At 74.3% G+C, this 55257-nt stretch carries 57 protein-coding genes and 1 riboswitch; of the genes, 29 read left to right on the forward strand and 28 right to left on the reverse strand.

The features are described 5' to 3' along the window. Positions 1-128: 128 nt before the first annotated feature. The 10 genes from AB0H57_RS23720 to AB0H57_RS23765 all read right to left on the reverse strand — a co-directional run bounded on the left by AB0H57_RS23720 (position 129) and on the right by AB0H57_RS23765 (position 8545). On the reverse strand, positions 129-755 hold the full coding sequence (locus tag AB0H57_RS23720) for a response regulator transcription factor (protein ID WP_357509887.1): 627 nt from the start codon (positions 753-755) through the stop codon (positions 129-131). Then, entirely contained in the window at positions 752-2032 is a 1281-nt protein-coding gene (locus tag AB0H57_RS23725) for a histidine kinase (RefSeq protein WP_357509889.1), read from the reverse strand. Before AB0H57_RS23725 ends, AB0H57_RS23720 begins: the two co-directional genes overlap by 4 nt. 5 nt (positions 2033-2037) lie before the next feature. After that, positions 2038-2493, reverse strand: coding sequence for an ABA4-like family protein (locus AB0H57_RS23730; protein WP_357509891.1), 456 nt, complete (start codon positions 2491-2493; stop codon positions 2038-2040). Next, positions 2490-3422 (reverse strand): hypothetical protein, encoded by a 933-nt coding sequence (locus AB0H57_RS23735; protein WP_357509893.1) that lies wholly within the window; start codon positions 3420-3422, stop codon positions 2490-2492. The genes AB0H57_RS23730 and AB0H57_RS23735 overlap by 4 nt, the downstream gene beginning before the upstream one ends. Before the next feature lie 123 nt (positions 3423-3545). Then, positions 3546-4256, reverse strand: a complete 711-nt coding sequence (locus AB0H57_RS23740) for a DNA alkylation repair protein (RefSeq protein ID WP_357509895.1) — start codon at positions 4254-4256, stop codon at positions 3546-3548. 48 nt (positions 4257-4304) lie between these two features. Next, positions 4305-5594, reverse strand: coding sequence for an MFS transporter (locus AB0H57_RS23745; RefSeq protein WP_357509897.1), 1290 nt, complete (start codon positions 5592-5594; stop codon positions 4305-4307). A 577-nt stretch (positions 5595-6171) separates the two neighbouring features. Further along, positions 6172-6663: a hypothetical protein gene (locus AB0H57_RS23750; protein WP_357509899.1), complete on the reverse strand. Its 492-nt coding sequence runs from the start codon at positions 6661-6663 to the stop codon at positions 6172-6174. After that, positions 6663-7460 carry a hypothetical protein gene (locus tag AB0H57_RS23755; protein ID WP_357509900.1) on the reverse strand — a complete coding sequence of 266 codons (798 nt, stop codon included), beginning with the start codon at positions 7458-7460 and terminating at the stop codon, positions 6663-6665. The genes AB0H57_RS23750 and AB0H57_RS23755 overlap by 1 nt, the downstream gene beginning before the upstream one ends. Positions 7461-7470: 10 nt before the next feature. Then, a complete protein-coding gene (locus AB0H57_RS23760; protein WP_357509902.1) occupies positions 7471-7794 on the reverse strand; it encodes a hypothetical protein in 324 nt (107 codons plus the stop codon). Between the two features lies 1 nt (position 7795). Next, entirely contained in the window at positions 7796-8545 is a 750-nt protein-coding gene (locus AB0H57_RS23765) for a YbaB/EbfC family nucleoid-associated protein (protein WP_357509904.1), read from the reverse strand. 181 nt (positions 8546-8726) lie between these two features. On the opposite strand from AB0H57_RS23765, the gene AB0H57_RS23770 reads away from it, so the two are divergent. Genes AB0H57_RS23770 through AB0H57_RS23780 form a run of 3 tightly spaced genes read left to right on the forward strand, consistent with a single transcriptional unit; the run spans position 8727 to position 11132 of the window. Next, entirely contained in the window at positions 8727-9560 is an 834-nt protein-coding gene (locus tag AB0H57_RS23770) for an ATP-binding cassette domain-containing protein (RefSeq protein WP_357509906.1), read from the forward strand. Between the two features lie 9 nt (positions 9561-9569). Continuing rightward, positions 9570-10331 carry an ABC transporter permease gene (locus tag AB0H57_RS23775; RefSeq protein ID WP_357509908.1) on the forward strand — a complete coding sequence of 254 codons (762 nt, stop codon included), beginning with the start codon at positions 9570-9572 and terminating at the stop codon, positions 10329-10331. Positions 10332-10361: 30 nt separating this feature from the next. Next, the gene (locus AB0H57_RS23780) at positions 10362-11132 is read left to right on the forward strand and encodes a MerR family transcriptional regulator (protein ID WP_357509910.1); all 771 of its coding nucleotides are present in this window, start codon (positions 10362-10364) and stop codon (positions 11130-11132) included. Positions 11133-11198: 66 nt separating this feature from the next. Here AB0H57_RS23780 and AB0H57_RS23785 read toward each other — a convergent pair whose 3' ends face one another. Continuing rightward, on the reverse strand, positions 11199-11591 hold the full coding sequence (locus AB0H57_RS23785) for a hypothetical protein (RefSeq protein WP_357509912.1): 393 nt from the start codon (positions 11589-11591) through the stop codon (positions 11199-11201). 133 nt (positions 11592-11724) lie between these two features. Continuing rightward, on the reverse strand, positions 11725-12297 hold the full coding sequence (locus AB0H57_RS23790) for a CGNR zinc finger domain-containing protein (RefSeq protein ID WP_357509914.1): 573 nt from the start codon (positions 12295-12297) through the stop codon (positions 11725-11727). Positions 12298-12407: 110 nt separating this feature from the next. Here AB0H57_RS23790 and AB0H57_RS23795 point away from each other — a divergent pair, with 110 nt between their 5' ends. Next, the gene (locus AB0H57_RS23795) at positions 12408-13421 is read left to right on the forward strand and encodes a LacI family DNA-binding transcriptional regulator (RefSeq protein ID WP_357509916.1); all 1014 of its coding nucleotides are present in this window, start codon (positions 12408-12410) and stop codon (positions 13419-13421) included. A gap of 25 nt (positions 13422-13446) precedes the next feature. Here AB0H57_RS23795 and AB0H57_RS23800 read toward each other — a convergent pair whose 3' ends face one another. After that, positions 13447-14670, reverse strand: coding sequence for an erythromycin esterase family protein (locus tag AB0H57_RS23800; RefSeq protein ID WP_357509918.1), 1224 nt, complete (start codon positions 14668-14670; stop codon positions 13447-13449). 47 nt (positions 14671-14717) lie between these two features. Here AB0H57_RS23800 and AB0H57_RS23805 point away from each other — a divergent pair, with 47 nt between their 5' ends. Beyond that, entirely contained in the window at positions 14718-15446 is a 729-nt protein-coding gene (locus AB0H57_RS23805; RefSeq protein WP_357509920.1) for a TioE family transcriptional regulator, read from the forward strand. A gap of 82 nt (positions 15447-15528) precedes the next feature. After that, positions 15529-15780: a hypothetical protein gene (locus tag AB0H57_RS23810; protein ID WP_357509922.1), complete on the forward strand. Its 252-nt coding sequence runs from the start codon at positions 15529-15531 to the stop codon at positions 15778-15780. 63 nt (positions 15781-15843) lie between these two features. Here the strand turns inward: AB0H57_RS23810 and AB0H57_RS23815 are convergent, their stop codons facing one another. Continuing rightward, on the reverse strand, positions 15844-17262 hold the full coding sequence (locus tag AB0H57_RS23815) for a glycine hydroxymethyltransferase (protein WP_357509924.1): 1419 nt from the start codon (positions 17260-17262) through the stop codon (positions 15844-15846). Positions 17263-17280: 18 nt separating this feature from the next. Then, positions 17281-17370: riboswitch (ZMP/ZTP riboswitch) on the reverse strand. 133 nt (positions 17371-17503) lie between these two features. Between AB0H57_RS23815 and AB0H57_RS23820 the strand changes: the two genes are divergently transcribed. Further along, positions 17504-18388 carry a metallophosphoesterase gene (locus AB0H57_RS23820; RefSeq protein WP_357509926.1) on the forward strand — a complete coding sequence of 295 codons (885 nt, stop codon included), beginning with the start codon at positions 17504-17506 and terminating at the stop codon, positions 18386-18388. Between the two features lie 17 nt (positions 18389-18405). Here the strand turns inward: AB0H57_RS23820 and AB0H57_RS23825 are convergent, their stop codons facing one another. From AB0H57_RS23825 to AB0H57_RS23840, 4 genes are all read right to left on the reverse strand, one after another. Continuing rightward, complete coding sequence (locus tag AB0H57_RS23825; protein WP_357509928.1) at positions 18406-18906, reverse strand: hemerythrin domain-containing protein; 501 nt, start codon at positions 18904-18906, stop codon at positions 18406-18408. A gap of 114 nt (positions 18907-19020) precedes the next feature. Then, complete coding sequence (locus tag AB0H57_RS23830; RefSeq protein ID WP_357509929.1) at positions 19021-20529, reverse strand: S8 family serine peptidase; 1509 nt, start codon at positions 20527-20529, stop codon at positions 19021-19023. Positions 20530-20675: 146 nt separating this feature from the next. Next, positions 20676-21545, reverse strand: a complete 870-nt coding sequence (locus AB0H57_RS23835) for an NAD(P)H-hydrate dehydratase (protein ID WP_357509931.1) — start codon at positions 21543-21545, stop codon at positions 20676-20678. Further along, entirely contained in the window at positions 21529-22260 is a 732-nt protein-coding gene (locus AB0H57_RS23840) for a histidine phosphatase family protein (protein WP_357509933.1), read from the reverse strand. The genes AB0H57_RS23835 and AB0H57_RS23840 overlap by 17 nt, the downstream gene beginning before the upstream one ends. Positions 22261-22390: 130 nt before the next feature. On the opposite strand from AB0H57_RS23840, the gene AB0H57_RS23845 reads away from it, so the two are divergent. From AB0H57_RS23845 to AB0H57_RS23855, 3 genes are all read left to right on the forward strand, one after another. Further along, on the forward strand, positions 22391-22621 hold the full coding sequence (locus AB0H57_RS23845) for a hypothetical protein (protein WP_357510004.1): 231 nt from the start codon (positions 22391-22393) through the stop codon (positions 22619-22621). Between the two features lie 140 nt (positions 22622-22761). Next, a complete protein-coding gene (locus AB0H57_RS23850) occupies positions 22762-23088 on the forward strand; it encodes a hypothetical protein (RefSeq protein WP_357509935.1) in 327 nt (108 codons plus the stop codon). 52 nt (positions 23089-23140) lie between these two features. Continuing rightward, a complete protein-coding gene (locus AB0H57_RS23855) occupies positions 23141-24112 on the forward strand; it encodes a DNA primase small subunit domain-containing protein (protein ID WP_357509937.1) in 972 nt (323 codons plus the stop codon). Between the two features lie 4 nt (positions 24113-24116). Here AB0H57_RS23855 and AB0H57_RS23860 read toward each other — a convergent pair whose 3' ends face one another. Continuing rightward, positions 24117-24623, reverse strand: a complete 507-nt coding sequence (locus tag AB0H57_RS23860) for an Lrp/AsnC family transcriptional regulator (RefSeq protein WP_357509939.1) — start codon at positions 24621-24623, stop codon at positions 24117-24119. Positions 24624-24729: 106 nt separating this feature from the next. On the opposite strand from AB0H57_RS23860, the gene pdhA reads away from it, so the two are divergent. The 5 genes from pdhA to AB0H57_RS23885 all read left to right on the forward strand — a co-directional run bounded on the left by pdhA (position 24730) and on the right by AB0H57_RS23885 (position 31777). Further along, positions 24730-25923, forward strand: coding sequence for a pyruvate dehydrogenase (acetyl-transferring) E1 component subunit alpha (gene pdhA, locus AB0H57_RS23865; RefSeq protein ID WP_357509941.1), 1194 nt, complete (start codon positions 24730-24732; stop codon positions 25921-25923). Further along, on the forward strand, positions 25923-26927 hold the full coding sequence (locus AB0H57_RS23870) for an alpha-ketoacid dehydrogenase subunit beta (RefSeq protein ID WP_357509943.1): 1005 nt from the start codon (positions 25923-25925) through the stop codon (positions 26925-26927). The genes pdhA and AB0H57_RS23870 overlap by 1 nt, the downstream gene beginning before the upstream one ends. Before the next feature lie 53 nt (positions 26928-26980). After that, positions 26981-28378 carry a dihydrolipoamide acetyltransferase family protein gene (locus tag AB0H57_RS23875; protein WP_357510006.1) on the forward strand — a complete coding sequence of 466 codons (1398 nt, stop codon included), beginning with the start codon at positions 26981-26983 and terminating at the stop codon, positions 28376-28378. A 118-nt stretch (positions 28379-28496) separates the two neighbouring features. After that, a complete protein-coding gene (locus tag AB0H57_RS23880; RefSeq protein WP_357509945.1) occupies positions 28497-30176 on the forward strand; it encodes a right-handed parallel beta-helix repeat-containing protein in 1680 nt (559 codons plus the stop codon). 341 nt (positions 30177-30517) lie between these two features. Continuing rightward, complete coding sequence (locus tag AB0H57_RS23885; protein ID WP_357509947.1) at positions 30518-31777, forward strand: Ig-like domain-containing protein; 1260 nt, start codon at positions 30518-30520, stop codon at positions 31775-31777. Positions 31778-31845: 68 nt separating this feature from the next. Here the strand turns inward: AB0H57_RS23885 and AB0H57_RS23890 are convergent, their stop codons facing one another. Next, complete coding sequence (locus AB0H57_RS23890) at positions 31846-32880, reverse strand: SMP-30/gluconolactonase/LRE family protein (RefSeq protein ID WP_357509949.1); 1035 nt, start codon at positions 32878-32880, stop codon at positions 31846-31848. 210 nt (positions 32881-33090) lie between these two features. Between AB0H57_RS23890 and AB0H57_RS23895 the strand changes: the two genes are divergently transcribed. Then, positions 33091-33441 carry an STAS domain-containing protein gene (locus AB0H57_RS23895; RefSeq protein ID WP_357509951.1) on the forward strand — a complete coding sequence of 117 codons (351 nt, stop codon included), beginning with the start codon at positions 33091-33093 and terminating at the stop codon, positions 33439-33441. Between the two features lie 43 nt (positions 33442-33484). Here AB0H57_RS23895 and AB0H57_RS23900 read toward each other — a convergent pair whose 3' ends face one another. Continuing rightward, positions 33485-33862 carry an FKBP-type peptidyl-prolyl cis-trans isomerase gene (locus AB0H57_RS23900; RefSeq protein ID WP_357510008.1) on the reverse strand — a complete coding sequence of 126 codons (378 nt, stop codon included), beginning with the start codon at positions 33860-33862 and terminating at the stop codon, positions 33485-33487. Positions 33863-34007: 145 nt separating this feature from the next. Further along, positions 34008-34556: a DoxX family membrane protein gene (locus AB0H57_RS23905; RefSeq protein ID WP_357510010.1), complete on the reverse strand. Its 549-nt coding sequence runs from the start codon at positions 34554-34556 to the stop codon at positions 34008-34010. Positions 34557-34781: 225 nt separating this feature from the next. Between AB0H57_RS23905 and AB0H57_RS23910 the strand changes: the two genes are divergently transcribed. Next, on the forward strand, positions 34782-35480 hold the full coding sequence (locus AB0H57_RS23910; protein ID WP_357509953.1) for a CBS domain-containing protein: 699 nt from the start codon (positions 34782-34784) through the stop codon (positions 35478-35480). 27 nt (positions 35481-35507) lie between these two features. On the opposite strand, the gene AB0H57_RS23915 is transcribed toward AB0H57_RS23910, so the two are convergent. Further along, positions 35508-36224: a helical backbone metal receptor gene (locus AB0H57_RS23915; RefSeq protein ID WP_357509955.1), complete on the reverse strand. Its 717-nt coding sequence runs from the start codon at positions 36222-36224 to the stop codon at positions 35508-35510. 26 nt (positions 36225-36250) lie between these two features. Then, entirely contained in the window at positions 36251-37363 is a 1113-nt protein-coding gene (locus tag AB0H57_RS23920; RefSeq protein ID WP_357509957.1) for a DICT sensory domain-containing protein, read from the reverse strand. A gap of 123 nt (positions 37364-37486) precedes the next feature. Between AB0H57_RS23920 and AB0H57_RS23925 the strand changes: the two genes are divergently transcribed. Next, positions 37487-38362, forward strand: coding sequence for a hypothetical protein (locus AB0H57_RS23925; RefSeq protein WP_357509959.1), 876 nt, complete (start codon positions 37487-37489; stop codon positions 38360-38362). A gap of 244 nt (positions 38363-38606) precedes the next feature. On the opposite strand, the gene AB0H57_RS23930 is transcribed toward AB0H57_RS23925, so the two are convergent. After that, on the reverse strand, positions 38607-38852 hold the full coding sequence (locus tag AB0H57_RS23930; protein ID WP_357509961.1) for a hypothetical protein: 246 nt from the start codon (positions 38850-38852) through the stop codon (positions 38607-38609). Between the two features lie 25 nt (positions 38853-38877). Between AB0H57_RS23930 and AB0H57_RS23935 the strand changes: the two genes are divergently transcribed. After that, on the forward strand, positions 38878-39942 hold the full coding sequence (locus AB0H57_RS23935; protein ID WP_357509963.1) for a hypothetical protein: 1065 nt from the start codon (positions 38878-38880) through the stop codon (positions 39940-39942). A gap of 152 nt (positions 39943-40094) precedes the next feature. Here the strand turns inward: AB0H57_RS23935 and AB0H57_RS23940 are convergent, their stop codons facing one another. Next, the gene (locus tag AB0H57_RS23940) at positions 40095-40442 is read right to left on the reverse strand and encodes an Lsr2 family protein (RefSeq protein ID WP_357509965.1); all 348 of its coding nucleotides are present in this window, start codon (positions 40440-40442) and stop codon (positions 40095-40097) included. Positions 40443-40726: 284 nt separating this feature from the next. Here AB0H57_RS23940 and lon point away from each other — a divergent pair, with 284 nt between their 5' ends. Beyond that, the gene (gene lon / locus AB0H57_RS23945; protein ID WP_357509967.1) at positions 40727-43063 is read left to right on the forward strand and encodes an endopeptidase La; all 2337 of its coding nucleotides are present in this window, start codon (positions 40727-40729) and stop codon (positions 43061-43063) included. A 386-nt stretch (positions 43064-43449) separates the two neighbouring features. Here lon and AB0H57_RS23950 read toward each other — a convergent pair whose 3' ends face one another. Then, a complete protein-coding gene (locus AB0H57_RS23950; protein WP_357509969.1) occupies positions 43450-45207 on the reverse strand; it encodes a DEAD/DEAH box helicase in 1758 nt (585 codons plus the stop codon). Positions 45208-45314: 107 nt separating this feature from the next. On the opposite strand from AB0H57_RS23950, the gene AB0H57_RS23955 reads away from it, so the two are divergent. The 4 genes from AB0H57_RS23955 to AB0H57_RS23970 all read left to right on the forward strand — a co-directional run bounded on the left by AB0H57_RS23955 (position 45315) and on the right by AB0H57_RS23970 (position 47870). Next, positions 45315-46469 (forward strand): histidine kinase, encoded by a 1155-nt coding sequence (locus tag AB0H57_RS23955; protein WP_357509971.1) that lies wholly within the window; start codon positions 45315-45317, stop codon positions 46467-46469. Beyond that, positions 46466-47071, forward strand: a complete 606-nt coding sequence (locus tag AB0H57_RS23960) for a response regulator transcription factor (RefSeq protein ID WP_357509973.1) — start codon at positions 46466-46468, stop codon at positions 47069-47071. Before AB0H57_RS23955 ends, AB0H57_RS23960 begins: the two co-directional genes overlap by 4 nt. Positions 47072-47090: 19 nt before the next feature. Then, positions 47091-47612 carry a 2'-5' RNA ligase family protein gene (locus AB0H57_RS23965; protein WP_357509975.1) on the forward strand — a complete coding sequence of 174 codons (522 nt, stop codon included), beginning with the start codon at positions 47091-47093 and terminating at the stop codon, positions 47610-47612. 72 nt (positions 47613-47684) lie between these two features. Continuing rightward, positions 47685-47870: a hypothetical protein gene (locus AB0H57_RS23970; protein ID WP_357509977.1), complete on the forward strand. Its 186-nt coding sequence runs from the start codon at positions 47685-47687 to the stop codon at positions 47868-47870. On the opposite strand, the gene AB0H57_RS23975 is transcribed toward AB0H57_RS23970, so the two are convergent. Beyond that, a complete protein-coding gene (locus tag AB0H57_RS23975) occupies positions 47861-50071 on the reverse strand; it encodes a family 43 glycosylhydrolase (RefSeq protein WP_357509979.1) in 2211 nt (736 codons plus the stop codon). The genes AB0H57_RS23970 and AB0H57_RS23975 overlap by 10 nt on opposite strands. A gap of 232 nt (positions 50072-50303) precedes the next feature. On the opposite strand from AB0H57_RS23975, the gene AB0H57_RS23980 reads away from it, so the two are divergent. The 5 genes from AB0H57_RS23980 to AB0H57_RS24000 all read left to right on the forward strand — a co-directional run bounded on the left by AB0H57_RS23980 (position 50304) and on the right by AB0H57_RS24000 (position 55176). After that, complete coding sequence (locus tag AB0H57_RS23980) at positions 50304-51050, forward strand: winged helix-turn-helix domain-containing protein (RefSeq protein WP_357509981.1); 747 nt, start codon at positions 50304-50306, stop codon at positions 51048-51050. A 113-nt stretch (positions 51051-51163) separates the two neighbouring features. Continuing rightward, complete coding sequence (locus AB0H57_RS23985; protein ID WP_357509983.1) at positions 51164-52150, forward strand: cytochrome P450; 987 nt, start codon at positions 51164-51166, stop codon at positions 52148-52150. Next, the gene (locus AB0H57_RS23990) at positions 52147-52950 is read left to right on the forward strand and encodes an isocitrate lyase/phosphoenolpyruvate mutase family protein (RefSeq protein WP_357509985.1); all 804 of its coding nucleotides are present in this window, start codon (positions 52147-52149) and stop codon (positions 52948-52950) included. The genes AB0H57_RS23985 and AB0H57_RS23990 overlap by 4 nt, the downstream gene beginning before the upstream one ends. Positions 52951-53040: 90 nt before the next feature. Next, positions 53041-54009 carry a DUF5715 family protein gene (locus AB0H57_RS23995; RefSeq protein WP_357509987.1) on the forward strand — a complete coding sequence of 323 codons (969 nt, stop codon included), beginning with the start codon at positions 53041-53043 and terminating at the stop codon, positions 54007-54009. A 162-nt stretch (positions 54010-54171) separates the two neighbouring features. Continuing rightward, a complete protein-coding gene (locus AB0H57_RS24000) occupies positions 54172-55176 on the forward strand; it encodes a C45 family peptidase (protein WP_357509989.1) in 1005 nt (334 codons plus the stop codon). Positions 55177-55257 lie beyond the last annotated feature (81 nt).

Raw genomic sequence — 55257 nt, forward strand, 5'->3', positions numbered from 1 at the left:
CACCCCCCGGATCATCCATACGACAGGGGCAGTAAGTCATACCGAGCCGGGCGACCGAGGAGTCCCCGGCTGGGGACGATCAAAAAGGTAACGGGCCCCGCCTAACACGCGGGGCGGGGCGGGCGTGGTCAGGCGCTGCGGGCGAACAGCGCCAGGCGTACCCGGTTGGGGCTGCCGGTCTTGGCCATCAGGCTGGTGATGTGGGTCTTGACCGTGGTGACACCGATGTGGAGCCGGTCCGCGATCTCCGTGTTGGACAGTCCCTCGGCCACCAGGTCCAGCACGTCCTGCTCCCGCGCGGTCAGCCCCTCGACCGGGCGGGGCGCCTCCGGGCGGGCCTGCACGGCGCGCTGCACCAGCCGCCGCAGCACGTCCTGGCTGAACGGGCTGTCGCCGACCGCGGCCCGGCGGATGCCGTCGAGCAGGTCGGTGGGGGGCGCGTCCTTGAGCAGGAAACCGCAGGCGCCGGCGGTCAGCGCGGGATAGAGGTGGTCGTCGTCGCCGAAGGTGGTCAGCACCAGCACCCGGGTGGCGGGCCGGTCGGCGAGGATGCGACTGGTCGCGGTGATCCCGTCGACGCCGGGCATCCGCAGGTCCATCACGACGACGTCCGGGACCAGCCGCGTCGCGAGGGCGATCGCCTCGCGGCCGTTGTCGGCCTCCCCGACGACCTCGATGTCGGGTTGGGCGTCGCAGAGCATGCGCAGGCCGGCGCGGATGAGGTGCTGGTCGTCGACCAGCAGGACCCGGATCACGCCGGCTCCGGCGCGTACGGCCCGGCCGGTGGCCCGCCTCCGCGCGGCGGCCCGGACGGGGTGCCGCGCGGCCGGGGCGACGGCGGCGCGGCGGCGACCGCCGGTGCGGTCTCCGTGGCCGGCAGGACGGTGCGCACCCGCCAACCCGGGCCGGCCGGCCCCGCCTCCAGCGTGCCGCCGAGCACCTCGACGCGCTCCCGCATGCCGGTGATGCCGTGCCCGCCGCCGTCCGGCACCGCCGCCGTCCGCCGCCCCCGCCCGTCGTCGCTGACCTCCCAGTGCACGGCCCCGTCGACCACGGACACCAGCAGCCGCGCCCGGGCGGACGTGCCGGCGTGCTTGGCCACGTTGGTCAGCGCCTCCTGGGTCAGCCGCAGCACCGCCATGCCCCGTACCGCGTCGAGCGCGCCGACCGCCGGGTCGATCTCCGCCTCCACGGTGATCCCGGCCTGGCGGGCCCGGTCGACCGCCGCGCCGATCGCGGCCGGCAGCGCGGACGGCTCGATCGCGGTCAGCGCCGCGTCCCCGCGTACGCCGTCGGGGTCGCGCAGCACCGCGACCAGCCGGCGCAGGTCCGCCAGGGCGTCGGTCCCCGTCCGGTGCACGTCGTCGAAGACCTCGCTCACCCGCGGGTCGAGGCCGGGCAGGACGTGCCGGGCCACGCCGACGCGCAGCACCATCGACGCCACGTGGTGCGCGAGCACGTCGTGCAGTTCGCGGGCGATCGCGCTGCGTTCGTCGGCGCGGGCGGCGCGGCTCTCCGACTCGCGCCGGCGCTGCTCCGCCGCCGCCCGCTCCTGCGCCTGCCGGGACAGCTCGCCGGTGGTGCGGATGACCAGGCCGAGCAGCAGCGGCACGCCCACCTCGACGAGCAGCCCGAACACCCCGGACAGCGCCCGGCCCAGCGGGTCGCCGATCGAGTCGGTCAGGTCGACCGCGGCCAGCAGCCCGGCGGCCAGCCACACGGTGCGCAGCCGACCCGCCCGCATGGTCAGCTCCAGCAACGCCCAACTGGCACCCACCTGGTTGATGGTGACGTCGTCGACGACGTGCAGCGCCACCGCCAGCAGCGCGGTCTGCACGATCAGATTGGCCCGTGGCAGGCGGTGCAGCGCCAGCCCCGCCGCGAACGCGGGCACCGCCAGCAGCCACTGCGTCGTCGTCGGTGGCCGGTCCGCGTGGCCGCCGACGAGCAGGTAGCCGACGCCGCTGAGGTCCAGCAGCAGCATCCGGACGAACGCGTCCCGCGCGTCGAACATTCGCGCCACCCAGCCCATTCGCATCAGGGTAGGCGCTGCGACCCGGCCGCAGTAGGCACCGGCCGGCGGACCCACCGGGTGCGGACCGCCAGGTAGGCGCCCAGCCCGACCGGGCCGAGCAGGATCGTCAGCAGCAGCACCGGCGCCATCACCAGCGCCGGTACCCCCCGTTCCCGGCTGTCGAGCCACGCCCACCGGCCGGCGAACAGGTCGAATCCGACCAGGTGCGCCCAGGCCGCCGCCGCGCCGTCCGGGGTGCCCAGCAGGTCGCGCACCCCGGGCAGCGTCGGTGACGTCACCGCCGGCAGCACCGTGCCCAGCGCCGGGAGCACCAGCGCCGCGTAGATCACCAGGACCGGTGCCACGATCAGCGGCGAGGCGATGATCCGGGCGGTCACCGGCCGGTTCGGCAGCAGGATCATCAGCGCCCAGAAGGGCGCGGCCACCGCGAACGTCAGGGTGAACAGGGCGCCGGTCATGCGGCCAGCGCCAGTCGGGGGGCGGGCCGGCGCAGGACGACGACCGCGGTGGCGACGGCGGCCGCCGCCAGCAGCGCCGTGGCGGCGGCGACGGTGAGCGCGTCGGGGCGCAGCAGCGGCTGCCCGCGCAGCGCCTGCCAGGTGAGCAGGATGGTGAGCAGGCCGTACGCGGCGCCCGCGACGGTCAGCAGCCGCGTCCGGGTGCGCTCGTCGAGCCGGTCCCCGGCGAACCGGTGCAGCAGCATCGCCAGGATCGGCAGCGCCTGCAGGGCGTGCAGCCCGACGAAGTGCCCGACGCGCAGGTCACCGCCGGTGGTGCTCCACCCGAGCAGCGGCAGGCCGGGCCCGCCGTCCGCGACGCCCACGCTGTGCGCCCCGGCGACACCCTCCACCGCCGGCACCGGGTCGCCCGCCACCATCGGGAAGGCGACCAGCATGCCGAGCAGCGACAGCCCGAGCCCCCAGCCGACGGCGCGCGCGGCGGCCCGGTTCGGGATCCGCCGGCGCAGCACCATGACCGCGATCACCATGTGCGCGACGAACAACGCCATGATCAGCATGCCCATGGCCTGCCACAGCGCGGCGTCGAACGGGGTGTTCTCGTTGAAGTGGCTGGCGGTGCCGCGCAGCACCTGCCCCACGATGATCGTCATCTCGCCGACGCCCACCGCCACGATGACGGTGCCCGCCCATTCGGCCGCCCGGCTGCGCCGCGGCAGCAGGGACAGCATCCAGGCGAGGGTGACGCCGTACGCCACGAACGACACGGCGAACTTGAACGGCTTGACCCAGATCGGCGCGCCGGTGAGCACGCGCGGGTCGGCGACGATGCCGACCGCGGCGACGACGGCCAGGACCGCCATCGCCGACACGAATACCATCAGCGGGCGGTGCCAGTGGGCCGCCCGACGCAGTGCGTTGGTTGTCATGCCGTCGATGCTGGTGCGCCCGATGATCGATGTCGTCGGACCGGAAGCCCCGGTCGCGGCCGCTGGTCGGAACGCCGTCTCCACCTCTGGTAGGAGACGACGGCGCCGGGCCGGCCCGCCGGACTACACCACGCCCGACAGGTACGCCCTCCGTCGCTCCGGCTCGAACTTCTCGATCGCGTATCGCAGCATGACCCGCGGCATGGCCCGATGGTGTCGGGCCAGGAACGCCTCCGCCGCCGCCCGGTCCCGGTTGCCCACCTCGCGCAGCATCCAGCCCACCGCCTTGTGGACCAGGTCGTGCGGGTCGTGCAGGAGCCGCTCGCCGAGCCGGAAGGTCCAGTAGAAGTCGCCGGCCCTGATGAAGGCGAAGGTCGCCATGACCGCGATCCGCCGATCCCAGACCAGGCTCGACCCGGCCAACCGGTCCAGCACGCTCCGGTCCTTGTCGAGCAACCAGGGACCGACCACGTACGGCGCGGACGAGTCCACCAGGTCCCAGTTGTTGATGTGGACGGTGCTGGCCAGGACGAGGTCGAAGATCTCGGCCCGGTCCGCCTCGGCCCCCTTGGCGAACCTCCGCACCAGGATGAAGAGCGAGGTCAGCCGCTCCTCGTGCACCCCGCTGCGCAGCAGCGTCGCCGTCTCGCTCAGGGGCAGGTCGCGCCAGTACCGGCCGGCCACCCGACGCTGGTCGGGCACGGGGACGCCGATGGCACGGTCGCCCTCGCCGTACCCGCCCGGAGTCATCTGCAGGAACCGGCTCACGTCCGCCGCCCGCCGCGGGTCGGCGAGGCGGGTGAGTTCCCGGCGGACGTCCGCGACGGTGGCCATGACTGTGCAAACTACCGCGACCGGCGGCCCACCTGGGCCGGGTGCCCATCAACCGCCGGCCGGTTTGCCGGGCACGGCGACGTGATCGTCCGGTTCGCCGACCGCTGACTGGGCCGGCGCCGCCGCGCTGGCGCGCGCGGGGGCGGTCGCCTGAAGCCGGCGGACGTCGCGGCTGGCCAGCATCCCGAGGACGGCGAGCACGACCGCGGTGGCGAGGATCAGCAGCGTGTCACGGGTGCCGATCGCGGCGGCGACCGGTCCGACCGTCACCTGGCCGAGTGGGATGGCGACCCAGGATCCCAGCATGTCGTAGGAGTAGACCCGGGCCAGCCGATCGGCGGGGATGTGCTGCGCGATCGAGGTGTCCCAGGCGACGGCGAACTGCTCGACCGCGACGCCGACCGTCGCCGCGGCAGTGACAAGCACCACGAAGGTGGGCGCCAGGGCCAGCCCCAGCAGCAGGAACGACTCGGCGAACATGCAGGCCACCCCGAGCAGCAGCAGCCGGCGTACCCGGATCCGCAGGGCGATCAGTCCGCCCGCGACCATGCCGACGGTCTTCGCCGCGAGCACCACCCCCCAGGCGCTGCGGCCGATCGTCTCGTCCGCGACGGCCGGGCCGAGCACGTTCACGCCGCCGGCGAGCGCCGCGTTGAGGACCATGAAGCCGAGCACCACGGCCCAGACCCAGGTCCGCGTGGTGAACTCGGTCCAGCCCTCCCGAAGGTCGGTGACGACACCCGTGCGGCGGCTCGTCGCCGTCGGGGCGGTGATCCGCAGTCCGGCGAACGCGACGGCGGCGAGAGCGAACGTGAGTGCGTCGACGGCGAGTCCCCATCCGGGCCCGACGGCGGCCACCAGGAGGCCGCCGAGCGCAGCTCCGCCGATCATGCCCGTGTTGATGCCGAGGCGGATGAGCGCGTTGGCCGGCTGGATCAGCTCCGGCGGCACGGTCTGCGGCGTCGCGGCGGCCGAGGCTGGCTGGGCCACGGCGCTGACGATGCCGTTGGCCGTGCCGAGCGCCAGCAGCAGGGGGATCGTCGCCGTGCCGGTGAGCACCAGGGCGGCCACCGCCGCCTGGGCCAGTGCTCCCAGCGCGTTCGAGCCGACGAGGACCAGCCGGCGCGGAAGCCGGTCGGCCAGCACCCCGCCGAAGAGTACGAACAGCACGGTCGCCAGCGATCGCGCACCGACCACCACGCCCAGGTCGCGCACCGAGCCGGTCAGATCGAGTACGGCGAAGGCCAGCGCGATGGGTGCGACGCCGTTGCCCAGCATGTTGATCAGACGGCCGGCGGCGAGGTACCGGAATGGGCCGTACCGCAGCGGAGCCAACATCGGTTCACCATCCCGAGTAGGTCGACGAGGACCAGGGTGAGTGCTCCACCTTCCGGCCGTGGATGGGAACAATCGTGATGATGATCGGTCCACCCCGGCGTCCGCGCGACACGCTTCTCCGGGCGGCAGAATCGGCCCACGCAGGGCGGCGCCCGTTGCTGGTCGGCGGGCCGCCCCGGATCACCTTCGTCGAGAACTCACAGAACAGCTGCCGGCGGTGCCTGGAGCGTCGCCGTCCAGTCGATTGCAAGTTCCCGTAGGGGCCGTCCGCCCAGACTCCAGGCGTCATGAGCCCGCGCGTGCCACAAGGATGGCCACCGACACGGCCACGCTCACCGTGGCCAACGCCGCGCCGGTGGTGACCATCGCGTCGCCGGCCGGCGGCACGGTGGCGCTGCCCGGTCAGGCGGTCACCGTGCGGGCCACCGTCAGCGACAAGGGCGGCAACGACACCACGAGCACGCGGATCGACGCGGGCGACGGATCGGCGCCACGCGACGGCGACCCGGCGACCCTGACGGCCGGCGGGCGAGCACCCGGCACCGCGCACCGCGCGCTCGGCGGCGGAGGCTGTCGATCAGCGTGCCACGGCGTCGCCGCTCGTCCAGCCGTGCCGGATCCGGCCGGCGCCCCTGTACAGCAGCCAGAGGAACAGGGCGATGACGGCCCCGGTCAGCAGGGTCCACGGGTCGCCCTGGACGAGCCGGACCAGCGCGTGGACCGCCAGGGCGATCAGGGCTACGAGCAGCAGCCCGCGCAGCCCGGCAAGGATGCGAAGCGTCGCGGCGACGCGGGACCGGGAGATGCCGCGGTCGCCGCCGGCCCGCGCCCAGAGCGTGGCCAGCACGATGACGATGACGGCGACCTGGGCGAGCGCGCCGCCGACGGCGAACGGCAGGCCCGGCAGTTCCCCGGCGGCGAGCATCGCCGTGCCGCCAGCGGTGAACCCGGTGAGCAGGATGACCAGGACGATGCCCGCGACGACCGTTCGGCGGGCCCCTCGGCGGGCCGCGGCCGGGTCGGGCAGTGGGATGCGGTCGTCCGGCGGGTCCACGGGCGAGGTGTCCATCAGGGCTTGATGTTCCAGTCGAGGGTCTTGCCGCCGTCATGGACCCGACCGTTCGAGATGTCGGAGACCAGGCTCGGCCAGTTGCCGCCCGGCAGGCCGTCGCTGTTGTGCAGCCGCTGGTCCAGGTCGCGCATCTGGGTCCACAACACCGTCAGGTACGTGATGCCCGCGGTGACGACCGCCGTGGTCAGCGCGATCGCCTTTGCGGTGGACCCGGCGGCCGCGGCCGCCGCCGGTGGGGCGGTGATGATGCCGAGCGCCGCCGCGGCCTCGGCGATCAGCTCGACGATGAACGGCACGATGACCGCAGCGATGCCGAGCCAGAAGGCGATGATCGCGCCCGCGATCTTCCACAGCGCGTCGTCCAGTTCGTCCGTGGCGGCCTTGATGGCGCCCAGCGCCTTGCTCTGCAGGGGAAGCATCCCGGTGTAGGCGGTGGCCGCCGTCCCACTCCAGTAGTCGTCGACGAGCAGTTGCCCGGCGTCGACCCGGGCGGCCAACTCGTGCGCCGGGCCACCGACCTGCTGGGTCCAGGTTTCGCCGTGCGAGTAGAGCGTCCAGGGGACGCCCCACCGGGTGAAGAACTTGCCGACCTCGGAGAAGAACCTGCCCAGCAGCTCACCGAACCGGCGGAGCAGGTCGAGCGCCTGCTGGGCGAGCGGACCCAGCCACTCCAGTGCGCTGTTCACCGCGCCGATGATCTCGTTCGCGAGCCGCTCGACCCGCTGGATCCCGTCCTCGATCGACCGGATCAGCTCGTCGAACTCGCCTTCGGAAAGCGGGAGTGGGCGGGTCACCGGGCGCTCCTCAGTAGATGTTGTTCAGCCGGTGCACGGCGTCGGCCTCGTCGCGCTCGTAGCCGTCCGCCGCCCGACGCAGCGACACGGCGACCGTTTCGCAGGTCTCGCTGCCCTCACCGAGCAGGCGGATCAGCCGGTCCTGAAGTTGCCGGTACAGGTCGACGAGGCCGACCTTGTCCCCGATGTAGGAGAAGTGCAGCGCCGCGAGGTCGAGGCGGGCGGCCACCTCGGCGGCGTTGCGCATGATGTCGCCCGAGTCGTCCCAGACCGTGGCGTCCCTGCGCAGCGCCTCGATCGAAGTCTTCAGTTTCTCCGGGCCGGGTGGTGGCATCTCACGCGCTCCGTGGGGTTCGTCGGGGTGCCAGGCCGAGGTTGGCGAGAAGTTGGGCGGGGTCACCGGCCATCCGGTCGAGCTCGTTGTACGGCCATGAGCCGCGCAGCGGGGTCGCGTCCGCGCGTTCCGCGTACGCCTGGCGCACCGCCTGGGTCACAGCCGCACCCACCTGCTCGGCATCGGCGGACCCCAGCCACTCCTCGTCGACGGTGACTGCCGACAGCCGTTCACCGGCGAGGGTCACCCGTACGCGGCCGTCCGGGTCGCCGGCGGTCGAGGTGGCCATGGCGGCCCGCCTGGCCTCGCTCTCCAACTCGTCGAGGCGGGCGAAGGAGTCCCTGAGCACGTAGAACAGGCCCCGGGCGTAGTTGACGGCCGAGTCGTCGACGGGGTCGGTCAGGTCGGCGGCCGAGGGGCCTGGTCCCGCTCCCGGGCCGTCCGCGTCGTCGGTCGGCTGCTGCGTCACCCCGTGAACCCAGGCCTGGGCCCTGCGCCGTGCGGCTTCGTCGGCCGCCTCCACGATGGCCGGGCCCAGGTCGTCGGCGCCGATCCGCCGCTCCCACTCGGGGAACACCTCGACCGAGTCGATGCGGCCGTCGGCGGCCAGGGCGACCCGCACGACCTCGTGGGTATCCCGGGCCGACACCTCCGCCGCTTCCCGGTCGCCTGCCGCGAGTCGTCGGGTCAGCGCCTGCGCCTGTCGGTGCAGGTGGTCCAACTCGGCGATCTCATCGAGCGGGTCGCTCACGATCGATCCCCATCAGGCAGGTCGGCACTGGCCCCCACAACCTAACGGGCTCGCGTCGTTAACGCTGTCCCGGGTCATCGCCTGACTTCGGGTCACGGTCCCCTCGGTGACGAGGTACGGAAGGGCCGGCTCTGCTCCGGGGCTTGACCTTGACGCAGCGTCAACCCTGCATCCTGACGCCATGTCGATAGATTCCCAGCTGACAACCGAGCGGGGCCCCGGGCCCGCGATCCAGGTCCGGGGCCTGGAGAAGTCGTACCGAGAGTTGCACGTGCTGCGCGGGGTCGACTTCGACGTGGCGCGGGGCAGCATCTTCGCCCTGCTCGGCTCCAACGGGGCCGGCAAGACCACCGTCGTGCGGATCCTGTCCACGCTGTTGAAGCCGGACGCGGGGACGGCCGGCGTGAACGGCTTCGACGTCGCCACCCAGGCGGCGAACGTACGGGAGTCGATCAGCCTGACGGGACAGTTCGCGGCCGTCGACGAGATCCTCACCGGGCGGGAGAACCTGATGCTGGTCGCCCGGCTGCGGCGGCTGAGGGATCCGGGCCGGCTCGCGGACGACCTGCTGGCCCGCTTCTCGCTGGCTGACGCGGCCAGGCGGAGGGTGTCGACGTACTCGGGTGGCATGCGTCGCCGCCTCGACATCGCCATGAGCCTCATTGGGAACCCGCCGGTGATCTTCCTCGACGAGCCGACGACCGGGCTCGACCCGCAGGCGCGTCTCGAGGTGTGGCAGGCCGTCCGGGAGTTGGCCGGGCAGGGCACCAGCGTGCTGCTCACCACCCAGTACCTCGACGAGGCCGAGCAGCTCGCCGACCGGATCGCGGTCCTGCACCAGGGGCGCATCATCGCCAACGGCACCCTCCCCGAACTCAAGCGGCTGCTCCCGCCCGCCACGGTCGAGTACGTCGAGAAGCAGCCGACCCTCGAGGACGTCTTCCTGGCCATCGTCGGTGCCGAGGGCGCCGGCAGCACCGCAGCCACCGCCGGCCCTGCCGGCCCGAACAACTGAGGATCCTCGATGACCAAGCACTTCCTGGGCGACACCGCCGCCCTGCTGGGGCGGTCGCTGCGCCACATCAGCCGGAGCCCGGACACCATCATCTCGACCGTGATCATGCCGATCGCGTTCATGCTGCTGTTCGTCTACGTGTTCGGCGGCGCGATCCGGACCGGGTCGGACAGATACGTGAACTACCTGCTGCCCGGCATCCTGCTCATCACGGTGGCCTCCGGCGTCTCCTACACCGCCTACCGGCTCTTCCTGGACATGAAGGGCGGCATCTTCGAGCGGTTCCAGTCCATGCCGATCGCCCGCTCGTCCGTGCTGTGGGCGCACGTGCTGACCTCGCTGGTGGCCAACCTGATCTCACTCGTGGTGGTGGTGCTGGTCGCCCTCGTCATGGGCTTCCGCTCGGGCGCCGGCGCGCTGGACTGGCTCGCGGTCGCCGGCATCATCGTGCTGTTCACGCTGGCGCTGACCTGGCTGGCCGTCATCCCGGGGCTGACCGCGAAGTCGGTGGACGGGGCGAGCGCGTTCTCCTATCCGCTCATCCTCCTGCCGTTCGTCAGCTCGGCCTTCGTACCCACGGAGAGCATGCCCGGCCCGGTGCGGGCCTTCGCCGAGAACCAGCCGGTGACGTCCATCGTCAACACGATCCGCGCGCTGTTCGATCAGCAGCGGGTCGCTGGCGACATCTGGGTCGCCCTCGCCTGGTGTGCCGGCCTCCTCGTCGTCGCGTACGGCCTCGCCATGGCGATCCACCACCGCAGGATCAGTTGACGAGGCGACTGCGTGGTGCAGGCTGAAGCCATGCTGACGATCGGACGGCTGGCGTCCTACGCGGGAGTGACCATCCGCGCGGTGCGGCACTACCACCAGGTCGGACTTCTCGGGGAGCCGGAGCGCGACGCCTCCGGCTACCGGAGCTACGACGCCGCCGCCGTGGTGCGGCTCATCCGGATCCGGACCCTGGCCGAGGCCGGCGTCCCGCTGGCCCGGGTCCGCGAGCTGCTCGACGCCGATCCCGCGACGTTCGCCGCCGCGACCACCGAGATCGACCGGCAGTTGCGTACGCAGGTCCGCGCGCTGCAGGAGCACCGGCGGCGAATCGCCCGGCTCGGCTCCGGCGACACCCTGGCCGTCCCGGCGGAGGTGGTCGACTACCTGGACCGGCTGCGTGCCCTCGGCGTGCCGGCGGCCGTCATCGAGGGTGAGCGCGACGGGTGGATCCTCATGGCGGCACGATGGCCCGAGGCGATCCCGGCGTTCATGGCCGACAAGGTGGCCCAGCTGGAGAACCCCAAGGTCGTTCGGTTCTATCGCCTCATCGGCCGGATCGCGGAGAACCAGCACGACGAAGAGCTGCTGCGCGAGACGGCCGACCTGATGAGCGAGATGTTCGCGCAGGCGGAGGCCAGCGGGGAGCTGGACCAGCAGAACGAGGTCATGCCCGACGTGGCGTTCATCCGGCTGATGGACTCGTTCGCCGATGCCGCCCACCCCGTCGTCGCCCGGCTGCGGGAGCTGGTCGCCGAGCGTGGCTGGACCGGGTGGACCGTGGTCGAGAAGCGCAATCCCTGACAGTGGCGGGCCCGGCCCGCACCCCCGCGGCCGGGCAGCCCACCGGGCGTGCCCGGCCGGGCCGGATCAGCCGCGTCCGCGTGCGGCGCGCAGGTTGTCGCGCAGGCCGCGGGCGAGCGCGAAGTGGCCGAGGTAGTTGGTGCCGAGCTGAAGGTCCCAACCGTGCGGGCTGAGCCGGCGGTACGGCAGCGCCATGATCCCGGCGTTGGCGACCAGCGCGTGCAGCGGCCCCGCCCAGCCGGCGACGAAGGCGTCGACCGAGGTCAGGTCGGCCAGTCGAGGGCGGCGGCCCCCGGCGGTCACCATCGGCTCCGGTGGACTCGGCGGCGTCGCGCATTCCTCGACGCCCGGCGTGCCGCGCGCCCGCGACACCGCGTCCGGGGCTCCGCCCGCCTCCCGGGCGCAACCACCCAGACCGACGATCATCGCCGCCACCCCCGCCAGCAGGATCTTCCGCATGACGCCACCCAACCGCACCTCTGGCTGGTTAACGCGCCGACGTCGGTCCAGGTTCCCGGACCCACTGGCGGGATGCGGATCGTCGGGCGGCACCGCCGAGGCGACCACCGGCTGAGCGGCGGGCTGCGCCGACTCAGGCGTCGCCCGTGCTGCTGCCCCGCCGGGTTCGGGCGGCGTAGGCACGTCGCATCTTGACGTAGTTGCCGCAGCCGGCCATCGAGCACCAGCGGCGCGCCTGGTTGCGGGAGGCGTCGTAGTAGGCCCAGCGGCAGGTGTCGCGGGCGCACACCTTGAGCCTCGGCCAGCTGCCGTCCTCGCCGCAGCGGCGGATCGCGTCGGCCAGCCCGGCCAGCGCCGCGTCGAGCGGTCCGCCGCCGTTCACCGCCAGCCGGGGGCCGTCGGCGTCGAAGGCGAGGCGCAGCGGCACCTCGGCGAGGGCGGCGTCGAGGCGGGCGAGGTCACCGGGGTCGACGGCGTGACCCGCGTGGCCGAGCAGCACCGCGCGCAGCCCCTCCCGGACGGTCAGCGCCCGGCTCAGGTCGCTCGGCGCCAACCGGGCGCCAGCGGGGAGCAGCCGCCGCGCCGCGAACCAGTCCCGCAGCCGGTCCGGCGAGGTCAGCGACTCCTCGTCGACCTGCGGCTCGTAGCTGTTGACGAAGTCGCGTAGCAGCCGGGCGGGGGGCGGGATCACCGCGTCCTCGTGCACCGCCACCCCCTTGATTCACACCAGCGTAACGCCTTGACAGGTGTGGATCCCGCTGCGATCGTTCGAGGAACACCATCGAAACGACTACGCTGGTGTGGAGGGGGATGCGGGTGGCCACCTTGAAGGACGTCGCGGCGCTGGCCGGCGTGTCGGTGAAGACGGTCTCCAACGTGGTCAACGGCTATCCGTACGTCAGCGACGGCGTCCGCCGTCGGGTTCAGCAGGCCGTCCAGACGCTGGAGTACCGACCCAACCGCTCCGCCCGGGACCTGCGGGCCGGCCGCGACGGTTCGCTCACCCTCGTCCTCCCGGCCACCGACCACCCGTACGCCGACGACCTGGCCCGCGAGCTCCGCCGCGCTGCCGGGGACCAGGGCCGCCGACTGGCGGTGGAACGGATCGACCCCGACCACGAACGCACCCGGTCCCACAAACCGCCGGCCGCGCCGGCGTTGCGCAGCGCAGGAGCGCTGATCCTGCTCGACGGCCCGCCCGACGGGCGTCACCACCGGGTCGCCGTCGACCGCGTCCGGGCCGCCCGCGACGCCACCGAGCACCTGCTGCACACCGGCCGCAGCCGCATCGCCGCCATCGACGTCCAGCGGCTCCGTGCCGAGCCGCCGCACGTCACCGGCTACCGGCAGGCGCTCGACCACGCCGGACTCGCCACCGCCGCCCGCCACCAGCTCGCCACCGCAGACGGGCGCGCCGCCGGCTACCACGCCGCGTGCGCCCTGCTCCGCGACCACCCGCGCCCCGACGCCCTCGTGTGCGCGTCGGATCTGCTGGCCGTCGGCGCGGTCCGGGCCGCCGTCGACGCTGGACGCCGGGTGCCCGAGGACATCGCGGTGGTGGGCTTCGGCGACACCGAGGAGGGCCGCTGGTCGCGGCCGGCGCTCAGCACCGTCGCCGTCGACACGGCGTTCCTCGCCCGGCAGGCGATGGCCCTGATCGCCGACCCGGCGGCCCGACCGGACGCGCCGCCCGTCGAGATCACCGCGCCGCACACGGTACGGCCCCGGGAGAGCAGCGCCGTCGCGCTGGAGGCCCATGCCGCCCTCGACGTCGACACAGGTGGGCTACGGCTCAGCGGACGCGGGGATCCCGATCTTCGACCGGGGTGATGGCGCGCCCGGGCCTGCGCGGTGATCACTCCGCCGGCCACCACCGCTGTCCCTCGGGCACGTCCCGGACGAAGACGATCCCGTCGATGCCGGCCAGCTGGGCCGGGTCCAGCGGCGCGTACCCGAACCAGGGCGACACCCGAGCGGCGGGCGCCGCGTCGCCGAGCACCTCGGCCAGCCGAGCCGGGTCGACGAGGCACCGGTCCTGCGGCAGGGCGTAGAGCATCCCCTCGACGGTGTCCGGGGGTGGGGGCTGCACGCCGTGGTGGCGGATCGTGCCCAGCGCCGTGGCCAGGAAGGCGTACCCGTCGCCGAGGTGGGCGCCGGCGATCGCCCCGGCACTCCACCATCGCACCGGTCCCTGCCACATCTGCATCGTGATCTCGTGCCGTTGCAGATGCGCGTTGTGGGCGTGCACCAGCGTCGGGCCGCGCTCGGCGAGGGCGAGCAGGTTGGCGGCCATCATCGCATCCCGCAGCGCACCCAGTCGCGACATGCGGCTGGGTGCGGTGTCGGCCATCGCCGCGTGGTAACGCAGCAGCCCCACCGCGGTACGCCCGTACAGGTGGGCCCGGTCCCGGTCCTCCCATGGGGACGCCGCGACCAGGTGAGGCGTCTGCGCGTCGAGCAGCGCGACCAGGTCGTCGGCGAGCAGCCGCAGCTCCCTGGCCTCGGAGGTGCGGCCCACCGACCGGCCGGGATCCATCATCGCGGCGGGATCGGTCCACCGGTCGTCGGCGCCGACCAGACGGTCGAGCGTTTCCGCGGTGCAGGGCAGCAGGTCGGCGTCCACCCAGGAGGCCAGGTAGGCGTGCAGCGCGGTGAGGGCCTGCCGGGGGCTCGCCGCCTCGGTGAGCTCCAGCGGGCCGTCGAACCCGGCGAAGCGCACCTGCTCGGACCCGGGCCGGCCCTCGTTGTACGCGCGCATCCAACGCACCAGCTCCCGGTTGGCCGGGGACGCGCCGAAGCCGTGGCTGAAGCCGCGCATCATGACCTCGTCGAGGGTGCCCGTGCCCGAGGTGACGTAGTCGTCCACGACCAGGCCCAGCAGGCAGTCGCTCTCGATGGTGATCGTCCGGTAGCCCTCGTGCTCGACGAGCTGCCGGAACAGCTCGTTGCGTACGTCGAGCAGCACGTCCTCGCCGTGGGTGGGCTCGCCGAGGGCGAGCAGTCGCGGCCGGATGGCGAGCAGGCTCATGACGGTGGCGGCGTCGACGGCGTGGGCGGCGGCGGTGATAGCAGCGGTCATGGCCTAAACGGTATCGTTGAACTGACGGTTGAGACTTCTATCGCCAGGTGAGCAGCGGAGTGCGGAAAAACCTTCAAAGCGGGGGACATCTGAGGCCGGTTGACCTGGCGCGCGGGCACGGCCTGTCCACGCAGGCGGTCCGCAACTACGAGGCGGCCGGGATCCTCCCGGACGCCGAACGCACCCCGCACGGCTACCGCACCTACACCCCGCTGCACGCGCACGCGCTGCGCGCGTTCCTCGCCCTGGTGCCCGGCCACGGCCACCAGACGGCAACGTCGATCATGCAGGCGATCAACCGGGGCGCGACCGAGGAGGCGCTCCGGCTCGTCGACGAGAGCCACGCCCAGCTCCTCGCCGACCGCCACACGCTCCAGGCCGTCGAAGCCGCGCTGCGCGACCTCGATCCCGTGCCGCCGGAACGCGGCGACACCTTCGTCGGCCCGCTGGCCCGCAGGCTCGGCATCCGCCCGGCCACCCTGCGCAAATGGGAACGGGCCGGCCTGGTCCAACCGCGCCGCGATCCGCACACCGGCTACCGCGTCTACCGGTCGGCCGACGTCCGCGACGCCCTGCTGGTCCACCAGCTCAGGCGAGGCGGCTACCGGCTGGAGCAGATCGCCCCGCTGATCACCCAGGTCCGTTCCGCGGGCGGCGTCGCACCGCTGGAATCGATGCTGCGGGACTGGCGCGCCCGCCTGTCGGCCCGCAGCCGCGCCATGCTCACCGGCGCCGCCGCGCTGGACGCCTACCTCGGCCACCGGCCGTCCCCCTGAGCGGGGTGATGAGCAGGGGCAACCCGGCGACCGGTCACCCCTGGTGTTCCGGCCGTACACGGCCGGCCACCATAATGGACGGATGGTCGCTTGGGAGTACGCCCTGCTGGTCCGCCGTTACCAGGGGCAGGGCCGCAATTTTCACGTCTCGTTCGTCTGGTACGGCCCGGACGGGTCACGCACCGACATCACCGCGTACGGAGACACCGCCATCGCGCACCTGAACCGGGCCGGGCGGGACGGCTGGGAGCTGGTCTCCGCCGCCGAGGATGTCAACAACGTCCAGCACAGCACCGAGGTCCACCGCTACCACCTCAAGCGCCCGCTGGCCTGACCCGCGTCGACCGAGGAGTCCGCGCCGCCCGGATGCGAACTCCTCGGTCGACTTCGTGTCGGCTCAGCCGAGGTCGACGGTGGGATAGAGGGGGAAGCTGCCGAGCAGGTCACTGGCCTGCTTGCTGACCTGGTCGGCAAGCGCCGGGTCGAGCACGTACTTCGCCTTGGACTCGCCGGGGGTGGTCTGGCTGAGCACGGTGTGGATCAGCTCGGCGGTGGCGTCCATCTCGGCCGTGCCGAGACCCCGGGTGGTCAGCGCGGGGGTGCCGATCCGGATGCCGGAGGTGTACCAGGCGCCGTTCGGGTCCTGCGGCACGGCGTTGCGGTTGGTCACGATGCCCGAGTCGAGCAGCGCCTGCTCGGCCTGCCGGCCGGTCAGGCCGTACCCGGTGACGTCGATCAGCACCAGGTGGTTGTCGGTGCCGCCGGTGACCAGCTTCGCGCCCCGGCGGGTCAGCCCCTCGGCCAGCGCCTGGGCGTTGGCGACGATCCGCTGGGCGTAGTCGGCGAAGTCGGGGCGGCGGGCCTCGGCCAGCGCGACCGCCTTGGCGGCCATCACGTGTGGCAGCGGGCCGCCGAGCACCATCGGGCAGCCCCGGTCGACCTGGTCGGCCAGCTCCGGCCCGCAGAGCACCAGGCCGCCGCGCGGGCCGCGCAGCGACTTGTGGGTGGTGGTGGTGACGATGTGCGCGTGCGGCACCGGGTCGAAGTCGCCGGTGAAGACCTTGCCCGCCACCAGGCCGGCGAAGTGCGCCATGTCGACCATGAAGGTCGCGCCGACCGAATCGGCGATCTCCCGCATGATCCGGAAGTTGACCTTCCGGGGGTACGCCGAGTAGCCGGCGACCAGGATCAGCGGCTTGAACTCCCGGGCCGCCTCGGCCACCCGGTCGTAGTCGATCAGGCCGGTGGCCGGGTCGGTGCCGTAGCTGCGCTGGTCGAACATCTTGCCGGAGATGTTCGGCCGGAAGCCGTGGGTGAGGTGGCCGCCGGCGTCCAGCGACATGCCCAGCATCCGCTGGTTGCCCAGCTCCCGGCGCAGCGCGAACCAGTCCGCCTCGGTCAGGTCGTTGACCTGGCGCACCTGGGCCTTCTTCAGCGCCGGGGACTCCACCCGGTCGGCCAGGATCGCCCAGAACGCCACCAGGTTGGCGTCGATGCCGGAGTGCGGCTGCACGTACGCGTGCGACGCGCCGAACAGCTCCCGCGCGTGCTCGGCGGCGAGCGCCTCCACGGTGTCGACGTTCTGGCAGCCGGCGTAGAAGCGGCGGCCGACGGTGCCCTCGGCGTACTTGTCGCTGAACCAGTTGCCCATGGCCAGCAGGGTGGCCGGGGAGGCGTAGTTCTCGCTCGCGATGAGCTTGAGTGACTCGCGCTGGTCGGCCAGCTCCTGGCCGATCGCGTCGGCGACCCGCGGCTCGACGGCCCGGATGACCTCCAACGCGCTGCGGAAGGCGGTGGACTCGGCGTTCGGCGACATGCGACCTCCTGGAGAATGTGCGAAGGCCCAGGCGCTCGGCGTGCGTCCGTATGACGAGACCGCTTCCCGATGGTGCTCCATCCCCACGCGCCAGTCACGGCCCGCCGCCGATCCTAGCGGGTTCGTCCGGCCTCGTCCCGGCGCACCTGCCGACGCGGCCGACGACGAGAGGGGACCCCGGCCCGTCGCCGGCCCGGTCGCCGGCGGCGGGTCGGGAAATCCTCACCTAGGATCGACAGCCATGACGGCGGTCCCGGCGGACGGCACCCTCTTCGCGATCAGCGACCTGCACGTCGGTCACGCCGCCAACCGGGCCGTCGTGGAATCGCTGCGCCCGCGTTCGCCGCGGGACTGGCTGCTGGTCGCCGGGGACGTCGGCGAACTGGTGGCCGACGTGGAGTGGGCGCTGGGCGTGCTCGCCGAGCGCTTCGCCCGGGTGGTCTGGACGCCGGGCAACCACGAGCTGTGGACCCCGACGAGCGACCCGGTGACGCTGCGCGGCGTGCGGCGCTACCAGCACCTGGTGGCGATGTGCCGGCGGCTGGGCGTGCTCACCCCGGAGGACCCGTACCCGGTGTGGCGGGGACCCGGCGGGCCGGCGCTGGTCGCGCCGCTGTTCCTGCTGTACGACCACAGTTGGCGCCCCGACGGGCTGGCCACCCGGGAGGAGGCGCTGGCCGAGGCGTACCGCAGCGGCGTGGTCTGCACCGACGAGTTCCTGCTGCACCCCGACCCGTACCCGAGCCGGTGGGAGTGGTGCGCCGCCCGGGTCGCGGAAACCGCCCGCCGCCTCGACGAGTCCGACCCGGCCCTGCCCACCGTGCTGGTCAACCACTTCCCGCTGGTCCGCGAGCCGACCCGGATCCTGCGACACCCGATCTTCGCCCAGTGGTGCGGCACCGCCGCCACCGCCGACTGGCACCTGCGCCACCGCGCCGCCGCCGTGGTCTACGGTCACCTGCACATCCCGCGCACCACCTGGCACGACGGGGTGCGCTTCGAGGAGGTGTCGGTGGGCTACCCGCGGGAGTGGCGCCCCCGGCCCAACCCGCCCGGCCGGCTGCGCCAGATCCTGCCCGCGCCCGCTGGCCCGGCCGGCGGACCGGAGGGGACCTTCCGGGTCTGACCCGGGAGACCCCGTGGTCAGGCGGTGACCGCGTCGACCGCCTTCTTGATCGCCTTCGGGTCGGTGGGGGTCTTCGGCGCGTCCTTGCGCAGCGCGATCATCCGCTCGCCGATCTCCTGGAGCTGGCTACGGCCGAGCGCCTCGCGCACCTTGGGGAACCACTCCTGCTCCTCCTCCTCGACGTGGTGCAGCACGTTCTCGATCAGCACCGTGGTCTTGGCGTTGAAGTGCTCGTCGGTGGCGTCCATCGCGTACAGCTCGGCGCAGAGCAGGTCGGCCACGTGGTGCTCCTCGTACGACTCGAGGATGTCGTCCTCCAGGTCCGGCAGCAGCTTGCGGACCTCCGGATACATCACCTCGTTCTCCAGGTAGGTGTGCACCGTCAGCGCCTCCAGGATCTGCCCGACCAGCTTCCGCCGGCTGGCCGCCGGGGCCTCCTGCGCCTGCTGGAACTCCTTGAACAGCCGGCGCATCTGCTTGTGGTCCTCTTTGAGCAGGACGATGGCATCGGTGGACACCCGTGACCTCCTAGGTTGTCGCTGGTTGTCCCCCCGATACCCCGGGCCGGAGCTGCGAAAACGGGTGGGCCCGGCGCTGTCGCGCCGGGCCCACCCTGATGCTGCAACCGCTACCTACTTCACCACGTTGAATGCGTCCACGATGCCGGCGCCGTAGAACCCGTTGCGCTCACCGCCGGAGCAGTAGGACGGGCCGATGTTCTTCGGCGTGACGGCCGGCGGGACCGCCGGCGGGTAGTCCGGCACCGGGTCGTAGACCCGGCCTGCCGGGCAGGCCTGGGCCACGGCCGTGCGCTCCAGGAAGGAGGCGAGCTGACCCGGCGTCATGCCGGGGTGCGCCGACAGCGCCAGCGCCGCGACGCCGGCCGCGTGCGGACCGGACATCGAGGTGCCCTGCTTGTACCCCCACCCGTCGGTCTTCGTGCGGGTGTTGAAGGTGGTCGACAGGATCTGGTCCGCGGTGGTGGGGACAGCGCCCCGGGTCCGGATCCGGCTGTCGCCACCCGGCGCCGTCACGTCGATGACGCCCTGGCCGTACGAGGAGTAGAAGCTCTTCTCTCCGGTCGGGCCGACCGCACCGACGGTCACCACGCCCGGCACCTCGGCCGGCAGGTCGAGGCAGGCGTTGGTGAGGTCCTGCCGGTTCTCCGGCGTCCCGTTGTTCGGGCTGTCGGTGTCCGTGATCTTGTGCGCGAGGTCGTAGTTGGAGTTGCCCGCGGACGCCACGTTCAGCACGCCCTTGGACTGCGAGTAGCGGATGGCCCGCTGCACCGCCTGCCACACCGGACGCTGACGCGCGTCGTTGCGGCAGTTGAGCTCCCACGGGTCGATGTAGTAGCTGTTGTTGGTCAGCTGCATGCCGTGGTCGGCGGCCCACAGGAAGCCGCAGATCGCGGCCTCCGGGTAGATGTACTGGTCGTCGTTGACCACCTTGACGGCGGCGACCTTGACGCCCGGCGCGATGCCGGTCACCCCGACGCCGTTGACGGCGGCGGCGATGGTGCCGGCCACGTGGGTGCCGTGGTCGCTGGTGGTCGGGTTCCACGCCGCCTCGGAGGTGTCCGAGACACCGCCGACGCACGAGGTGGACTTGTCCTTGGCGATCTGGGTCGCCAGGTCGGGGTGGGTGCTGGAGATGCCGCTGTCCAGCACGCCGACGACGACGTTCGGGCTGCCGGCGTTGACCGCGTGGGCCTGCGGGACGTGGATCATGTCCATGTCCCACTGCTGGCCGTACATGGGCTCCTTGGTCGGGTCGCCGGTCGCGGCGGCGACGTCGGCCGCGGAGACCTCCACGGTCTCGCCCTCGTCGAGGGCGGTGCCCAGGCCGGCGGTGGACGCGACCGACTCCACGCCCGCGCCCGCCACCTGGGTGGCGAAGTTCGGGTTGGTGGAGCGGGCAACGAGCACGCCGATCTGGTCGTAACTGGCCACGACGGTGCCCTTGGCGGCCGCCACCCGGGCGGCGGCCTTGTCGGTCTTGCCGCCCTGCGGGGCGAGGACCAGGAACGTCGTGTCCGGGCCCACGGCCGCCGCCGGTGCCAGCCCGCCCGTGAGGGCGAGACCGGCGCCGAGCGTCGCGGCGGACGCGGCGGCCAGTGTCTTGCGACGGAGGTTCTTCACACAGACTCCAGAGGGGCCGATCCGGCCGGTTCGCCGCCTGGCTGGCGGCGCTTCCGGCGGAGAACGAGCAGGTCGCACGCTCTCGGGAGGTTAGCGTAGGGATTGTCTGTGGTGTTACACACGGCCGAACGGATGATGAACCTCCGTCATACGGTGGCGAGCGTGTGTGGTATCTCGTCCAGCAGTTCACGGGCCAGGAAACCGATCCGGCCGTATCGGGGGACCAGTCGCTGGCCGCTGACCGCGTGGGCGAACGCGGCCCAGCAGGCGGCCTGGGCGGGCGGCACACCCCGCGACAGCAGCCCGGCCAGCAGCCCGGCCCGGACGTCGCCGCTGCCGGAGGTGCCCAGCCCGGCGTCGCCGCTCTCCTCCCGCCAGCCCTGCCCGTCCGGGGTGGCGATGTGGCCGTACAACGACACCACCGCGTCGTAGCGGTGGGCCAGCTCGACGGCCTCCGCGTCCAGGTCGTCGCCGAGCTCCCGGTCGAGCAGGTGCCGGGCCTCGGTGAGGTTCGGGGTGAGCACCGCCGGCCGGCCGGAGCCGACCAGCAGGTCGGGGGTGTGGCTCAGCGCCCCCAGGGCGTACGCGTCGAGCACCAGCGCGGTCTCCGGGCCGGTCGCGTCGAGGATCAGCCGCAGCAGTTGACGGGTCTCGTCGATGTCGTTGAGGCCCGGGCCGACCGCCACCACCGTCGCCTCCCCGGCCAGCTCGCCCAGCCGGTCACCGGCCCGCCCGGCGACCGCGCCGGTCGGGGTCTCCGGCAGGCCGACCACCAGCGCCTCCGGCACCTGGATGCTCAGCGCCGCCGCGGTCGACTCGGCGGCGGCGAGCTGGAGCACACCCGCCCCCGCCCGCAGCGCGGCCACCCCGGCCAGCAGGACCGCTCCCGGGGCGAAGCGGGAACCACCGACCACCAGCACCGTGCCCCGGGCGTCCTTGCCGCCGGACGGTACGGGCAGCGCCCAGCCGCGCAGCAGCGCCGGGGTGATCACCGGCGGTTCAGACCGGTTCGGCATGGACCTCGTCCTCTCTGGTCGGCCGGGCGCCCTGCTGCCGCAGGTGGTCGACGGCGTTGAAGATCTCCGGGACCAGGCGGCCGTCGGGGGCCGCCGACCAGCCGGTCACCGAACAGTTGGCGATCACGTGTTCCCCGGTCAGCGCCATCAGCTCCGCCTCGGTCAGCCCTTCCACCAGATAGCGGAGCAGGAAGACCAGCGCGTCGTGGCCGAACAGCAGCACCCGCCGGCCGGGATGGTCGCGGCGCAGGTCGGCGAGGAGGGTGCGCAACCGCAACGCCACGTCCGTCCAGGACTCGCCGCCCGGCGGCCGGTAGTAGAACTTGCCCAGCCGGGCCCGGCGGGTCGCCTCGTCGGGGAAGCGCCGGCGCACCCCGTGCCCGGTCAGGCCGTCGAGGATGCCCAGCTCCCGGTCGCGCAGCCGCTCGTCCCGGCTGGCCGGCACGCCGGTGCCCGCCAGCGCCAGCTCGGCGGTCCGCACCGCTCGCAGGTACGGCGACACCACCGCCAGGTCCGGCCGGCGCGCCTCGGGCAGCCCGGCCAGCCAGCGGGCGGTGGCCCGGGCCTGCTCCTCGCCGGTGGCCGACAGCGGCACGTCGGCGTCCCGGTGGGTCAGCTCGATCAGCTCGGCGCCGGACTGCTCGGCCGCGGTCGCCGCCACGTTCGCCGTGCTCTCGCCGTGCCGGACGATCCAGAGGGCTGCCAGTTCCGCCATGCGGCCACCCGTACCCGAGCGGGCCGTGCGGTAACCGCTCGGTCCGGGCCCGGCGGGGCGTGAACGGGGTGCCGGCGGGTAAGCGGGGGGCACCACGACAGCGACTTGGGGGAGGTGTGCCGTGGCCACGATGGTCAGGGAACCGGCCAGCCCGGTGAAGGACAAGAACTACGACCTGATTCACGCGGTGCAGATGTCACTGAAGCACATCTGGCAGATGGAGACGTACATCGCCGACGCGGACGCGCGGGGCGACTCGGAGCTCGCCACCTGGTTCCGCAAGATCCAGGAGAACAACCGCAAGGCGGGCGAGCAGGGCAAGAAGCTGCTGAAGGATCGGATGATGCAGGAAAAGGGCTGAGCCGGACGGCGGTGACCGGGTGGGGAGATCCCCGCCCGGTCACCGGCGCGTGCGCGCAGCGGGGCAGCGGCGGCGTGCGTCCCGGGTGCACCATGTCAGGTACGGCCGGCGCCGGCCGTACCGACGGGGAGGTGTGGCCGATGACCGTGCTGCGTGGGCTGCGGGAGGCCCTGGTGTTGATCGTCATCGTGGCGGCGCTCGCCGCGCTCGGCGTCGGGGTCTGGGGGGCCGTCTCCGGTGGCGGATTCGTCCACCGGTTCGGCATCACGCTGGTGGTGCTCGCCCTGCTGCTGGGGATCACCGGCGACCTGACGCTGAGCCGGATCGGCATGCTGGACGCCCGGACCACGTTCGGCCTGCCGCCGGAGCGGGAGGACGGCGGCGGCGGGCGGGTGCTCACCGGGGTCGGCGTCTTCCTGTTCGTGTCCATCCCGTTGCTGGTGGTCGGCGCCATGCTGGCCGGCTGACCACGCCCGCGTCGGCCCACCGGTCGGGTCCGGGGCCGCTACGGTGTGAGGCGTGGCGACAGCGGCCGAGGAGATCCGGGTGGGGGAGCGGGTGGTCCGCGTCTCCAGCCCCGACAAGCCGTACTTTCCGGAGCGCGGTCTGACCAAGCTGGACGTGGTCCGCTACTTCCTGGCGGTGGGGGACGGCATCCTGCGCGCCCTGCGCGACCGGCCCACCATGCTGGAGCGCTGGCCGCGTGGCGTCTTCGAAGGCGCGCAGATCGCCACCCGCCAGACCAACAAGGGCGACGCCTTCTACCAGAAGCGGCTGCCGGCCGGTGCGCCCGACTGGGTGCGCACCGCGCACATCACCTTTCCCAGCGGCCGGACCGCCGACGAGGTGGCCCCGAGCGAACTGGCGGTGGTGATCTGGGCGGCCAACCTGGGCACGCTGCGGTTCCACCCGTGGCCGGTGTCGGCCCCCGACGTGGAACGCCCCGACCAGCTGCGCATCGACCTCGACCCGATGCCGGGGGTGGACTTCGCCCAGGTGGTGCCGGTGGCGCACGAGGTGCGCGCGTTCCTCGACGAGCTGGGGCTGGTCGGCTACCCGAAGACCACCGGCGGCCGGGGCCTCCACGTCTACCTGTCGATCGAGCCGCGGTGGAGCTTCGGCGAGTGCCGGCGGGCGGTGCTGGCGCTGGGCCGGGAGATGCAGCGCCGGCTGCCGGAGCTGGTCACCACCACCTGGTGGCGGGAGCAGCGGGACCGGCCGGTCTTCGTGGACTACAACCAGATGGCCCGGGACCACACCATGACCTCGGCGTACTCGATCCGGCCGACGCCGGCCGCGCTGGTCTCGGCCCCGCTGGACTGGTCGGAGCTGGACGACGCCCGGCCGGCGGACTTCGACGTGCTGAGCATGCCGGCCCGGTTCGCCGAGCGCGGCGACCCGCACGCCGGCCTGGACGAGCGGCGCTTCTCGCTGGAGCCGCTGCTGGAGTTGGCCGACCGGGAGGGGCTGGCCGCCCCGCCCGAGCGCTGAGCGCCTACGCCCAGGGGTTCTGCGCCCCGCCGAACTCCTCGAACACCAGCCAGGTGCGCGTCGACAGCACCCCGGCGATGCTCTGCACCCGCTCCAGCACCACGTTGCGCAGGGTGGCGTTGTCCGGCGCCCGGACCAGCGCCAGTACGTCGTGCTCGCCGCTGAGCAGCGCCACGTGCTCGACGTAGCGCACCCGGGCCAGCTCCTCGGACACCTCCCGCCAGGTGTTCTGCTCGATGGTCAGCGCGATGTACGCCGAGGTGCCCAGCCCGGCCGGCTCGGGCGCCACCTGGGCGCGGAACCCGGTGATGACGCCCTCGCGCAGCAGCCGTTCGACCCGGGCGTACGCGTTGGTGCGGGAGACGTGCACCCGTTCGGCGAGGGTACGGATCGACATCCGGCCGTCCCGGACCAGCTCGGCGAGGATCCGCCGGTCCACCTCGTCGAGCGGGCCGGCCGAACGTCCCGTTCCGCCCGGCGTGCCCGCCTCCGGGCTGGTCTCCTGGCTCACCCTGCCCCCTTTCGGATGCCATTCGTCCCACGTTCATCCTGGATCTTGAGTCAATCATCCGACAGCAGGAGCATAAGGGCCACCACACGTCCAGGAGGTCCCCGTCGTGACGACCACACCCCAGGCGGTCCGCAGGGCATCCCCGCGCTCCCGCCGTTCGGCCGACGCGCCGGTGGCCACCGCCGCCGCGCCCGTCGCCGACCCGTCGGCCGGGCTGCTGCCGGCCGCCGAGCCGGTCCGCCTGCTCGACCCGAACGGCACCCCGGTGCCGCCCCGGGACGACTACCCGCAGCCGCCCGTGGCGGCGCTGCGCGAGCTGTACCGCCGGATGGTGGTCGGCCGCCGCTTCGACGTCCAGGCCACCGCGCTGACCAAGCAGGGCAAGCTCGCCGTCTACCCGTCCTCGCGCGGCCAGGAGGCCTGCCAGGTCGGCGCGGTCCTCGCCCTGCGCGACACCGACTGGGTCTTCCCGACCTATCGCGAGTCGATGGCGCTGACCGCCCGGGGCATCGACCCGGTCGAGGTGCTCACCCTGCTGCGCGGCGACTGGCACTGCGGCTACGACCCGGCCGCGATGCGCACCGCGCCGCAGTGCACCCCGCTGGCCACCCAGTGCGTGCACGCCGCCGGCCTGGCCTACGGCGAGGCGTACCAGGGGCGGGACACGGTGGCGCTGGCCTTCATCGGTGACGGCGCCACCAGCGAGGGCGACTTCCACGAGGGGCTCAACTTCGCCGCCGTGTTCAAGGCCCCGGTGGTCTACTTCGTGCAGAACAACAAGTACGCGATCAGCGTCCCGCTGTCCCGGCAGACCGCCGCGCCGAGCCTGGCGTACAAGGGCGTCGGCTACGGCGTGCCCAGCGAGCAGGTCGACGGCAACGACCCGGTCGCCGTGCTCGCCGTGCTCACCCGCGCGGTGGAGCACGCCCGGTCCGGCCGGGGGCCGTTCCTGGTGGAGGCGCACACCTACCGGATGGAGGCGCACACCAACGCCGACGACGCCACCCGGTACCGCGACGGCGCCGAGGTCGACGCCTGGCGCGACCGGGACCCGGTCACCCGGCTGGAGACGTACCTGCGCGAGTGCGGCGAGCTCGACGACGCCGCCGTGGCGGCCATCGCCGAGGAGGCCGAGGCGTACGCGGCCGACCTGCGGGAGCGGATGCACGACAAGCCGGCCGTCGACCCGATGAGCCTGTTCGACCACGTCTACGCCGAGCCCACCCCGCAGCTGGTCGAGCAGCGGGAGCAGGTCCGCGCGGAACTGGCCGCCGACTCCGACGAGGAGGGTGCGCGCTGATGGCCACCACCACCATGGCGAAGGCGCTCAACGCGGCGCTGGCCGACGCGATGGCCGACGACGAGCGGGTGCTCGTCTTCGGTGAGGACGTCGGGCAGCTCGGTGGCGTCTTCCGGATCACCGACGGCCTCCAGGCCCGGTTCGGCGACAAGCGCTGCTTCGACACCCCGCTGGCCGAGTCCGGCATCGTCGGCTTCGCCGTCGGCCTGGCGATGACCGGGCTGCGGCCGGTGGTCGAGATGCAGTTCGACGCGTTCGGCTACCCGGCCTTCGAGCAGATCGCCTCGCACGTGGCGAAGCTGCGCAACCGGACCCGGGGCGCGCTCAGCGTGCCGATGGTGATCCGGGTGCCGTACGCCGGCGGGATCGGCGGCGTCGAGCACCACTGCGACTCCTCCGAGGCGTACTACGCGCACACCCCGGGCCTGAAGGTGGTCACCCCGGCCACCGTGGAGGACGCGTACTCGCTGCTGCGCGAGGCGATCGAGGACCCGGACCCGGTCGTGTTCATGGAGCCCAAGAAGCTCTACTTCTCCAGCGCCGAGGCGGAGCTGCCGGCGCGTACCGCGCCGTTCGGCAAGGCCGTGGTGCGCCGGGCCGGCGCCGACGCCACCCTGATCGCGTACGGCCCGGCGGTGCCGGTCGCGCTGGAGGCCGCCGAGGCCGCCCGCGAGGAGGGCTGGGACCTGGAGGTCGTCGACGTACGCAGCATCGTGCCGTTCGACGACGACACCGTCACCGCCTCGGTGCGCCGGACCGGCCGGTGTGTGGTGATCCAGGAGGCGCAGGGCTTCGCCGGGGTCGGCGCGGAGATCGCCGCCCGGGTGCAGGAGCGCTGCTTCCACGCCCTGCACGCCCCGGTGCTGCGGGTGTCCGGCCTGGACATCCCGTACCCGGCGCCGATGCTGGAGCACACCCACCTGCCCTCGGTGGACCGGGTGCTCGACACGGTGGCCCGGCTGCAGTGGGACGACCAGCCCGACGGCCGGTGGGTGGCGGCATGAGCGAATGCACCGAGCGAAGCGAGGGCCGTGAGGGCATGCCCGGCCGGCACGGCATGAGCACCGCCGTCGGCACCCGCGACTTCCTCCTGCCCGACCTGGGCGAGGGGCTGAGCGAGGCGGAGATCGTCGAGTGGCGGGTCGCCGTGGGCGACGTGGTCACCGTGGACCAGACCGTGGTGGAGGTGGAGACCGCCAAGGCCGTCGTCGACGTGCCCTGCCCGTACGCCGGCCGGGTCGTGGCCCTGCACGGCGCGGCGGGTGAGGTCCGCCCGGTCGGCCAGCCGCTGATCACCATCGCGCCGCTGGACGGCGCGGACGGCGACGACCCGCACGCCACCTACCGCGAGGAGGAACGGGCCGGTTCGGGCAACGTCCTGATCGGCTACGGCACCGGCCACGGCGGCGCCGGCCGGCGCCGCCGCCGGCCCCGGCTGGCCCTCGCGCCGGAGCCCGCCGGCGGCGCGGCGGCGGACCGGCCGACCGTGGCAGGGCCGGCCGGGCCCGCAGCGGGCGGGGCGGCCGAGCCGTCCCGGCGGGACGAGCCGACCGCCGCCCGCGCCGCCGGGGCGCCGCTGGTCATCTCGCCGATCGTGCGGCGGCTGGCGAAGGAGCGCGGCGTCGACCTGGGGTCGCTGACCGGCACCGGACCCGGCGGGGTGATCCGCCGCGCCGACGTGGAGGCGGCGCTGAGCACGCCGGCCCCGCGGCTCACCGCCGTGCCCGACGCCCCCGCCGCGCACCTCGGGCTCGCCGGCGACGGCGACACGGTCATCCCGCTCACCGGCATCCGCAAGGTGATCGCGGACAAGTTGTCCCGCAGCCGGCGGGAAATCCCCGAGGTGACCATCTGGGTGGACGTGGACGCGACCGGGCTGCTGGCGACCCGGGCCGCCATCAACGCGGCCACCCCCGACCAGCCGGTGAGCGTCCTGGCCCTGCTGGCCCGGATCTGCCTCAGCGGACTGCGGAGGTTCCCCCAACTCAACGCGCACGTGGACACCGAGGGGCAGCGGATCGTCCAGTCCGCCGGGGTGCACCTGGGCATCGCCGCGCAGACCGACCGGGGCCTGCTGGTGCCGGTGCTGCGCGACGCGCACCGGCTCACCACCCGGGAGCTCGCCGCCGCGCTCGCCGACACCACGGCGGCGGCGCGGGCCGGCACCCTGCCGCCGGCCCGGCTCACCGGCGGCACCTTCACGCTGAACAACTACGGCGTGTTCGGTGTGGACGGTTCCACCCCGATCATCAACCACCCGGAGGCGGCGCTGCTCGGGGTGGGCCGGATCGTGGACAAGCCGTGGGTGGTCGACGGGCAGCTCGCGGTGCGCAAGGTGACCCAGCTCAGCCTCACCTTCGACCACCGGGTCTGCGACGGCGGCGTGGCCGGTGGCTTCCTGCGGCACGTCGCCGACTGCGTCGAGCAGCCGGCGCTGCTGGTGGCGAATGTCTGACCCGCCACGGCCCGGCCCCGGCACCGCCCACCCTCCGGTGCCGGGGCCGGGGTCGTGGCACCGGGAGTTTCCTCCGGCCCCGGGCGGGAACGCTGGCCCGGTCGTAGGGGGAGGAACGATGACGTTCCCGCACATCGCCTCCGGGGGCGGGGGGAGCACCCATCCGGTGGCCGGCGCGCCGCTGCTGTGCAACGCGCTCGAACACGGCCTGACCGGAGACGGCAGCGCCAACGACCAGCCGGCGCTCGCCGCGCTGGTGGACCGCCTCGGGGACGCGTACGCGGCGGACGGGCGGGCGCGGGTGATCTACTGCCCGCCCGGCGTCTACTCGATCCGGGACGCGGGCACCGTCTGGCGGGCCGGCGTGTCGCTGGTCGGCGCCGGCCCCGGCGCGACCCGGTTCCTGCTCAGCAACGCCGGCAACCGCGCCGACCCCACGCCGCTGGCGTTCTACACCGCCGCGCTGCACGACGCCAATCCGCAGCGCCACCTGGAGTACTGCACCTTCGCCGACTTCGAGATCGACGGTTCCGGGGTGGCGATGGCCGAGTACAACCCGCTCGCCAAGGGACTGGGCCTGCAATACGTCGTCCGGGGCGTGTTCCGCAACCTCTACATCCACCACACCGCCGCCACCGGCCTGGGCTGCGACTTCCTCCAGGACTGCCTGATCGACGGGGTGCTGGTGGTCGGCTGCGGTCGGCTGGACAACGGCACCGAGATGGGCGGCGCGGGCATCGGCATCGGCGTGGGCGGGTGGGGCAGCGTCGAGCGGGCCAACGTGGTCAACTGCTCGGCTGTCGGCAACGCCACCAACGGCATCTTCTTCGAGTTGCAGGTGGAGGGCGCGCTGCGCCCCCGGGGCCTGCGGGTGATTGGCTGCCACGCCGAGGGCAACCGGTTCGGCATCTCCGACTGGGGCGCCAACGGGCTGATCGTGTCGGCCTGCACGATGACAGGGAACGTGGAGGCCGGCTTCCACGTCTCGGCCAAGGGCACCACCGGAACGGCCGGTCGGGGCGGCATCCTCAGCGACTGCGTGATCGACGGCAACCTGCGCGACGGGATCAGCATCGGCAACACGCCCGGCCCGTACACCATCCGCGGCAACCGGATCAGCGGCAACGGGCGGTACGGCTACCACCAGCGCAGCCTCGGCGACGACAAGCAGGAGTGCGCCCGGGAGATCGTCATCGACGGCAACGACTTCTACGGCAACAGCCTGGACGCCGTCCGCCTCGACCGGCCCATCCGGGACGCCCTGATCACCAACAACCGGATCCGGGCCAACGGTCGGCAGTGTGGCACCGGCACCCGGGGCGGCGGCGACTCGGTCCGGTACAGCGAGAAGAGCGCCGTCGACCGCCGCGCGAGCTGGCAGCACGACGAGCACCGCGGCAAGGTGCTCCGGGTGCAGGACCGGGTCGCGGTGGTGGCGGCGAACGACTCGACCGACCTGCACCTGGCCCCCAACCGGCCGGGCGCCTTCACCGCGTGGAGCGCGGACACCCCCGTGCCCGGCACCCCCTACGAGCTGTCCGCGGCGCCGGGCGTGCGGGCCGGCATCACCGTCAACGCCGCCCTGGACTCCGCCACCATCCGGGCCAACCGGATCTGGGACAGCCACGAGCCGCAGACCCAGACCCACGGGATCTGGGTCACCGAGCGGGGCAGCTGCGTGTCCTGCCGGGTCGAGGAGAACGACCTCGCCGGCAACGCCGAGGCCCCGATCCGGCTGGACACCCCGCCGGTGGGCGGCCGGTGGGAACGCAACCACGGCGACGAGGTGCGGGACTGAACCCGCCCGGCCCCCGGTGGCGGTGCCGGCCCCCCGGGCTCACTGGATCGGTCGGAACGGGGCGCGGGGCGCCGGAGCGGGGCGAGGCGGTCCGGGTGGACCCGGACCGGTCCCGAGCGGTTGATCCGGGTCGCCCGGGGGCGGCACGGGCCGATCGCCCCGGCTGGGGACGGCTCCGTCCGGGACGGGACCAGGCGGTCGCAAAGCACATTCGAACCCCATTATCGAGCAATTAGCGAAACAGTGCCCCGCGACCTTCGGCAATTATTCGGAAGCGCGTACCCGCGGTTCGGTGAGCTGCTCACAATGGGCAGGAATGCAGCCGGAACGGGGAGCGCGTGATGAATTTGAGGCGAGGGGTGGGACTGCTCGCGGCGGCCGTCGTCATGGTGCCGACGGGATGCACCGCGCAACGGAAGGCGGCCGACCGGGCCGACGCCCGGGACCAGCCGGTCGCGGTCGCCGTGACGCCGGCCGACAAGACCCGGGACGTCCCGATCAGCGCCGAGGTGGGAACCTCGGTCCAGCACGGCCGCATCACCGCGGTGAAGCTCACCGACGACAAGGGCAAGCAGGTGACCGGCGAGCCCCGCGAGGACGGGTCGAGCTGGGTGCCGAGCAAGCCGCTGCAGAACGGGCGTACGTACACCGCCGAGGTGACCGCCACCGGGGCGAAGGGGCGCACCGCCACCCGCGCCACCACCTTCACCACCGCAAAGAAATCCGACAAACAGGCGGTCACCAGCGTTCTCTATTTCGCCGGGAACCAGACGTACGGAACGGCGATGCCGGTAACCGTCGCCTTCGAGCCGGGAATTCCCAAAGAGGCCAGGGCGGCGGTGCAACGACGCCTGTTCGTGAAGACCGACCCGCCGCAGCCGGGCACCTGGTCGTGGCTGGAGGACGGCACCCAGGTCTACTACCGGGCCCCGGACTTCTGGCGGCCGGGTACGAAGATCAGTGTCCGGTCCGCCCTGGAGGGGCTGCCGATCGGCAAGGAGTACGTCGGCGACAGCGACCGGAGTTCGGCCTCGAAGATCGGCCGGCAGGTCAAACTGGAGATCGACAACGCCACCAAGCAGATGTCGGTCTTCCAGGACGGCAAGCTGACCCGCAAGATCCCGGTCAGCCTCGGCAAGCCGAGCACGCCCAGCTCCAGCGGCAAGATGGTGATCATGGAGAAGCACCAGCAGACCACCTTCGACACCCGCGGCGAACCCGACGGCGGCTACGTGGTGGACGTGGAGGACGCCCAGCGGTACACCTGGGGCGGCGAGTTCATCCACGCCGCGCCGTGGTCGGAGGGGGACCAGGGCTACACCAACGTCTCGCACGGCTGCGCCAACGTCTCCTCCACGGCGGCGGACTGGCTGATGGGCGTCACGCAGGTCGGTGACCTGATCGAGGTCAAGGGCACCGAGGTGCCGCTGCGGCCGGGCAACGGCTGGACGGCCTGGAATGTCGGCTGGGACGAGTTCGCCAAGGGCAGCGCCCTGCCGGTGCCCGCCGGGTTGAAGCCCTCGCCCACCCCGACCACGCCGCACCCCGGTGCGGTGGCCGGCGGCTCGCCGGAACCGGCCCCATCGGGCAGCGGCGGCTGACGGCACAGGGGAGGAACGGCCGCGAACCGGCCGGCTCGGCGCCGCGGGCGCCGGGCCGGCCGCGCCGGTCAGTCCAGCGGGACCCGGGCGATCGCGGAGCCGGTGAGGCTGCCCAGCCAGAGCTGGTCGTGGTGCTGCCGTACACCGGTGATCATCGGGTACCGCCCCGTCGGGCCGTGCAGGCTGCGCAGCACCCGGCCGTCGCCGTCGACCAGCGCGACCAGGCCGTACCGGGCCGGGCGGGGCTGCGCGGCGGTCGGCAGCAGCGCCACCAGCTGGCGGACCCGCGGGTGCGGCAGGAGCCGTTCCACGATCGGCCGGCGCGGGCTGGGCAGGGCGATCCAGTACGTCCCGTCGCCCACCGCCGCCAGGTTGTCGGGGTAGGCGGGCAGATCGGCCAGCACGGTCACCGCGCCGTCGGGCAGGCCGACCCGCAGCAGCCGGTGGGTGGCGGTCTCGGCGACCAGCAGCGCGGCGCCGTCCGGGGCGAGCGCGATGCCGTTGGGGAAGTACAACCCGGCGACCACCACCTCGGTGCGTCCGGAGCCCGGCTGGTAGGCGAGCACCTTGCCGTTGGGGCGGTGCTCCAGCAGGTCCCGCCGCCAGTGCTCGACCGGGAACCGGTCGCTGCTGTCGGTGAAGTAGATCGTCCCGTCCGGCGCGACCGTGGCGTTGTCGGCCAGGTGCACCGGCGACCCGGCCCCGCTGAGCCGGCGTACCGCCCCGTCGGGCGTGACCCGCAGCAGGCCCCGGTACGCGTCGCAGATGACCAGGCTGCCGTCGGTCGGGTCCAGCTCGATGCCGAGCGGCCGGCCGTCGGTCTCGGCCAGCAGCCGGGGCCGGGTGCCCGGCTCGGCGTCCGCGGGCCACCACCACAGCCGGCCGTCCTCGTCGCCGCTGATCACCCGGCCGTCCGGGTCGACCAGCACGTCCTCCGGCCCGCGCGCGCCGGCCGGCAGCGGGAACGTCTCGGCCGCGTCGAGCCGGCGGTCCGCCGGCGCCCACGGCCCGTCCAGCGGCGGGGGTACGGTGGCCGGCTCACGGACCGGCCGGATCAGCCGGGGAGCGCGGGGGCGGGGCGTACGCGGGCGGGGAAGGGCCATCCGCTCATTCTGGCCCGGCGACCCGGCCGGCGCGGACCGGCGGCGCGTCCGCCGGCCGGGCGTGTCGCGTCCCGGGCGACTCGGCCGGCGAGCCGGGCCCGTCCGGCGTCGGGGTGCGCCCCGAGGCGTCTCCGGGGCGACCCTGGACCTTCCCGGAGACGGGCGTCTCAGCCGGCCGAAATTGTCGGTGGCAGGGGATAGATTCGGGACATGGAGCAGCACAGCGACCGCTTCGAGGTCACCGTCGGCGTGGGGGACGGGGCCGTCGACGTGTGGGCCGTCGGCGAGGTCGACATCGCCACCGTCGGTGCGCTGCGCGCCGCGCTCTGGGCGGCTCCGCCCCGGCCGGTGCTCCGGCTGCACCTGGCCCGGGTCCCGCTGCTCTCCGCCGCCGGGATCCGCGCGGTGGTCGCCGCCCACCTGCGGGTGCGGGCGCGCGGCGGCGAGCTGGTGCTGGTCGACCCGACGCCCACCGTGCTGCGGGTGCTGCGCGCCACCGGCCTGCACCGGGTGCTGGAGATCCGCACCTGCGGGGCGGGCGAGGTGGCGCTCGCGGCGTGACGCCGGGCCGACCGGCGCCTGATCCTGCGGCTGCCGTCCCGGGTCAGCCGACGCCGAGCAGGTCGACGACGAAGACCAGGGTCTCGTTCGGCTTGATGGCGCCGCCCGCGCCCCGCGCCCCGTAGCCCAGGTGCGGCGGGATGGTCAGCTTCCGCCGGCCGCCGACCCGCATGCCGACCACGCCCTGGTCCCAGCCGGCGATGACCCGGCCCGCGCCGAGCGGGAAGGCGAACGGCTCGCCCCGGTTCCACGAGGAGTCGAACTCGCCGCCGGTGGAGTGCGCGACCCCGACGTAGTGCACGGTGGCCAGCTGGCCCGGCTGCGCCTCGGGGCCGTCGCCGACAGTGAGGTCCTCGACGACCAGTTCGGCCGGCGGGGCACCCTCGATCGGGCCGACCTCCGGCTTGCCTGCCTGGGGCATGTTCATGCGCGCTCTCCCACCTCGGTGACGTCTGCGGTCCAGAGTCGATCCTGCCGGATAGCGGAGCGCCGATACCCGCCGGTCCCGGCGGGTACGCGCGAAGCGGGCGCCACCGTGTCGGTGACGCCCGCCCCGGGGAGGGTGTTCAGCGCAGCCAGGGGAACCGCGCGACGATCGGCAGCCTCTCCCACGCCCGGCCGAGGCCGAGGGTGTGCCCGGCGTTGACCAGGACCAGCCCGGCCAGCAGACCCGCGTAGATCAGGTGGTCGTCCACGACCGGGTTGTTCTCGGGGGGCAGCACGGCCGTCCACATCATGACCAGCAGCAGCGCGCCGGTGACCGCGGCGATCCGCGTCCCGATGCCGAGGATCAGGGCCACGCCGATGCCCAGCAGGCCCAGCATGAACAGCCAGTCCGCCCACGCCGCGCCGGCGATGCCGTGGTAGAAGCCCTCGAACGGGCCGGCGACGCCGAAGGCGAGGAAGCCCTTGGTGGGGCTGCCGCCGTTGAGCCAGGCGTTCTTCTCCGGGGTGGCCTGGCCCAGGCCGAACAGCTTGTCGACGAACGCCCAGAGGAAGATCCAGCCCAGCGCGATCCGGAGTCCGGCGAAGACGTACCGGGCGGCCTTCTCACGGATGGTCTCGGCCGCCGGAACGATGCTGTTGGCGGTGGTCCGCTCGATTGTCGCGGTCATGGTCTCCACGTCCCTTCCTGTGCCTCGCACCGCGCTTCCCGGTGGCAACTCCATTGCACGCCCGCCGGCGCCGGCGGGGCAGGGCCGACCAGACCCTGCCGACCCGGGACCTTCGACCCCGATCCGACCGGTCCGGTCGGCCGTGCGGCGGTGGTCCGGCGCCTCTGACCGGCCCGCCCGGTGTGCGCCTAGCGTCGTCGGTGGGAACTCGGCGAGGAGGCCGTCATGAGGACGTGGCAGGTAGGCGACGTGATGACCAGGGACGTCGCGACGGTGGGCGAGGAGACGCCGTACCGGGAGATCATCGACGTGCTGATCCGTCGGGGCGTCAGCGGGGTGCCGGTGGTGGACGGGTTTCGGCGGGTGCTGGGCGTGGTGTCCGAGGTGGACCTGCTGCACAAGGTCGAGCACGCCGGGCGGCCGGACGAGCGGCGGGTCTTCGAGGGGCGCCGGCGGCGTACCGCGCGGGAGAAGGCCGCCGGGCTGGTGGCCCGGGACCTGATGACCGCGCCGGCGGTCACCACGGTGCCCGGGGCGTCGCTGCCGGCTGCGGCCGGGCAGTTGGACCGGGAGGCGGTCAAGCGGCTGCCGGTGGTGGACGATCTCGGCCGGCTGGCCGGCATCGTCACCCGCGGCGACCTGCTCCGGGTGCACCTGCGCACCGACGCGGAGATCCGCGAGGACGTGGTGCAGGAGGTGCTGCGCCGGGTGCTGGCGGTGCGCGACGGGCTGGTCACCGTGCAGGTCCGCGACGGGCTGGTCACCCTGGACGGCCGGCTGGACCGGCGTACCGCGGTGGACCTGGCCGGCCGGCTGGCGGCGCAGGTCGGCGGGGTGGTCCAGGTGGTCAACCGGATCGGGTACGACGTGGACGACACCGCCCTGGTCGGGCTGCCGCCCGGCCCGGTCACCCCGGTCGCCTGAGCCCGGCCCGCCGGGCCCGGGGCCCGCTCAGCGGGCCCGGGCCAGCGCGGCGGCCAGCACGGCGGGCGCCTCGGCGAGGCTCGGTCCATACCAGGTGAGGTGCCGGCCGGAGACCAGCGCGCACGGGACACCGGGGAACGCCTCCGGCCCGTCGTCGGCGGTGAACCGGTACGGCTCGTCCGGCAGCACGACCAGCTCGGGCCGCCGTCGGCGCAGCTCGTCCAGGCTCGGACGGGGGTAGCGCTCGGCATGGTCGGCGTAGCGGTTGGCCACGCCGAGGCGGCTCAGCACGTCCCCGGCGAAGGTGTCCGCGCCCAGCACCACCCACGGCCGGCGCCAGACCGGCACCACCGCCGTGCGTACCTCGGGCAGGGTGGGCGGCGCGGCCCAGGCCCGCCGGGCGGCGGCCAGCCACGCCGGCTCGCCGGGGGCGCCGAGGTCGGCGAGCAGGCCGGCGAGTTCGTCCAGGGCCGCCGGCACCGTACGCGGGTAGGTGACCCGCACCGGCACGCCGGCGGCGGCGAGGGCGTCCGCGTCCTCCCGACGGTTCTCCTCGACGTTCAGCAGGACCAGGTCGGGGCGCAGCGCCCGGACCCGGTCCAGATCCGGGTACTTGCTGCCACCGACCCGGGCGACGTCCAGCCCGGCCGGGTGGGTGCACCAGTCGGTGGCGCCGACCAGCACGCCGGGCAGGGTCACCGCCACCGCCTCGGTGAGCGACGGCACCAACGACACGACCCGCACCCGTCCTCCCTCTCCGGCCCGCCGGGTCAGCCCCGGCCGGCGGCGGCGCTCTGCCGGGCCAGCGTGGCCACCGGCACCCCCTCGCGGGCCGCCCAGTCGACGGCGTGCCGCACCTCGGCCAGCGGCAGCGGCCGCCGGTCGGTGACGGCCACCGCCGCGTGCACCGCGTACGCCACGAACGGGTACGACCGGGCCAGGCCGGCGAGCGACTCGTGCACCCGGCCGGCCACCGCCACCGCCTGCTCCTCGGTCAGCGCCGGCAGGACCAGCAGGTAGTCCTGTTCGGCGAGGCGCACCGCCCGGTCCACCGGCCGCAGCACCGAGGCCAGCGCGCCGATCACCGCCTGGGTCTCCCGGGCCACGCTGCGCCGACCGAACCGCTCCGGGGCGCCGGCCGGCTCCGCCACCCGCACGCCGATCACGGCGACGGCCAGGGTGCCCGAGGCGGTGACTCCGTCGGCGACCGTCCAGCGGTGCATCGCAGGCTCGTCCAGCAGCGCCGGCCGGTCCTCGGCCGACGGCTCCACCCCGGACGGCACCGGCCGGCGGCGCGCCCGTTCGGCCCGGGCGGCCATCAGCCGCAGCGCCGCCTCGGCCCGGCTCTCCCCGGGCGTGGCGGGCAGCTCCCGTACCCGGTGCAGCACCGCGTCCCAGCCGGCGAGCGCCGCGGCGGGCAGCCGGTCGGCCAACCGGTCGCGCAGCCGCAGCGCCTCGTGCAGCGCCTCGTCGCGGCGGAAGCTCCAGCCGGCGTCGAAGAGCCGGCCGGCCTCCAGGGTCGACGCCGGCTCCACCTCGCCCCGGTCGTACGCCACCAGGGCCGCCCCGAAGCGCGGGGTCAGCGCCACCACGCTCCACTCCCGGGCCAGGTCGTCCGTCCCGGCCAGCGGCACGCCCGTGACGCCGGGTGGCAGGTCGGCCGGGAGCTGCTCGACCATGCCGACCACGGTCACCGCGGCGGCGCCGGCGATGCGGGCGTAGCGCAGGCGTTCCCGTTCGAAGTAGGGCCGCCGCTGGAACAGCGCGACGACCAGCAACGGGCCGTCCTCGGTGGTGGCCAGCGCGGCCTGCTCGATGGCGTGCGAGACGGCGACGAGGCTGCTCTTGGTCGACCGGCGCGGGTCCCGTCCACTGTGCGGCACCCGGTGAGCCTAGATAACCGCCGCGGCCAGCGCACCTTGGGCGGGGTCCGCACCGGCACGCCGACCAGCATGATCGACGACCTAGACTCGGGCCGGTCGACCGACCCACGGATGGATCCCGCGATGATGACGAGCACCGGCAGTGACGCCTGGCTGCGTCCCCTCACCGCCGGCCCGGAGCCGGCCCCCACCCGGGCCGGCCAGGTGGTGCACGCCGAGCGCCGGCTGGGCGAGCTGGTGACCGGGCGCCCGCCCGGGATCACCGGGCACCAGTGGAGCTCCGCGATCCGGGAGGCGTTCGCCCACGTGGTCTGCGACGCCGGGACCGGGCTGCCGGTGTTCGCGGTGGCCGTCGTGCCGCCGGCGCCGGCCGGCTCGCCGCAGCAGCGGGTCGAGCGCGCCACGAACGCCGTCTGCGCGGCGGCGGGCCTGCCGCTGTTGCGGATCGAGACGTCGACGCTGCGCCCCGCGGAGCACGGCCGCCGCATCGCGGAGTACGTGATCGACGCCCGCCGGTACGCCGTGGGCGTCGACGCCGACGGCGAGGACGCGGGCACCGCGTCGGTGGGGTTCCGCGACATCGTCGGCCGGCTGCCCGACGGCCGTGAGGGGCACGTCAACGACCTGGGTGCGCTGGCCCGGGCCGCGGCCGTCCAGGCGTACGTGGGCCGGGACCTGGCCGACCCGATCGTGCGCGGCCTGCACGTGCGCTGGCGCGGCGGGCCGGCGGAGGGCTGGAGCTGGGTCGAGGTGCGCCCGGGCCGGTGCCTGGTGGAGCGGGTGCGGATCACCGAGCAGCGGTTCTCCTGTGGGGTGGACGGCGCCCGGCTGGCCGAGGACCTGGCGGCCGCCGCCGTGGGCGAGCGGCTGCGCGACCTGACCGGGGTGGCTACCGACCTGACCGGCCGCGACGAGCTGCGCGGCGCGATCGTCGCACTGCGCGACCGCGGCGACGAACTGGTGAACGGCTTCGCCTTCGCGCACCTCTGCGCCGACTGACCGGACCTCCTCCGGCCTCCGGAAAAACTGCTCGTGAATTTCGCGAACTCCGGTTGAACCGCCGCCGGCCGCTCTCCGTACTCCTGCCCGAATGGACGCAGATCTTTCCAGTCGCGCCGTCAGGCGCGGCGGCGGTGCGGAAAGGGCATCGTCGGTCATCGACGTGCGGCCGGAACGGCGCCGTGCACCTCGCCGGGGTATGCCACACCCCGAATTCGCCTCCGCCGGCGGGGTCACGAGTCAACTACCGGATCGAGAAGGAGAGCAATTCGATGCGCAGGTCCACACGGGCGCGCCGGTCATCCGGTAACGCGCGGAGCAAGCGACGACTGCTGGCTGTCGCCGGCACGCTCGCGGTCTTCGGCGGGATCGTCGCCGTGACCCAGATCTCGTCGGCCCACGAGCGGCCCACGAGCACTCGCGCGAAGCCGGTCTCGTGCGCGGCGCCCAGTCCCGGTTCGACCTCGCCGAGTGGTCGGGGCAGCACCACGCGGACCTGGCAGGACGGTCGCTGGGTGCGCAACCACTGGGGCGACGGCCAGATGTCGGTGACCGAGTGTCAGGAGAGCAGGCCCGGCGGGGGGACCGCCCCGGGCGCCAGGCCCACCGTCGCGTGCCCGGACGTGGCCGGGGCGCTGCCGCAGGTGCCGGCCCGGGCCCGCAACGAGGTCGACCGCAACCTGGCCCTGTTGCGCCAGCAGATCGCCGAGGCGAACCGGCGGCTGGCCGGCGACGGCGGCAACGGTCAGGACTTCATCGTCAACGCCGTCCTGCGGCCGCTGGCGGACAAGCGGCGGGCGACGTTGAACCGGATCGCCACCGCCATCGGCCGGGTGGCCCAGCGCCCGGAGGGCCTGGACCAGCTCGCCGAGTGCGCGCTCGCCGACGGCGGTAACACCGGTGGCAACACCGGCGGTGGGAACACCGGCGGTGGGAACACCGGCGGTGGGAACACCGGCGGCGGAGACACAGGCGGTGGGAACACCGGCGGAGGCAACACCGGCGGTGGGAACACCGGTGGCGGCAACGGCAACGGGCTGGAGGTGCTCGCCAAGGACTGCACCAACAGCGGGTTGCAGCCGCACGACGGCTTCCAGAACGGCAACCGGTGCGTGGGCACCGCCTTCGGTGAGGTCGGCGCGGCGGCCAACAACCCGTCGCTGCTCATCACGCAGTTCCCCGAGCAGGTGGGGCAAGGCCAGGCCTTCACCCTGCGGGTGACCACCCGCAACCTGGTCCGGGACCGGTTCCTCGCCGCCGGGCAGGGCGGCTACTACCAGGAAACCTCGCTGCTCAACGACCAGGGGCTGGTGCGGGGCCACTTCCACACCGCCTGCCGGATGTTGCAGAGCGACCGCGAGCCGCCGGCGCCGCAGGACGTGCCGGCGTTCTTCGTGGCCACCGAGGACGGGCGGGGCGGCGCCGAGGCGGACGACGTCGTCATCCAGATCCCCGGTCTGCCCCAGTCCGGCACCGCGCAGTGCGCGGTGTGGGCCGGTGACGGCTCGCACCGCATCCCGATGATGGAGCGGGCCAACCAGACCCCGGCCTTCGACGTGGTACGCATCGAGGTGAACTGAGCCGACGTACGCGGCCGGGCGCCCGGGGGAGATTCCCCGGGCGCCCGGCCGTCTCGCCGTGGCCGGACAATTGCGCCCGGCAAAAGGCACACCGTGGTCGCCGCTTTCCCAGCGTGACCGCGGTGTGCCCGAAGGTGACCTTGGTGGAAACCTCAGCGGTTCTTGTATGCCTCGACGACCGAGACGGGGATCCGGCCCCGCTCGGAAATCTCGTAGCCGTTCTTCGCGGCCCATTCCCGGATGGCCCGGTTCTGCTCCCGGTCCATTCCGGCACCGGCGGAACGGCCGGGACGGCGGGCCGTCCGGCCTGCGTCGGCCGGGCCGCGACCGATTCGCCGGCCGGCGGAGATGTACGGGTCCAGGGCTTTGCGCAGAACCCCCGCGTTCTCGTCGGAGACGTCGATGGTGTATGCCACGCCGTCCAGGCTGAACTCGACGGTCCGATCGGCCTTTCCGCCGTCCAGATCGTCGGTCAGAACCGTGATTACCTTCCTTGCCATCGCCAATTACTCCTCGTGTCGGGCGGGGTCTGCCCAAGAGTTTGACGTATGCGCCGGGATAATCGCAACATTACGCGCCAATTCCCATTCGACGGGTGCCGCCCGTCGAGGGAAAGCCGCCCGCTGCCAATCGGCAGGCCCCTGGCCGCCCATTTGCCGGCGGGTGGGCCACCGGTGTGGTTCGCGGCGCCGCGGAGCGTGTCCTGGGTCACACGCCGGAACAACGGGGCACGGTTTGTGACTTGAGCCAGACACGCTCAACTCAACGTGATGGCAGGTGTTCGATGGCAACTCTTCCGGTACTTCCGCTGACCGACGCCGTCCTGCTGCCCGGCATGGTCATCCCGGTGACCCTCGACCCGACCACCCAGGCCGCCGTCGACGCGGCCCGGGCCACCGGCGACAAGAAGCTTCTCACCGTGCCCCGCCTCGACGGCGAGTACGGACCCGTCGGCGTGATCGCCACCATCGAGCAGGTGGGCCGACTGCCCAGCGGCGAACCCGCCGCGGTGGTGCGCGGCCTGTCCCGCGCCCGGATCGGCTCCGGCGTGCCCGGACCCGGCGCGGCGCTCTGGGTGGAGGCCACCCGACTCGACGAACCCGCCCCGGCCGGGAAGGCCCGGGAACTCGCCCGCGAGTACCGCGCGCTGATGACCTCGGTCCTCCAGCAACGCGGCGCGTGGCAGGTCATCGACGCCATGGAGCGGATGACCGACCTCTCCGAGCTGGCCGACTCGGCCGGCTACGCGCCCTGGCTCAGCCTGGCGCAGAAGACCGAACTGCTCGCCGCCCCGGACGTCACCGCCCGCCTCGAACTGCTGGTCGGCTGGGTGAAGGAGCACCTGGCCGAGCAGGAGGTGAGCGAGCGGATCAACACCGACGTGCGCGAGGGGCTGGAGAAGTCCCAGCGCGAGTTCCTGCTCCGCCAGCAGCTCGCCGCCATCCGCAAGGAACTCGGCGAGGACGAGCCGGACGGCTCCGCCGACTACCGGTCCCGGGTGGAGTCCGCCGACCTGCCGGAGCAGGTACGCGAGGCGGCGCTGCGCGAGGTCGGCAAGCTGGAGCGGGCCAGCGACGCCTCACCGGAGGCGGGCTGGATCCGGACCTGGCTGGACACCGTCCTCGAGATGCCGTGGAACACGCGTACCGAGGACAACACCGACCTGGCCGCGGCCCGCGCGGTGCTCGACGCCGACCACGCCGGCCTGGCCGACGTGAAGGACCGCATCCTGGAGTACCTCGCGGTGCGCAACCGGCGCGCGGAGCGCAACCTCGGCGTGGTCGGTGGTCGCGGCTCCGGCGCCGTGCTCGCCCTCGCCGGCCCGCCCGGGGTCGGCAAGACCAGCCTCGGCGAGTCGGTCGCCCGGGCGCTCGGGCGCAACTTCGTCCGGGTCTCCCTCGGCGGCGTGCGGGACGAGGCGGAGATCCGCGGTCACCGGCGCACCTACGTGGGCGCGCTGCCCGGCCGGATCGTCCGCGCCCTGCGCGAGGCCGGCTCGATGAACCCGGTCGTGCTCCTCGACGAGGTCGACAAGCTGGCCGTCGGCTACTCCGGCGACCCGGCGGCGGCCCTGCTGGAGGTGCTCGACCCGGCGCAGAACCACACCTTCCGCGACCACTACCTCGAGGTCGACCTCGACCTGTCCGACGTGCTCTTCCTGGCCACCGCCAACGTGGTGGAGACCGTCCCCGGCCCGCTGCTGGACCGGATGGAGCTGGTCACCCTGGACGGCTACACCGAGGACGAGAAGGTGGCCATCGCCCGGGACCACCTGCTGCCCCGGCAGCTCGAGCGGGCCGGGCTGACCGCCGGCGAGGTGACCGTCGCCGACGAGGCGCTGGCGCTGATCGCCGGGGAGTACACCCGGGAGGCCGGCGTCCGGCAGCTCGAACGGGCCCTGGCGAGGATCCTGCGCAAGGTCGCCGTGGCGCTGGCCACCGACCCGGCCCCGGTCCGCGTCGACGCCGACAACCTGGCCCGCTACCTGGGCCGGCCGAAGCACACCCCGGAGTCGGCGGAGCGGACGGCGGTGCCCGGCGTGGCCACCGGCCTGGCGGTCACCGGCGCCGGCGGTGACGTGCTCTTCATCGAGGCCACCAGCATGGAGGGCGAGCCGGGGCTGACCCTGACCGGCCAGCTCGGCGACGTGATGAAGGAGTCGGCGCACATCGCGCTGTCGTACCTGCGCTCCAATGGGCGGCGGCTCGGGCTCGACCCGAACGCCCTCGCCGGGCGGCGGATCCACCTGCACGTCCCGGCGGGCGCGGTGCCCAAGGACGGCCCGAGCGCCGGCATCACCATGGTCACCGCCCTCGCGTCGCTGGCCAGCGGCCGGCCGGTACGCCCCGAGTTCGGGATGACCGGCGAGGTGACCCTCTCCGGCCGGGTGCTGCCCATCGGCGGGGTGAAGCAGAAGCTGCTCGCCGCACACCGGGCCGGCCTGACCGAGGTGATCATCCCGAAGCGCAACGAGCCGGACCTCGACGACCTGCCCGCCGAGGTACGCGAGGCGCTGACCGTGCACCCGCTCACCGACGTGGCCGACGTGCTCGCCCTGGCGCTGCGCCCGGCCGACGTCGACGCGGAGACCCTGGGCGGCACGCCGGTGACGGCCGGCTGAACGGGCACTGCCGGTGAGGGCCGCCTGAGCGGCACTGCCGGTGACCGGTGCGCGAACCGGTCACCGGCAGTGCCATGCCGGGATCGGCGATCCCGGCGACCCGGTAACCGATCCGAAAAGCTCGGCAGAACCGATCCTCATATGTGAGATCTGATTCACCTCTGCCGTTCAACCCGAGGTCGCTGGTTGATCCGCAACTGCTGAGGCGGCATCCGCCACGGCGCGGGCGGCGCCGACCGGCTGCGCGACGGGACCGCTCGGGTGGGCTCGATGCCGCCGACCCGCACCGGGGCGCTCGGGCTGGTCGTGCCCCCGCCGTCGGACATCGTCCCGCTTCCTGCGGTTCGGCCCCGGTCGTCGTCGACCGGGGCCGGCGTCCAGGTGGATCAGCGGTGATCGCGCCGGTCCCGGGACTCGAAGCGGCGCTCGCCGCCCCCGTCCCCGTCGCGGTCCCGCCGCACAGTGGCCTTGCGCCCCTTGATGGTGCTGCCCCGCAGCCCCTGGATCACCTCGTCGGCGACGCCCACCGGCACCTCCACCAGCGAGAACCGGTCGGCGATCTCGATCGAGCCGATGTCCCGGCCCCGCACCCCGGTCTCACCGGTGATCGCTCCGACCAGGTCCTGCGGGCGTACTCCCGCCCGGCGGCCCAGGCCGACGAAGACCTGGACGGTGCCGGCCCCGCGCGGGCGGGCCGGGCCGCGCCGCTCGCCGCGACCCTCCGGGCCGGGGCGGCCCTCCCGGGCCGGCCGGACGGCGACCTGCGGGATCTCCTCCTCCTCGTCGTCCGAGCCGGGGAGGGTCGCCTCGTGGGCCAGCTTCACCGCCGCGAGCGCGACCTCCATCATGTCGAACTCGTCGCTGAGCGACTCCACGATCACCCGGAACGGCTCCAGGTCGTCCTCCAGCAACGACTCCCGCAGCGCCGCCTGGGTCAGTGCCAGCCGCCGGGTCCGCAGGTCGGCCACCGTGGGGATCTTGTCGATGGCGATCCGCTGGCCGGTCACCCGCTCGATCGTCTTGAGCATCCGGTGCTCACGCGGCTCGGCGAGGGTGATCGCCACCCCCTCCCGGCCGGCCCGGCCGACCCGGCCGATCCGGTGCACGTACGACTCCGGCGCCGACGGCACGTCGTAGTTGACCACGTGGGTCAGCTGCTCCACGTCCAGCCCCCGAGCCGCGACGTCGGTGGCCACCAGCAGGTCCGCGGTGCCGGACCGCAGCCGGCCCATCACCCGGTCGCGCTGCTCCTGGCTCATCCCGCCGTGCAGCGCCTCGGCCCGGTAACCCCGGCCGTTCATCGTCTCGGTGAGCCGGTCCACCTCCTCCCGGCTGCGGCAGAAGACGATCGCCGCGGTCGGCGACTCCACGTCCAGCACCCGGCCCAGCGCCGCCGGCTTGTGCCCCCGCGCCACGATGTACGCGCTCTGCCGCACCCGCGGCGCCTCGCCGGCGACCGGCCGCTCGCGTTCGATCTGGATGCGGACCGGATCGGTCAGGTGCTGGCGGGCCAGCCCGTCGATCCGGGCCGGCATGGTCGCCGAGAAGAGCACCGTCTGCCGCTGCGCCGGCGCGTGCTCCAGGATCGCCTCGATGTCCTCGGCGAAGCCCATGTCCAGCATCTCGTCGGCCTCGTCCAGCACCACCGTGTCCAGGTTGCCCAGCCGCAGCGTGCCCCGGGCGATGTGGTCCAGGGCCCGGCCAGGGGTGGCCACCACCACGTCCACCCCGGCGTCCAGGGCGCGCAACTGCCGACCGATCGGCTGCCCGCCGTAGATCGGCAGCACCCGGGCGCCGAGGTCCTTGCCGTACCGGTGGAACGCCTCGGAGACCTGCACCGCCAGTTCCCGGGTGGGCACCAGCACCAGCGCCAGCGGATCGCCGCTCGGGCGGTCCTCCGCCATCCGCTGCAACAGCGGCAGCGCGAACGCGGCGGTCTTGCCCGTACCGGTCGCCGCCTGACCCAGCAGGTCCCGGCCCTCGCGCAGCGGTGGGATCGCCTCCCGCTGGATCGGCGTCGGCTCCTCGTAGCCTAGGGCGCTCAGCGCGGCCAGCAGTTCGGCCCGCAGCCCGAGGTCCGCGAAGGCGCTCGCCTCGTCCTGGTCGGCGGGGGTGGGGTCGGTCGATACGGGTGCGGAGCTCATGGGGAGAGCTTTTCATCATGCCCACCGGCGCGTGCCGGCGACCGGCACAACCGTCGCGCGGGCCACCTCCGGACCGCCGGAGGACGCTGCCCCTAGGATCGGCGGACATGACGGTCGAGGGCGCGTGGTCGGGGGCGGACCGGCGGCTGCGCCGCGCCCGCCAGGTCACCCTCGCCTCGCTGGTGCTCGGGGTCTGGACCGGCCTGGTGCTGCCCGGTGTCGGGCTGACCCGGGAGCCGGACCCGGTGCGCGTCGCGCTCGGCGGGCTGGCCGTGGTCGCGTTCACCGTCGCGCAGACCGCCGTGCTCTACGCGGCGGTCACCCCCTGGCTGGCCCAGCGCTGGCGGCGACGCTGCCAGGTCGGGCTGGTCGCCGCCGCCGCGCTGAGCGTGCCGCTGGCCGGGCCGGTCGCCGCCGGCGCCTGGCCCACCTGGGCCTGGTTGGGTGCCACGCTGGTCGGCACGGCGCCGCTGCTGCTGGCCACGCCCGCCGCGCTGGCCGCGTCGGCGGGGGTGCTCGCGGTCACCGCCGGGGTGGCCCGGTGGACCGGCGGCGACCTCACCCAGTACCTGATCATCACGGCCGGGGTGGGGGCCGGGGTGGCCGCCGTCAACCGGGTGCAGGTGTGGTTCTGGGACCTGCTGGTCGAGGCCCGGCAGGGCCAGCAGGCGCGGGTCCGGCTGGCCGCCGCCGAGGAACGGCTCCGCTTCGCCCGGGACGTGCACGACCTGCTCGGGCACGACCTGACGGTGATCGCGCTCAAGGCGGAGCTGGCCGCCCGGCTCGCGCCGGTCGACGCCGCACGCGCCGGCCGGGAGGCCGACGAGGTACGCCGGCTGGCCGGCTCGGCGCTGCACCGGGTCCGCGAGGCGGTGCACGGCTACCGGGCGGTCGACCTCGCCGAACAGCTCAGTGCGGTGGGGGAGGTGCTGCGCTCGTGCGGGGTGCGCTGCACGGTGCGGTCCCCGGACGGCGAGCTGCCCGCCCGGGCCGCCGCCGACCTCGCCGCGGTGCTGCGCGAGGCCGGGACCAACGTGCTGCGGCACAGCCGGGCCGCCTGGTGCCGGATCGACGTCGACCGGGAGGACGACATGATCACCATGACGGTACGCAACGACGGGGCGGCGGCCGGCGTACCGGACCGGCACAGCCACGGGCTGCGCGGGCTGGCCGAGCGGCTCGCCGCGGGCGGCGGCGGCCTGGACGCCGGCCGGGACGGCGACGAGTTCGTCCTGCGGGCGCGGGTGCCGGTGACGCCGTGATCCGGGTGCTGCTCGCCGACGACGAGGAACTGATCCGTACCGCCCTCGCGGCCCTGCTCGGTCTCGAGCCGGACCTGACGGTGGTGGCCCAGGCCGCGACCGGGCGGGCGGCGGTGGACGCGGCACTGGCCCACCGCCCGGACGTCGCGGTCGTCGACCTGGAGATGCCGCCGCCCGGTGGGATCGAGCTCGCCGCCGAGCTGGGCCGGGTCCTGCCGGCCTGCGCGGTGGTGATCCTCACCGGCCACGGCCGCCCCGGTCACCTGCGCCGGGCGCTCACCGCCGGGGCCCGGGGGTTCCTGCGCAAGGGGGCGCCCGGCGGGGCCCTCGCGGACGTGGTCCGCCGGGTGCACGGGGGCGGCCGGTACGTCGACCCGGCCCTCGCCGCCGACGCGCTGACCCTGCCCGAGTGCCCGCTGACCCCCCGGGAACTGGAGACGCTGCGGTTGGCCGAGTACGGCACGCCGGTCGCGGTGATCGCCCGGCGCACCCAGTTGTCGGCCGGGACCGTCCGCAACTACCTGACCGCCAGCGTGCAGAAGCTCGGCGCGGCGGACCGGGCGGAGGCGGTGCGCATCGCCCGGGACGCGGGCTGGCTGTGACCCGGTTAGCCTGACGGGCGTGCACACGGTCGAGCTGCTCTGTTCGCCGGGGTTGGAGGAGGCGGTGCGGGCGGCGTGGTCCCGGCTGGCCGCCGCCGGGCTGCCCAGCCTGGCCCGCAACGCCCACCCGACCAACCGGCCGCACCTGACCCTGGCGGCGGTCGACGCGTTCCCGCCCGGCGCCGAGGAGCGGATCGCCGACCTGTGCGCCGCCGTGCTGCCGCTGCCGGCCCGGCTGGACCGGATCGAGGTGCTCGACGGCAGCGCGCCGCTGGCCTGGCTGGTCCGCCCCGGCCCCGAGCTGGCGGCGCTGCACGCCGCGGTCTGGGACGTGCTCGGTGGTCCGGAGCGCGGGAGCCCGTGGCACCGGCCCGGGCGCTGGGTGCCGCACCTGAGTTTGGCGCTGCGCTTCCGGGACGCCGACCGGCGGCTGGCCCGGGCGGTGGCCGGGGTGGACCGGCCGCGCGGGGAGTTCGTCGCGGCGCGCAGTTACGACGGGGAGAGCCGGACGGTCCGGTCGCTGTCGGGCGTCCCGAGCTGACCGGGCCGCGGCGGCGCGCCGCCGCCGCTGAGTGCCCGCACCGGAGGTGCCCGTCTGGCAGAGTGCGCGGATGTGGAGCCCGACGACACCGGCGACTCCTCGGCGTATCTGCTCGGCGCCGTCGTGGCGGTGGCGAACGCCGTCCTCTACCTGCGGCTGCTGCCCCGGCACCGGCGGCGGTCCGAGCCGCCCGGCCGCGACGGTGCGGCCCCCGGCCCGCTGGGGCGCCGGGGGCCGCACCGCCGGGATCAGCGGTAGATGCGCAGGTAGTCGAACTCCGCCGTCACCGGCGGCTCGGCGCCGCCCTGCGCCACCAGCCCGATCCGCGGCGTGGTGTCGGCCGGGAACGTCCACACCCCGCCCCAGGTCCAGTGCACCCCGTCCCGGCTCGACCCGGCCCGGAACTCGTGCTCGCCGTTCCCCGGGTCCACCCGGTGCGCCAACCGCAGCCAGGTCGTCTTCGCCGGGGTACCGAGGATGTTGCCGCCGTACACCGGCTGGCCGGCGAAGGGCAGCTCGTAGCCGTACTCGACCTGCCGGGTGTTCCAGATGGCGACCTGGCTGAGCCGGGCGAACCGGTCGTCGTCGACGTATGCGATCAGCCCGGCCTGCTGGTAGTTGCGCACGGTCTCCTCGCCCAGGTCGAGGGTCACCTTCGTCTCCACCACGTAGTTCCCGGTGGGCGCGTCGCGCAGCAGCACGCCGGCGGTGTTGCCGGTGCCGACCAGGTCGGTCGGCTCGACCGGCCAGCGCAGCCGCCCGTCGGCGACGGTGGCGTCCGGGTTGCGCCGGATCCACCGCCAGGCCGGGTCGAGCCCGGCGGAGAACTCGTCGGAGAACGCCGGCAGCGGGGCACCGACGCGCGGGGGCGCGGCGACGGTGCGGATCGGCTCGTGGAGCCGGGTGGCGCTGACGTTGTCGAACGCGGCCCGCCCGCCGGTGGCGACCAGGGTGAGCGGCCCGGCGGCCGGCCGGTCCAGCGTCAGCTCGACGGTGCCCAACTGGTCGCCGAGGCGGGCCGGGCTCAGTTCGGCGACGAGCTGGCGTCCGCGTACCTCGACGGCGAGGTTGTGCCGGGCGGCGGGGTCGAAGCCGGCCGGCGCCGGCGCGGTGGCCGTGCGATCGCCCTGCCGGGCGGTCAGTCGGCCGGCGGCGTCGACGGTCACCGTGACCCGCCCGTTGAGGGTGAGCCCGGCCCGGTCCGCGCCGGCCAGCCGCAGGTCGGTCTCGGCGCGGACGTCGCCGCCGGTGGCGGTGCGGGAGGTGAGGGTCCCGGTCCCGACCAGTTCCCCGCCGGTCACCCGCCAGTCGCCGGTGGGCGAGCGCCAGCCGGCCAGCCCGGCCGAGGTGAAGCGTTCGTCCAACCGGGCGGTGGTGACCGGCGCGGGGCGCGCGCCGTCGGACGGCCCGGCGCCGGCGTTGACGGTGGGCCAGCCGTCGACCCAGTCCAGGCGGTCGATGAGCATCGGGCGCTCGTTGATGCCGAACGGCTCGTCCAGGTACGGGTCGGCCCGGTCGATGGCGTGGTAGACGATCCAGTCCTGCCCGGACAGGTCGGTGAGGAAGCCGTTGTGGCCGGGGCCGATCCAGCGGTTGCCGTTCTGGGTGAGCACCGGGGTGCCGCCCGCGCGGGAGGCGACCAGCGGCAGCCCGTCGCGGTCCACGAACGGGCCGCGCGGGCTCGTCGCCCGGCCGACGTGGACGGAATAGCCGGTGGCCGGGCCGGCGCAGCAGTTGGCGGTGGAGGCGAAGAGGTAGTACCAGCCGTCGTGGCGCAGCACGTAGCTGCCCTCGAACTTGTTGTCGACGGCGACCAGGGTGGGTTCGCCGACCGCGCGCAGCCCGTCGGCGGAGAGCTCGGTGACCGAGATGCCGCCGTAGTAGCTGCCGTAGTAGAGGTACGTGCGGCCGTCGATGTCGGTGAACTGGCTCGGGTCGATCGTCCACAGCCAGCCGCCGCCCCCGCCGGGGCGCGGCGCCACCACCGGCTCGGGAGCGAAGGTCCACGGGCCGGTGGGGCCGGGCGCGGTGGCGACGCCGATGGCGAAGTCGTCGCCGGCGGGGGAGACGGTGGTGTTGGTGACGGTCACGTACATGACCCACCGGCCGTCGAGGTAACGCACGTCGGGGGCCCAGAAGCCCGCGTCCGGCGCCGCGTACGGGGGGCGCTGGCCGGGGCCGAAGGCGTCCCCGACGTACGTCCAGTCGACCAGGTCGGCGGAGCGGGCCATCGGCACCCGGTGGAACGTCTTCTCCCCCTCGTGGAGGGGGTCGGTGGTGCCGTAGGCGTACCAGAGGCCGTCGGGGCCGCGGACGACGACCGGGTCGGCGAAGGTGTCGGCGAAGTCGGCGGAGATCGGATTGCGGTAGCGGGTGGTGGGCTCGGCGGCAGCCGGCGTCGCGGCCAGCAGCAGACCGAGCACGACGGCGAGGGCGCCGCCGCGGCGGAGGTGTCCCATCAGACCTGCCTAGGTGTGGGTCGACAAGGGTCACTGCGGTGTCCTGTCTACAACGTTGGATACAACGTTGTAAAGATTTCCGGCCGCTCGACGCGGAAGCGTCCGCCCTGCTGACGCCCCGGCCAGGCGACAACTTCACGGACGTTGCTGCCTGACCGGGGCGGCGAGGCGACAAGTTCAGTGACGTTGCTGCCCGACCGGGGGAGGGGGTGGGGGCGGGCATGATGGGGGGATGACGAAAGTGCTCGGCGATGGGCGGGGGGTGGCGGGGCTCGCCGCGCTGCTGGCCGACGGGACGCGAGCCGCGTTCTGCCTGGCCCTGCTCGACGGGCGGGCCTGGACCGCGGGGGAGCTGGCCCGGCACGCCGGGGTCGCCCCGTCCACCGCCACCGACCACCTCACCCGGCTGGTCCGCGGCGGTCTGCTGGTGGAGCAGCGGCAGGGGCGGCACCGCTACCTGCGGCTGGCCGGCCCGTCGGTGGCGCAGCTGATCGAGGATCTCGCCGGGCACGCCCCGGCGCCGCCGCGCCCCGCCGGCTCGTTGCGCGCCGCGGTGGCCGGCACCGCCCTGGCGTACGCCAGGACCTGCTACGACCATCTCGCCGGCCGGCTCGGCGTGACGTTGCGCGACGGGCTGCTGCGGCAGGGCCTGCTGGACACCGCCGGCGGGCTCGCGATCACCCCCGAGGGGCGGGCCCGGCTGGCGGCGCTCGGCGTGGCCGTCGAGCCGGAGCCGGGCAGCCGCCGCCCCCTGGTCCGCGACTGTCTCGACTGGACCGAACGCCGCTCGCACCTCGCCGGGACGCTCGGCGCGGTGCTGTGCCGGCACCTGTTCGAGCAGGGCTGGACGGTCCGGGGCGCCGGCCGGGCGGTGCGGCTGACCCCGGCCGGGACGGCCGCGCTGACCGAACTGCTCGGCGTCGCCGCGGCCGACCTGGCTCCCGAGCAACGGCCGGAGAGCGGCAGTGGCCGGGCCTGAGCCCGCACCGGCCCGGCCTGAGCCACTCACGGGCCGCGGCGTGCGGCGGGCGCCGAGCCCGGCCGCCCGCGGTTCGGCGGGTACCGAAACGAACCGCGCCTAGCGTCGGCCCGGTGACCGTCATCCCGCCCTGCGGCCCGCCCACCCGTACCGCCGACACCTGGTCGGTGACCCGGTACGCCGACGTGCGCGCCGCGCTCCACCACCGGGACCTGGTGGTGCCCACCGCCGAGCCGGCCGGCCCGCCGGGCACGCTGGCCTGGCTGCGCGCCACGGTCAGCCGGTTCAGCGCCCCCGACCGGCACGCCGGCCGGCGGGCCCACGCGGTCGCCGCCCTCGCCGGGCTGGCCCCCGACGAGCTGCGGGCCGCGGCCGCCTCGGCCACCGCCGCCGCGCTCGACCGGGCCGGGGACCGGCTCGACGTGATGGCCGCGCTGGCCCGGCGGGTACCCCTGGAGGTGCTGGCCGGGCGGCTCGGCCTGCGCCCGCCGGAGCGGGCCGCGCCGGCGGTGGCCGCGGTCGCCGCGGCCTACCACCCCGGCGCGGACGCCGACCGGGTGCGCCGCGCGGATGCGGCGGTGGCCGACCTGCTGGCGCTGTCGCCGCCCGCCGGGCGGGAGGTCACCGCGAACCGGATCGGCCTGCTGGTGCAGGCCTGCGACGCGACCGCGGGCCTGATCGGCCTGGCGGCCCCGCGGGTGCTGGCCGCACCGCCGGCCGCCGGCACGGCCGACGTGCTGGCCGAGGTGCTCCGCCTCGACCCGCCGGTGGCCGCCACCCGGCGGGTGGCGGTGGCCGCGCTGCCGCTCGGCGGCCGGCGGATCCGCGCGGGGGAGCCGGTGCTGTTGCGCTTCGACGCCGCCAATCGGGACCCGGCGGTCTTCGCCGAGCCGGACCGGTTCGTCCCCGGGCGGCCGGACCGGGCGCTGACCTTCGGCGCCGGCCCGCGCGGCTGCCCCGCAGAGCGGCACGCGCTGGCACTGGCCACCGGCGTGCTCGACGTGCTGCGCGAACGGTGCCGGACGGCGCCCGGACCGGTACGCCCCGAACCCCACCCCACCCTGCGAGTCCCGGCCAACCTTGAGGTGAGCCCCCGATGAGCGACCGCTTCGCCGCCTTCCGCGCCCTGCACCGTCCCGGCCGGCCGCTGCTGCTGCCGAACGCCTGGGACCACGCCTCGGCCGCCGCGCTGGCCGCCGCCGGGCATCCGGCGATCGGCACCACCAGTCTCGGCGTGGCTGCGGCGCACGGGCTGCCGGACGGCACGGCGGCCACCGGGGCGCAGAATCTCGCCCTGGCCCGGCTGCTCGCCCCGCTGCCGGTGCTGCTGACCGTCGACGTGGAGGCCGGGTTCAGCGACGACCCGGCCGAGGTGGCGGCGTACGTCGCCGAACTCGCCGGGCTCGGGGTGGTCGGGATCAACATCGAGGACGGCCGGGCCGACGGCCGGCTCGCCGACCGCGAGCTCACCGCGGCCAAGGTGGCGGCGGTGAAGGCGGCCGTGCCGGGGCTGTTCGTCAACGCCCGTACCGACGCGTGGTGGCTCGGCGTGGCCGACCCGCTGGACCAGGCCCTGGCGCGCGGCCGGGCGTACCTCGCCGCCGGGGCGGACGGGATCTTCGCCCCCGGCGTCACCGCGCCGGAGGACGTGCGGGCGCTGGTGGCGGAGCTGGCCGCGCCGCTGAACCTGCTCCACCGGCCGGGCGGGCCGGGGCCGGCGGAGCTCGGCCGGCTCGGGGTGGCCCGGGTGAGCACCGGGTCACTGCTGTTCCGGGCCGCGCTCGCCGCCGCGGTCGGCCTCGCGGACGCGATCCGGGGCGGTGCCGCCGACCCGCTGCCGGACGTCCCGTCCTACGCCCGGGTGCAGGCGTTGAGCACCGAACGCCCCTCATTGGGGTGAGACGGGAGGATCGTTCGCGGTTCGGGCTTTCGTGGTGCATATGGTGGGTTCGGCCAGTGAGCACACCCTGTCGTCGCGGGAGGCCCGACCATGCGAGTGCCCAGCCGGAGCCCCGGCTCCCAACCCGGCCGCTGGGTGCCGTCCCCGGCCCCGGCCCGCCGGGCCGCGCTCACCACCCCGCGCCGCGGATCCGGGCCCGGCGTCCCGGACGTGGCCGCGTACCGGACCGCCGTGCTGGACCTGGTGGTCGAGCTCGGCGCCCTCGCCGACGCGCCGGCGACCCGGGCCCGGCAGGCGCTGCTCGACGACCGGCTGCGCGACCCGGCGATCGTCGCGGTCCTCGACGCCACCCCGCAGGGGTACGTCGGCGCCCGCGAGACGCTGCTGCTGGAGATGGCCCGCTACCAGCCGAACGCCCGCAGTTCGGCGAGCGATCTCACCGCGCTGGTCCGGATCTACCTGCTGTCCCGGGTGGACGTGATGTGGTGGCGCCACACGGCGCCCTTCCTGACCGACGCGGAGGTCGAGTCCAGCCAGGACCTGGTCGACCTGGAGTGGCTGCGCCGGCGGGACCTGATCCGGTTCCGCTACCAGGAGCAGCCGGCCAGCATCATCGGTCGGGGCCTGCGCGCGGTGCACCGCCGGGTGCTGCCGCACGCCCGGCCGCGGACCGCCGGGGTGCGCTTCCGCCGGTGCCGGCGGGAGGTGGTGGCGCTGCTCAACGACATCGGCCGCGAGTTCGCCGCGGCCGCCCCCGGGGGCACCCCGCCGCTCTGGGTGACCAGCCTGGTCCGTAGCGCCGAGCACCAGTACCGGCTGCGCCGGCTGGGCTACGCCGCGATGGTCCCCAGCGGGCACTGCCTGGGCTGGGCGGTCGACCTGGAGATGCGGTGGTTCCGCCGGTTCGGCGCGGCCGACACGCTGGCCGGGCTGCTGCTGGCCCGGCAGGAGGCCAACGAGGTCAACGTGGTGGACGAGGGCCAGGCCTGGCACGTCTGCCTCGCTCCCTCGGCCCGGGCCCGGCTGCGCCGGGCGTACGAGGCCGAGCTGGGGGTGTGAGCCGGTGTGGCGGCATAGCATCCTGGCGGCGTGACGGCCCGAGGTGCGGCTGGTCGTGCCCGCACCTCGCCCGCACCGGTAGGCGGCGTCCCCGTCGTCAGGTCCGGTCGCCGTGGCCGACCGACGTGGACACTGCCCACGTTCTGTCCTAGCGTCACCGGTATGCGCAGGTCCCCGTTCGTCGCCGGAGCCGTCGCCCTGCTCCTCGCCCTCGGCGCCTGTTCGAGCCCGCGGACCCCGGCTCCGGAGTCCGCGTCGGCGCCGGGCGAGCCGACCGCGTCCCGTCAGGACGCCGGGCAGGTCGAGCGGACCCTGGCCAGCCTGCGCAAGGTCGACGACCTGCCGCTGTACGAGATGACCTACGTCGGTGACTACGACCCGACGGTCGGCACCTCGGTCACGGCCCCGCCGACCCCCTTCGGTTGCTCGCTCTTCGCCGCCCTCGGCGATCGCGACCAGCCGCTCTTCGCCCGCAACTTCGACTGGGAGCCCAACCCGGCCCTGGTGCTGCGGACCGATCCGCCGGACGGCTACGCCTCGGTCTCCATGGTGGACATCCGCTACCTCGGCGTCGGCGACGACCCGACCGGGGACCGTCGGCTGCTCAACGCGCCGCTACTGCCCTTCGACGGGATGAACGAGCGGGGCCTGGCCGTGGGGCTGGCCAACGACGACCAGGCCAGCGCACGTCCGGTGCCGGGTCGGCCGCTGGTCGGCGGGGTCCGGGTCATCCGGCTGGTGCTGGACACCGCCGCCACGGTCGACGAGGCGATCGCCGTCTTCGAACGGCACAACCTCGACTTCGGCGGCGGGCCGCCGATGCATTACCTGGTGGCCGACGCCACCGGGGCATCCGCCGTGGTCGAGTTCGTCGACGGCACGATGCGGGCCGAGAAGGGGAGCGGCCCCTGGCGGGCGCTGACCAACGTGCCGGTGATCGGCGTGGCCGAGCAGCGCCGCCGCGCCGACCGCCGGTACGGGGTGATCGCCGAGGAGCTGGACCGTTCCGGCGGGGTGGCGGACGCCCGGACGGCGCTGAGGCTGCTCGACGCCGTACGGCAGTCGCACACCCGCTGGTCGGTGACCTACCACCTGCGCTCGGGCGAGATGCGGGTGGTCACCGCGACCCGGGGCGGCGAGCGGCGCTACCAGCTGCCGATGAGCTGACCGGTTCCGTCCGCGCCGGCCCGACCGGTGCCGGCGCCCGCCTCAGTGGGTGAGCGGCAGGGCGGCGACGGCGGCCAGGGT

Source organism: Micromonospora sp. NPDC050686, assembly GCF_040654475.1.
In the GTDB taxonomy this organism is placed as follows: Bacteria; Actinomycetota; Actinomycetes; order Mycobacteriales; family Micromonosporaceae; genus Micromonospora.

Coding starts and splice junctions, on each gene's coding strand:
- AB0H57_RS23980 (WP_357509981.1), top strand. CDS start 50,304: ATGACGAAAGTGCTCGGCGATGGGCGGGGGGTGGCGGGGCTCGCCGCG.
- lon (WP_357509967.1), top strand. CDS start 40,727: ATGGCAACTCTTCCGGTACTTCCGCTGACCGACGCCGTCCTGCTGCCC.
- AB0H57_RS23835 (WP_357509931.1), bottom strand. CDS start 21,545: ATGCCGAACCGGTCTGAACCGCCGGTGATCACCCCGGCGCTGCTGCGC.
- AB0H57_RS23815 (WP_357509924.1), bottom strand. CDS start 17,262: ATGTCGCCGAACGCCGAGTCCACCGCCTTCCGCAGCGCGTTGGAGGTC.
- AB0H57_RS23845 (WP_357510004.1), top strand. CDS start 22,391: ATGGTCAGGGAACCGGCCAGCCCGGTGAAGGACAAGAACTACGACCTG.
- AB0H57_RS23740 (WP_357509895.1), bottom strand. CDS start 4,256: ATGGCCACCGTCGCGGACGTCCGCCGGGAACTCACCCGCCTCGCCGAC.
- AB0H57_RS23940 (WP_357509965.1), bottom strand. CDS start 40,442: ATGGCAAGGAAGGTAATCACGGTTCTGACCGACGATCTGGACGGCGGA.
- AB0H57_RS23875 (WP_357510006.1), top strand. CDS start 26,981: ATGAGCACCGCCGTCGGCACCCGCGACTTCCTCCTGCCCGACCTGGGC.
- AB0H57_RS23725 (WP_357509889.1), bottom strand. CDS start 2,032: ATGGGCTGGGTGGCGCGAATGTTCGACGCGCGGGACGCGTTCGTCCGG.
- AB0H57_RS23775 (WP_357509908.1), top strand. CDS start 9,570: ATGACCAAGCACTTCCTGGGCGACACCGCCGCCCTGCTGGGGCGGTCG.
- AB0H57_RS23800 (WP_357509918.1), bottom strand. CDS start 14,670: ATGACCGCTGCTATCACCGCCGCCGCCCACGCCGTCGACGCCGCCACC.
- AB0H57_RS23870 (WP_357509943.1), top strand. CDS start 25,923: ATGGCCACCACCACCATGGCGAAGGCGCTCAACGCGGCGCTGGCCGAC.
- AB0H57_RS23850 (WP_357509935.1), top strand. CDS start 22,762: ATGACCGTGCTGCGTGGGCTGCGGGAGGCCCTGGTGTTGATCGTCATC.
- AB0H57_RS23885 (WP_357509947.1), top strand. CDS start 30,518: ATGAATTTGAGGCGAGGGGTGGGACTGCTCGCGGCGGCCGTCGTCATG.
- AB0H57_RS23820 (WP_357509926.1), top strand. CDS start 17,504: ATGACGGCGGTCCCGGCGGACGGCACCCTCTTCGCGATCAGCGACCTG.
- AB0H57_RS23895 (WP_357509951.1), top strand. CDS start 33,091: ATGGAGCAGCACAGCGACCGCTTCGAGGTCACCGTCGGCGTGGGGGAC.
- AB0H57_RS23910 (WP_357509953.1), top strand. CDS start 34,782: ATGAGGACGTGGCAGGTAGGCGACGTGATGACCAGGGACGTCGCGACG.
- AB0H57_RS23785 (WP_357509912.1), bottom strand. CDS start 11,591: ATGCGGAAGATCCTGCTGGCGGGGGTGGCGGCGATGATCGTCGGTCTG.
- AB0H57_RS23780 (WP_357509910.1), top strand. CDS start 10,362: ATGCTGACGATCGGACGGCTGGCGTCCTACGCGGGAGTGACCATCCGC.
- AB0H57_RS23905 (WP_357510010.1), bottom strand. CDS start 34,556: ATGACCGCGACAATCGAGCGGACCACCGCCAACAGCATCGTTCCGGCG.
- AB0H57_RS23950 (WP_357509969.1), bottom strand. CDS start 45,207: ATGAGCTCCGCACCCGTATCGACCGACCCCACCCCCGCCGACCAGGAC.
- AB0H57_RS23880 (WP_357509945.1), top strand. CDS start 28,497: ATGACGTTCCCGCACATCGCCTCCGGGGGCGGGGGGAGCACCCATCCG.
- AB0H57_RS24000 (WP_357509989.1), top strand. CDS start 54,172: ATGCGCAGGTCCCCGTTCGTCGCCGGAGCCGTCGCCCTGCTCCTCGCC.
- AB0H57_RS23955 (WP_357509971.1), top strand. CDS start 45,315: ATGACGGTCGAGGGCGCGTGGTCGGGGGCGGACCGGCGGCTGCGCCGC.
- AB0H57_RS23810 (WP_357509922.1), top strand. CDS start 15,529: ATGGTCGCTTGGGAGTACGCCCTGCTGGTCCGCCGTTACCAGGGGCAG.
- AB0H57_RS23760 (WP_357509902.1), bottom strand. CDS start 7,794: ATGCCACCACCCGGCCCGGAGAAACTGAAGACTTCGATCGAGGCGCTG.
- AB0H57_RS23990 (WP_357509985.1), top strand. CDS start 52,147: ATGAGCGACCGCTTCGCCGCCTTCCGCGCCCTGCACCGTCCCGGCCGG.
- AB0H57_RS23995 (WP_357509987.1), top strand. CDS start 53,041: ATGCGAGTGCCCAGCCGGAGCCCCGGCTCCCAACCCGGCCGCTGGGTG.
- AB0H57_RS23745 (WP_357509897.1), bottom strand. CDS start 5,594: ATGTTGGCTCCGCTGCGGTACGGCCCATTCCGGTACCTCGCCGCCGGC.
- AB0H57_RS23900 (WP_357510008.1), bottom strand. CDS start 33,862: ATGCCCCAGGCAGGCAAGCCGGAGGTCGGCCCGATCGAGGGTGCCCCG.
- AB0H57_RS23735 (WP_357509893.1), bottom strand. CDS start 3,422: ATGACAACCAACGCACTGCGTCGGGCGGCCCACTGGCACCGCCCGCTG.
- AB0H57_RS23770 (WP_357509906.1), top strand. CDS start 8,727: ATGTCGATAGATTCCCAGCTGACAACCGAGCGGGGCCCCGGGCCCGCG.
- AB0H57_RS23750 (WP_357509899.1), bottom strand. CDS start 6,663: ATGGACACCTCGCCCGTGGACCCGCCGGACGACCGCATCCCACTGCCC.
- AB0H57_RS23975 (WP_357509979.1), bottom strand. CDS start 50,071: ATGGGACACCTCCGCCGCGGCGGCGCCCTCGCCGTCGTGCTCGGTCTG.
- AB0H57_RS23925 (WP_357509959.1), top strand. CDS start 37,487: ATGATGACGAGCACCGGCAGTGACGCCTGGCTGCGTCCCCTCACCGCC.
- AB0H57_RS23890 (WP_357509949.1), bottom strand. CDS start 32,880: ATGGCCCTTCCCCGCCCGCGTACGCCCCGCCCCCGCGCTCCCCGGCTG.
- AB0H57_RS23730 (WP_357509891.1), bottom strand. CDS start 2,493: ATGACCGGCGCCCTGTTCACCCTGACGTTCGCGGTGGCCGCGCCCTTC.
- AB0H57_RS23840 (WP_357509933.1), bottom strand. CDS start 22,260: ATGGCGGAACTGGCAGCCCTCTGGATCGTCCGGCACGGCGAGAGCACG.